Source organism: Rossellomorea sp. GQ25, from assembly GCF_059758515.1.
This window is the reverse complement of the sequence record NZ_JCAXEQ010000008.1, coordinates 1-57671: the sequence shown is the minus strand read 5'-3', so window position 1 is coordinate 57671 and position 57671 is coordinate 1. Positions and strand designations below refer to the sequence as shown.

Sequence of the window (57671 nt, the reverse complement as noted above, 5' to 3'; positions counted from 1 at the left end):
AAACCTTTAAATAACAGATATACTGAAACTATCAGCGAGAGGAGGAGTCTTAATTGGAAAGCATAGTACCCATAAAAGGTAAGGTGAAATTCACGATAACTCTGGATTCCGGCGTTTGGATATTTGATGATCGAAAAGTGGATTTAACTACATATTTTGATGAAAAGAATGAGACGATTGACGAATTGGAAGAATATACAAAAGCCGTATCCAAGCATTGGTCACGGGAAATTCAGGAAGGTGCAACCTATCCCCCTACACTTAGGACAGAGAAAAAGTATGAAAAGGAAAAGATTTTAAACGGATCATTCGCTATTCCGTTTGCACCTTTTCTCACAAATGCGGAACCTTTTGAGAATGCAACAACTCTTGTGATTGAAACAGAAACGGATGAACATCGCATGGATCTTGCACACTCAGATCAATTGCTCATCGGATTCTCTAAAGACGGAAAGCCACTAAAGGAAAATGGCCCCGTTCATATCTACTACAAAGACGGATCAAATAGAGAAACCCCCATTACCGATGTTAGAGCCTTTCGAGTAGAATAAGAACATCAAGAAAGCGCAGTGTCGAAAAAAACCGGTTCAGGAACCTCTGAACCGGTTTTTTTACGTTATTATTGTGGTTAAGATACGGTAGTATTAAAGAAGATCAGCAGCAAGTTGAGCAAGACCCGATCTTTCACCTTTCATGAGTTTAACATGTCCGGCCAGTTTTTGATCTTTAAATTTTTCTACCACATACGTTAAGCCATTATTGTATTCATCCAGGTATGGATGATCAATCTGAGCTGGATCACCCATCAAAACGATTTTACTTCGCTCTCCCACCCTGGTTAAGATCGTTTTCACTTCATGCTTCGTTAAGTTCTGGGCTTCATCGATGATGATATATTGATCTGGAATGCTTCTCCCCCTTATATAAGTTAAAGCTTCCACTTCAATTGAACCCATACCCGCGAGGATATCATCCAGCTCACCAGGCTTCTTCGTATTGAATAAGTATTCGAGGTTATCGTAAATAGGCTGCATCCAAGGTCTGAGCTTTTCTTGTTTTTCCCCTGGAAGATAACCAATATCCTTACCTACTGGGACGATTGGACGAGCAACGAGTAATTTATTGAATTTATTGAAGTCCTCAGTCTGAAGAAGACCTGCAGCCAGTGCAAGCAGGGTTTTTCCTGTCCCCGCTTTTCCAATCATGGTGACCAACGAAATATCATCTCTTAGTAACAGTTCAGTTGCCATTGTTTGCTGAACATTGCGGGCCTTGATTCCCCACATATGCTCTTGATCATAGACCAACTTCTTCACTTTCAGTCCGGATGCATCCACCATTCCCAACGCAGAAGCAGAGCTTCCAAGAGCATCCTTCATAATGAGGAATTGATGAGAATAAAATCGTTGTTTCGTTATATCAGAAAGGGTCAGTTCCCCTTTATCATAAAATTTGTCGAGTAACTCTCTCTCGGTGTATAGTTCAATAAAACCTGTGTAAATATCGTTCACCTCGATGACCCGGTCACTCAGGAAGTCCTCTGCCTGTAACCCCAACGCATCAGCCTTTACCCGTACGAGGGTGTCTTTACTAACTAAAATGACCGATTTTCCATCTTTTTTCGCTTCTTCTTCGAGAGATAAGTTTTTTGCCACGGCAATAATCCTGTTATCATTTGTTTTCTCTAAAAAAATTTCCTGAAGTTGCTGAAATGAGCGGTGATTTAGTTCAATTCTTAGTGATCCTCCCGTATATAGAGGGATTTTTTCATGAAGTTTTCCTTGTTGCCGTAAATTATCTATAAGCTTCGATACATGTCTTGCGTTTCTTCCGATTTCATCCATATAACGCTTTTTGGAGTCCACTTCTTCTAATACAACTGCAGGTATAACCACCTCATTATCTTGAAACGAAAAGATGGCTTGTGGATCTTGTAATAAGACATTGGTATCTAATACATAAATTTTATTCAAATCGATGCCTCCTGCTCCTGATTTCTTATTACTATTGTATGTAGCCAATGTTGATCCGGTTATTCCCAGCTACTCAAATAGGACGGCCCGTTTCTTAAAATATATGAATAAACGTATAAAGATAGAAGAAAATTGCACAATAAGAAAAGATATTGATTCTAAATCGGGAGGTATTCACATGTATAAACTCATCTCTCTACTTATGGTAACCATCATTCTTGGTGCATGCGCCAATAAAAATGAGGTCGGGTATGATAATGATTCGAACAGCAACAACAGTAAACCGATCACTGTTCAGGATAGTAATATCCAACATGTTGAACGAAAATCAGGACAGCAAATTTCAAGGCATTTAGTTGACCTGACAACGAGTGTACCAGATGTAAAAGACGCAACAGCTGTAGTCTTTGGAAAATATGCATTTGTTGGAATAGATATCGATTCCGACATTGAGCGTTCACAAGTCGGTTCAATCAAATATTCTGTAGCAGAAGCTCTTCAAAAAGACCCATATGGTGCAGAAGCCATTGTCATCGCTGACCCGGATCTTTATGCACGTTTGAATGAAATCAGCAAAGACATTCAACAGGGCGAGCCGGTCCAGGGAATTATGAATGAATTAGCTGACATATCCGGCAGACTTATGCCTGAAATCCCTCGATCGTTAAAGCAAGCAGATCCGGAAAATGCTCCAAATGAACCAAAAAAGAAAATGAACAACACCAAAGAGAAACAACTTAGGGAAAAACAAGAAAATCAGACTTACGATAAGATTGAATAATCCTGCGATCACTTAAAAAAATGAGGAAAAGCCATGAAAAAGCTTAGAGTACTAAGCTTTTTTCATGGCTTCAATTACTTGACGGTCCAAACGGTCTGCTGCCGTCTTATCATATGTCTTCACATAGGCAGGTTCTGTCGATATTTTCGATCCATAGAACATGACATCTCTTACTTCATTGATAGCAAGTTTAACAAGCGTCAGTTTCAAAGGCACTCCTTCCAGTTTTTCCTCTGAAACCCCTGCTTTTCCGCTTATGGAATAGGTTGATTCATTTGCTATTAGATTCACAACGGCAAGTGGATTGTTCTTTATATTTGCTACAATCCTGGAGCGTTGATCAACAGCAAATAACAATGTGTGTTCATCCTTTGCATAAATCCAAGAGATCGCACTTACATTAGGTCCATGCGTTTGGTGATCGACCGTAGCGAGTGTAACAAATTTTTCTGATTGAAGTTCTTCAAAAAGTGCAGGAATCAAGCTGGGTTCCACTTGGTTAGCCATACAATCCCCCCTTATGCGACTCATTTGACTCATTTCTTCTCTGTTAGTGTTTCATTTCATTCGTGATTCACCTTGATTATACTATACCAAATTCTATTGTTAAAAGCATAAAGGAAAGTTAAATTAAGCGTTTGACTATACTACATGATATACTAAAAAGACTAGACTTATGATTAGAACAAATTGAGGTGTACTGTATGAGAGTAAAATGTGCTCTATGTGAAGTGATAGAAAATATTGATGATTATTCCTTACAAGCGAAGAAATTGCGTAACCGTCCCATTCATACGTATATGTGTGATAAGTGTCATGATCGTATTAAAGAAAAGACGGAAGAACGTGTATCGAGTGGGAATTTCAGGTTTTACCGTTCTCCTCAAGTAGAAGATGACTTTTAAACAAATCTCAGGAACTATTATTGGGCTTGTTTCCGGTACCCTATTAGGATTATTTCTAAAATGGATGCAAGTATTAACAGGCATCAAAGTATATGTCCTGTTATTGAATGTGGATTTCATCCCTGTGTTCGGTGATAAAGACTTGCCTGAATGGATGGAGTTTTTGTTCCACTTGGTTATTTCTTGTGTTATCGGAGTACTGTTCGTGTACATGATGGAAAGGCTGAAAGTTTCTAGTATTGGCTCTTGGCTTCTCTCCCTTGTGCTAACAGTCCCGACTGTATTCCTATATTTCCCTCTTTCGTACCTGGCAATTAAGGATGTACCCCGTTTAATGTATGGTGAGGCAATTATCTTATGGACAGCAGGACATCTTCTCTACGCTCTGTCCTTACCCCCACTATCTAATCTATCTACTGTACGAGGTTAATCTACATAACAAAAAAGCTGTAGTCTCATTCATTAGAGACTACAGCTTTTTTCAGCTTAAAATGTGCCTTTTTTCTTTTCGTTCGTTAGACGAATCTTATATATCACTAAGATAAGAGCTGCAACGACTAGCCCTTCTGCTACTGGTAAAAAGATACCGAGAAACGTTAAAACGGTACATCCCAGAATAAGAAAAGAATAAATCAATATTGATTTCATTACTGGAAGCTTCTTCGCAAAACCGAGCTTATATACTAAGATTGAGAGCCCTACTATGGTTATATAAAGCAACCACATACCCATTTCCGCGTTCTGGTCAACACGGTAAAGGGATGCGAAAAAGGACAAACGCTCAGTTACATCCATTTCCTACTCCCCCTCACTTAGTTTATTGAGACACCTTGCTCTTCTTTTCTGCTCTTTCACGTTCATTCTTATCAAGAATCTTTTTACGAAGACGGATTGATTCAGGAGTTACCTCACAATACTCATCATCGTTTAGATATTCAAGAGATTCTTCTAAAGTCATGATTCTTGCCTTTTTAATGGTTACGGTTTGATCTTTGTTAGCCGAACGAACGTTTGTCGCTTGTTTAAGCTTTGTGATATTAACAGTAATATCATTTTCTCTTGTATGTTCCCCAACGATCATTCCACCATAAATTTCTGTGCCGGATTCGACGAATATAATACCGCGATCTTCCACTTGCATAATTCCGTATTGAGATGCTTTACCTGTTTCCATCGAAACAAGTACACCTTGACGACGTCCGCCAACGCGTCCTTTTTGAAGGGGCTGATAGCTGTCGAATGTGTGGTTGATGATACCATATCCACGAGTAAGAGTCATAAACTCCGTTGAATAACCGATTAATCCACGTGCAGGAACCATAAACATTAAACGGACCTGTCCGTTACCGTTGTTCACCATATCCAGCATTTCGCCTTTACGTTGACCAAGTGATTCAATGACTCCACCCATATATTCTTCAGGAATATCAATTTGAACACGCTCTACAGGCTCACTCTTCACGCCATCGACTTCCTTAATGATAACCTGTGGTTTAGATACCTGTAATTCGTAACCTTCACGACGCATGTTTTCAATGAGGATGGAAAGGTGAAGCTCTCCACGGCCTGAAACCGTCCATGCATCAGGTGAATCTGTTGGTTCAACACGTAAACTTACATCCGTTTGAAGCTGAGCCAATAAACGTTCTTCAATTTTTCTTGAAGTAACAAATTTACCTTCTCTACCTGCAAATGGACTGTTGTTCACTAGGAATGTCATTTGAAGTGTGGGCTCGTCAATACGAAGAACAGGAAGTTGATCCTGATGTTCAACCGGACAAACCGTTTCACCGACGTTAATATCTTCCATTCCTGAAACAGCGATTAAATCACCGGCTTTTGCTTCTTGTATTTCTTCACGTTTTAATCCGAAGAAACCGAAGATTTTCGTTACACGGAATTGTTTAACAGAGCCGTCAAGCTTCATTAATGCTACCTGTTGGCCAACCTTCATTGTCCCTCTGAACACACGGCCGATTCCGATTCGACCAACGTAATCATTGTAATCGAGCAATGCAACTTGGAATTGCAGTGGATCTTCAGAGTTGTCTACTGGTGCAGGAATGTGCTCAATAATTGAATCATATAAACACTGCATGTTTTCGTCTTGTTTTTCCGGATCTGGATCTGTACTTGCTGTACCGTTGATAGCTGAAGCATAGACAACCGGGAATTCAAGCTGTTCATCATTTGCATCCAGTTCAATGAATAATTCCAGTACTTCATCGATTACTTCTTCCGGACGTGCTGAAGGCTTGTCAATTTTATTTACAACTACAATAGGTGTAAGGTTTTGCTCAAGTGCTTTCTTAAGAACGAAACGAGTCTGAGGCATACAGCCTTCATACGCATCTACTACCAGTAAAACACCATCTACCATTTTCATGATACGTTCAACTTCTCCACCAAAGTCAGCATGTCCTGGTGTATCAAGAATGTTGATACGAGAATCTTTATATTGAATCGCCGTATTTTTCGCTAAGATCGTAATACCGCGTTCTCTTTCCAAATCATTTGAATCCATCGCGCGTTCAGAAACTGTTTCATTTTCGCGGAAGATTCCAGATTGCTTTAAAAGCTCGTCTACTAATGTCGTTTTCCCGTGGTCAACGTGAGCAATAATAGCAATATTTCTAAGGTCATTTCTTAATTTCATATTTCCACTCCTGAATATTGGATTTCTTTATACTATTAAAGATAATATATTTCAGTTCAACTAGACCATTATATCACAGCATCTAGAAAAGCCCTAATAAATATTTCATAAAGCCTTTTCTTTCCACTGAAAGTTTCCATAATAATCAATCACATCATTATACCTCTTTGTCTACTCTACCCATTGCACATTATCGAATTGATAGGTAAAATTTAATTGGAAGAGCTATAATGGTTTTAATCTAATGAGGAAAATGATTTTTTCATTTTTTTGGAGGTTTTATCTTGGGGAATATTAAATGGATTTTTGTATTATTTTCTATATTAGCTGCTGTTTCTCTTATGGGAATCGCCATTTCAATCAGTTTACAAAGCATCCTTCTTGCTGTTGTCAGCTTCATTTTTCTATTTATCGTGATGGGCTTCGGTTTCAAGACAAAGAAGAAATATCGTGATGAAGGTCGATTGTAGATTAAAAAGGGGAGACGGGGCAATGAAATTGCCCGTCTCCCTTCTTTATTTCTTTCTTTCAAGATAGTCAGTCAAGATGGTTTGGTGCAGTCCGGGTTTTCCTACAAACAATGAGCTTTTATTCAATGGATTCAAGGGATCCCCATTAAGGTCAGAAACAACTCCCCCAACCTCTTCAATCATTATTTTCCCAGCTGCAAAATCCCATGGAGCCAGTCGCATTGTTAAGTAAGCATCCAATCTACCTGAAGCTACATAAGCCAATTCTATGGCAGCTGATCCATAGGAACGTGTTCCCCTTACATCCTTCACGAGTGGTGCAAGAATTGTTCGGTCAATCCGTTTATTCTCAGTCACCCAAAGTGCATTTAAAGCTACAATCGCATCCTGAACCGGAACTGGATCAAGCTCCGGCAGCTTCACATCATTCATATAAGCTCCGTGTCCTTTATTTGCAAAATATAGCTCATCATGGACGACATCATATATGTATCCTAATTTACCTTCTTCTCCATCATAGATGCCGATAGAGATGGCAAAATTTCGTTGTTGATGAACAAAATTCATCGTTCCATCGATCGGATCGATTATCCACGTAACACTTGATAACTCCTTAAAGTCATCGCCATAACCTTCTTCACCGAGGATTTGATGATCCGGGTATGTATTTCGGATATTTTCAGTAAAGAAATGCTCTGTTGCTTCATCCATATCGGTTACCAAATCATTTCGATTCGACTTCGTTTTAATATTCAACTCTGACTTGAATGATTGACGAATTCTTTCTCCGGCTTCCCGTATCCATGTTCTAACATTTTGATCTAATTCCTTCCAATTTGTCATTGATTATTAGCCTCCAATTTGCGTGACAAAAATCTTATTATCATTACTAATATGGTCGTTTTCATTAGATCCGACTCATATTCATTTTCTATACAAGAGCCACAATATACTACTTCTCCTTTAGCTAAATAGCTTAATGGAAATTAGAGGCTGTTTCAAGTTATTCACCTCGTCGTCCACCGCAATATTAGACTGATCAAAATCACAGGGCTTTATTAAGGACCACAAAAAAGCGAACTCTCTATGCCTATGAGCTCGCCGTTCAACAGTTGAAATTCGACAATATACTTTATACCCATCGAAAGGATTAAAGTTTTATAAGGCCTTCATTTTCATTAGTTCTTCTCGAATCCTCATGAGTTTCTGTTTGGACTTGGTCTGGGTTTCTTTATTCTTCATTTGAATTGCTTCGAACAATACAGCTAATTCATAATCCATTTCAAGTCTTAATACATTCATTCTTTGCTGCTGGACATCACGTTTTTTAGAAGTGTTCATTACTTGTTTCATGGCCATACACCCCTTCCGAGTTTTCAATTTATCTGATTGTTCTGATAATATTTACTACATATTATGAAGTATCATCCAATCTTGTAACTAAAATGTGCAGTCACCCATAGATAAATCAATTCACTACAAGCTTGTACCTCATTATGTTAAGATATTGGTGGTTATAAGGAGGCTACAAGATGAAATTTAATGGTTTCACACAAGAAGATTTCCAAGTTTTCACGATTAATGGGTTAGAAGATCGAATGACTGCCATTCAAGAACAGATCAGGCCTAAACTTGATTATTTAGGCGATCATTTCACTCCAACTTTAAGTGCATTAACAGGAATGGAGATGTTTTTCCATGTGGCTAAACATGCACGTCGATCGGTTAACCCTCCTGATGATACCTGGGTTGCGTTCGCGAACAACAAACGGGGTTATAAAAAACATCCACATTTTCAGATAGGGTTATGGGAAACCCATGTTTTCATCTGGTTTGCTATGATCTATGAAGCTCCAAATAAAGTTGAATTCGGTAAAAAAGTTGAAGAAAATGCAGATAAGATAAGATCATTGATTCCTGGTCACTTTGTTTGGTCTGGAGATCATACAAAGCCAGATGCTACACCTTTTTCTTCCATGTCTCAAGATGAATTCATCGCTTTAAGTGAAAGAGTACAGAATGTTAAAAAAGCTGAGCTTCTATGCGGACTTCATCTGGACCGGGATACAGCTATTAAGCTAAATGGTAATGAATTCATCCAAGAAGTTAACAATGCCTTTGAAACACTTTTACCCCTTTATAAAATGAACTAAACCATATAACGGTTGGGAAAAGCAGAAAGAACGACTGCCAAAAATGGCAGTCGTTCTTTTAGTTCATAGAAATTTTGTCAGCCTCCTGAAGCTCCTTCATCTTCTTTACCACACGATAGGAGGAATAGCCACTGGATTCTTCAAATTCATTGCATATTCTCTTTTCATCTGCTTTACCAGGGACGATTTCTTTAAAACGCTTATACCGATTCATAAGGTCATCTCTAGAGACACCTTTTTCATAAGCTTTCTCGATTGCTTCGAAAAAGGCAATAACGTCGATGACTTCTTCTGTTGACCAGTCTATATCAAAAGGATATTGATATTCCATTGTTTACAACAACTCCTTGAATGATGATGTATTAATTCCATTTCTTCCGGATGCCCTCTGCTTGAGAGATCATACGTTGAATGAGATCTTTAACTGATGGGATGTCATTAATCAACCCCATCACTTGTCCTGCCCACGCAAACCCTGCGTCTACTTCCCCATCGTAAATGTATCGTTTATTGGCTTCACCGCTTATGTATGCTTTTAACCCTTCATAGCCAGCGTTCGATGTTTCAGCATCCAGTATCTGTTTGGTCCACGAGTTTGAAATGGCCCTTGCCGGTGCCCCTAAAGATCGTTTGATGACTACTGTACCATTCTCGTCACCTTCAATCAAGGTACGCTTATAAACTTCAGAAGCATGTACACATTCCTTTGTAGCAATAAACCTCGTACCCATCTCAACTCCCTCTGCACCGAAGCTGAGAGCAGCCATCAATCCCCTTCCGTCCCCAACGCCTCCGGAAGCAATGACTGGAATGGAAACGGCATCCACCACTCTGGGAATCAAGACGAATGTACCAATATCATCTTTCCCTAGGTGACCTCCTCCTTCTTGACCAACAACCATCACTGCATCCGCACCCAGCTCTTCCGCTTTGATTGCCTGTCTTTTCGAGGCGACCAATACAAGCTTAACAATGTCCATTCCCTGGAGTTGTTGAAACAGGGGAGTCGGATTCCCTCCTGTAACAGAAACGACCGGCACCTTCTCTTCAATAGCAACGTCAACAAACTCGCTAAAGGGGCGTCCATGTTGACCGATGGCAAAGTTCACCCCGAACGGCTTATCTGTTAAAGACCTTACCTTTCGGATCTCTTCTCGTAACTGAACAGGATTGTCTAAAGACATGGCAGTGATCTGGCCAAGACCACCCGCATTCGACACGGCCGCAGCCAGTTCTGCATATGCCAGATGTGCCAGCCCACCTTGTATAATTGGATATTGAATGTTTAATAAATCTGTTACTCTCGTTTTCCAATTCAATTGAATCCCTCCATTCACTGAACTATTCTCGATAAAGCAGGGAAAATCCTTTTCTTGATGGGAGCATAATAAAAAAGAGATGCTGACAGACAGTAATGTATGATCTATGGTGGGAAAATAAAAATAGATAGGCATATGCCACTATGCAAAGATTTTCTTAAGTGCTATAATTCATTTGTTTGTTAAAAATATAGTAAGAAAAGTTATGAAATCAAGAGCCAAATCCTATATAATAATAACTTTAGTATGGCTATTAAATTTGCTATTAGAATATAAAGAGGTGTTGAATGAATTGTCTCAGAATGAAACGCCGTTATTTTCCGGCTTAATTGAACATAGTAAAAAAAATCCCGTCCAATTTCATATTCCCGGTCATAAAAAAGGTGCAGGTATGGATCCTGAATTTAAGGATTTTATCGGAGAAAATGCTCTTTCCATTGATTTGATTAACATCGGCCCTTTGGATGATTTACATCAGCCTAAGGGGATGATAAAAAAAGCTCAGGACCTTGCAGCCGAAGCGTTTGGTGCCGATCATACCTTCTTCTCTGTTCAAGGAACAAGTGGTGCCATCATGACAATGGTCATGAGTGTATGTGGGCCCGGAGACAAAATCATCGTTCCCAGGAACGTCCATAAATCCGTTATGTCTGCCATTGTATTCTCAGGTGCCACTCCTATTTTTATCCACCCGGATATTGATGAAGACCTGGGTATCTCTCATGGAATCAGCACAGATGCCGTAGCAAAAGCACTAGAACAAAACCCGGATGCCAAAGGTGTTCTGGTCATCAATCCAACTTATTTCGGGATTTCTGCAGATCTCAAAAAGATTGTAGAAATCGCTCACTCGTATAATGTTCCAGTACTTGTGGATGAAGCTCATGGCGTTCATATACATTTCCATGACGAGCTTCCCCTTTCAGCAATGCAGGCAGGTGCTGATCTAGCGGCTACCAGCGTTCATAAACTGGGCGGTTCTATGACTCAGAGTTCTGTCCTTAATATGAAAGAAGGACTTGTTTCATCAAAACGGGTGCAAACCATTTTAAGTATGTTGACGACCACTTCGACTTCCTACTTATTACTGGCTTCCCTCGATGTTGCCAGAAAACGGCTGGCAACTGAAGGTCATGAGCTCATCACCAAGACGATTGAACTGTCACAAGATATTAGAAGACAGATCAACGAAATTGAAGGTTTATACTGTGTAGGTGAAGAGATACTTGGAACAAAAGCCACCTATGCCTATGATCCAACAAAGTTGATTGTGTCCGTGAAAGATTTAGGGATCAGTGGATTTGATGCTGAGAAGTGGCTACGGGAAGCTCATAACATTGAGGTTGAGATGTCTGACCTTTATAACATCCTTTGCATCATCACTCCTGGTGACACCGAGGTGGAGGGAAATCAATTGGTCATGGCTTTAAAAGAGCTGGTGACAAGTCTTAAAAAACATGGGGATATGACACCTGTTAAGGTTATGCTGCCTGACATACCTGTTCTTTCCATTACACCCAGAGATGCTTTTTACGCAGATACCGAGGTTATTCCAATTGATGAGTCTGTCGGAAGAACAATCGCTGAATTCATTATGGTCTACCCTCCGGGAATTCCGATTTTCATCCCTGGTGAAATCATCACCCAGGAAAACATCAATTATATTAAAACCAATATAGAAGCAGGTCTGCCAGTACAAGGACCTGAAGATTATGATTTACGTCACTTGAGAGTCATTAAAGAGCATAGAGCGATAAGATAAACAAAAAAGGATGAAGAAGGCCCCACCCTTCTTCATCCTTTTATTTATAAGAACCCCTTTAAGACACTTTCACTCCCTGCACCCCTTAGCAGGTTTCAGTCGTCTAATTCTTTGTCGTCATTGCAATCACAGCAGTTAGAGAATAAAACAGAAACCTTCTCATCCTCATAGTGATCGATAGTGTTAAGGCATGATTGACATACAATTGTTCCCATCTTTTTTCCTCTCCTTCACGATGTTTTTTGTAAACGCTTTATCTTATCTACTTCTATAATAATATAACACATTTAAAATATCAAGCCTAATTTGTATAACATATTTAACTTTTTATCCTCTTAATCAATCATACTATTGAACATTGAATTATATGTAAGTGTTTCCATTAACATACCTGGTTATTATATGGGTTTTTACACTGAACAACCTTTGAGTGGGGAAGAACAAATAAAAAAACTGCGTGAAAGAAGGGCTTCTTTCACGCAGCTTATTAACATTATTCAACGGTCTTTATTCTATTTGGATCCAGAGTTTCATATCCCTTTTCACGCAGGCCCTTTACAATGTCGGATAAACCTTCGCTTGTCCATGCGCGATCATGCATGAGCAGGTTTGCACCATCATTCAGGTAAGGACTGTTTACCATAATATCGGTGATCGCTTCTTTGTTCTGATATTGCTTTTCCCAATCATATCCGTATGTCCAGTTCATCAAGGACATTTTTTCTTCTTCTACAATTTGTCTGCTGTAATCTGTATTCTGACCAAATGGCGCCCTGAAAAACTTAGGCCGTTCTCCTATGATGGATTCAATTAGATCATTAAGTGACACAATCTCTTCTTTTTGCTTTTCAGGAGTGATTTCTTTCAGACTGCTATGACTATACGTATGATTTCCAATCATAAATCCCATGTCATAAATCTTTTTTAAAGTCTCTTTTTCTTCCGATGTATCAAGAAAATGACCATTTACAAAGAAGATAGCCGGGGCGTTCAGCGCTTTAAGATCTTTTGCCATTTGTAAGGCGTGTTGATCCGGTGCATCATCGATCGTAAGGAGAACTACTTTAGGATTCGCATCACCTATAGGATTAATGCTCCAGTTATTTTCATTGATCGTATAGTCCTTTGATTGAACCGCCTCTTCTGATGGCTCAGATGATTCTTCTTGTTCGTTATTGTTTTCTGGTGAAGCGTCACCCTCACTTGTCTTCTCGCTCTCTTTATCCACTTCAGACTGATCAGGCTTCTTGGTTTCTTCATTGGTGGTTGTTGGTTCACTCGAGCATGCTGTTAATAGTAGTAGGGTTAAGCCTGTTGCTAAAATCTTTTTCATGTCTATCACCTTTCCGTATTCACTTTGAATATTTTAACATATTCTTAAGTGAATCTGGGAAAGAATTAAAATATTTCCATTATATTTTCAAATACTACTTTGAAGGCAAAAAAGCAGGTTAAACTGAATGACGTAATAAATAAGGTCAGCTTTCTTGACTGAACAATTTTCTTTGCAGCAATAAACGCTAAGTAAAAAAATATAACAAACATGATCCACTTATATTCTAAATGATCCTTATCAGACATCCATTCAGCTATATAGAAAACACTCCATAAAATCATTTGAACCAAAAAAGCAATATACGATTTCATGTTCATTACATCCTTTAAGTGATTTATTTTAAACTTCTTTCTTTTTATTTACCCCGATTTATGGATTGAAACCTAATGATTTATTTGATAAAGGCGTAGAGCAGCCTTCGATCATCGTATTAATATAGTATATTCTTTTGAGATTACTTTCATTATGCATGTCTTTTCAATTATGTAACATTTCAATGACTTGACGCTTTAATGATTTTCCATATGATAAAATGTGACGTAAGAACGGTTCGAAAGTCATTTATTTACAAATTCAAAGTTCATAGCATCGTTTAAGAAAAGAGGATGATGTATGAAACATATACTCGCTTTAGCAATACTAATCATTTCCACAATGTTGCTTTTGACTTCATGTGATTATCTTTCTTCCAACAAAGTTGTTCTAGCAGAAGATCAGTTTATAGAAAAGCAGGTTATCTTTTTTACCGATGAACAAAACGTTTCTAAAGAAATACCCTATTACGATGCAATAATTGAGCTGAAAAAACAGTACCCAGATAGCCTCAAACTTTTAAAGGTAGTGAGCCTTAATACCGAAGCACCCAATAAAATAGCAGATTCTCCCCCGACTTCACCTGCAATCATTGTTGTAGAAAACAATCAGGTCATATGTAAAGTGGAAGGCTATTTGACTATAGAAGACATTATAAAACCCGTTTCAAGTGCAATCGATAGTTGGGATCAATAATTACTGTGAAAATCAAAAAAGGGATTGAAGCAAAAAACGCTTCAATCCCTTTTTTGATTAATACCACATAGTAAAAGGAGTATCCCGGCAAACCGGGATACTCCTTGATTAACTTAGATTATTTTACGATGTGAATCGGGCTTCCCATAGCAACTTCTGCTGCTTCCATGGAAATCTCACCTAATGTTGGGTGAGCATGAATAGTCATCGCAACGTCTTCAGCTGTCATACCGGATTCAATAGCCAGTCCGAGTTCAGCAATCATGTCTGATGCTCCAGCACCAACGATTTGTGCTCCGATAATTAAACCATCTTCTTTTCGAGTAACAAGCTTCATGAAACCATCTGTAGCATTAAGTGCCAATGCACGGCCATTAGCCGCGAATGGGAATTTAGCAGCGATTACTTCGATGCCTTCTTCTTTCGCTTGAGCTTCAGAATAACCTACTGTAGCTAATTCCGGGTCTGTGAAGCACACAGCTGGAATACCAAGATAGTCGATTTCTGCTGGTTCACCAGAGATGACTTCAGCAGCAATTTTACCTTCGTAAGAAGCTTTGTGAGCAAGTGGTGGTCCATCTACGATATCACCGATCGCGAAGATGTTCGGGATGTTCGTGCGGCATTGCTTATCAATTTTGACAACTCCGCGGTCTGTCATCTCGATTCCAACTTCTTCAAGACCGATTTCATCCGTATTCGGGCGACGGCCTACCGTTACTAGAACGTAATCAGCTTCAACAGATTTTTCTTCGCCTTTTACTTCATATTTAACCACAACGCCGCTGTCACTTTCTTCCACGCCTTTAGCCATGGCTTTGGTAACGACCTCTACGCCTTTTTTCTTAAGATCTTTTTTCACAATCGCTGTCATTTGCTTTTCGAATCCGCTAAGAATATCGTCAGCACCTTCTAAGATTGTTACTTGAGATCCAAGGTTTGCATACGCAGTACCAAGCTCAGTTCCGATGTAACCTCCACCGATAACAACAAGCTTGCTTGGGATTTCTTCTAATGCAAGAGCACCTGTAGAATCAAGTACGCGTTTTGAGAACTTAAAGCTTGGGATTTCAATCGGGCGTGAACCTGTTGCAAGAATCAAGTTTTTGAACTTGTATGTTTGGGCAGAGTTATCGTCCATCACACGAAGTGTATTAGCATCTACAAGATAAGCTTCACCGCGAACGATTTCTGCTTTGTTTCCTTTAAGAAGACCTTCAACACCGCCAGTTAATTTCTTAACAACGCCAGCTTTCCACTCTTGAACCTTATCAAAGTTCACTTTTACGTTTTCAGCAACAATACCCATGTCATCTGAGTGTTGAGCATTGTGAAAACGGTGACCCGCTGTGATCAAAGCTTTAGATGGGATACAACCAACGTTTAAGCATACTCCACCTAAATTTTCTTTTTCAATGATCGTTACTTTTTGTCCCAGTTGCGCTGCACGGATTGCAGCTACATATCCTCCAGGACCTGAACCGACTACTATCGTATCTGTTTCAATTGGGAAATCTCCTACTACCATTGTATTACGCCTCCATTAATAATAATTCTGGATCGTTCAACAAACGCTTGATATGGTTAAGTGCATGTTGAGCAGTAGCTCCGTCGATCATACGGTGATCGAAGCTCAATGATAATGCTAACACAGGTGCTGCTACAATTTCACCATTTTTAACTACAGGTTTTTCTGCAATACGCCCAACTCCAAGGATTGCAACCTCTGGGTGGTTGATTACCGGAGTAAACCATTGTCCACCGGCAGAACCAATATTCGTGATTGTGCATGAAGCACCTTTCATTTCATCACCAGAAAGTTTACCGTCACGTGCTTTTCCAGCTAGTTCGTTAATTTCATTTGAAATTGAGAACATAGATTTACGATCAGCATTTTTCACAACAGGTACTAATAGACCTTTGTCAGTATCTGCAGCGATACCAATGTTGTAATAATGTTTTTGAACGATTTCGCTCGTTGAATCATCAATGGATGTGTTTAGTGCCGGGTATTCACGTAAGGCACTTGTTAATGCTTTAACAATGTAAGGTAGGAATGTTAATTTAATACCTTTTTCAGCTGCAACTTCTTTGAACTTCTTACGGTGAGCCCAAAGTTTCGTTACATCGATTTCATCCATTAATGTTACGTGAGGAGCTGTATGTTTAGAGTTTACCATTGCTTTGGCGATTGCTTTACGCATACCACTCATTTTCTCACGAGTTTCAGGATATTCACCCTCTGGAGCTTTAGGTGCAGCGGTTTTAGTATCTGCTTCTGGTGCTGTTTCATCTGTTTTCGCTTCTTCAGCAGTTTCAGCCGGCTTAGAATCTCCGCTTAAGAAAGCGTCGATATCTTCTTTAACGACACGTCCGTTTTTACCAGAACCGGATACTTGGCGAATTTCCACACCGTTTTCTCTCGCATATTTACGAACGGAAGGCATAGCGATGACACGCTTATTAGGATCAACTTCTGCGTCAGCATTTTGATTCGCACCTTCAGATTTTTCTTCAGCAGCTTCTGGTGATGCATCTTTCTTAACATCTTGACCTTGTTCTGCTGTTCCTTGAACTTGACCTTCTGTTTTCTCGTCAGCTTTAGGAGCTTCTTTCTTCTCTCCATCGTCACCTTTGAACTGAAGATCTTCGTAACCAGGTGCGTCGAACTTAATCAGTGTATCACCTACAACTGCTACAGTACCTTCGTCAACAAGAAGTTCTTCAACTGTTCCTGCTACCGGAGATGGAATTTCTACTACTGCTTTATCATTTTGGACTTCACATAGTACATCGTCTTCTTCAACTTTATCGCCAGTCTTAACAAACCATTTTACGATTTCACCTTCATGAATACCTTCACCAATGTCTGGTAATTTGAATTCGAATGACATGGACTCTACCTCCTGTATTGAATAATGATTAAAAATAGATGAATGTAAACGTTATATCTGTCTAATTTTCTTATATCTATAATTGGAAAAGAGAAGGGTGGAATGCCCTTCTGTTTTCATTTGAATATTAAGGAGGAGCTTAAATACTCCTTACCCATTAAAAGTTAAGTACTTTTTTCGCCGTTTCAAGAATATCTTTATGGTTTGGTAACCAGATCGGCTCCGCTTGGGAGAAAGAGTACACTGTATCTGGCGCCGCTACACGAAGGACAGGAGCTTCAAGGCTAAGAATTGCACGATCATTGATCTCAGCAACAACGTTCGCTGCAATACCGGCTTGTTTTTGAGCCTCTTGAACAACAATGGCACGGTTTGTTTTTTCAACAGATGCCATGATTGTGTCGATATCCAGTGGGCTAACTGTACGTAAATCAATTACTTCAACTGAATGGCCTTCTTTTTCAAGCTCTTCAGCCGCTTTTAATGATTCGTGTACCATAGCTCCGTAAGTGATGATAGAGAGGTCTGTACCTTCACGTTTCACATCCGCTTTACCAAGTTCGATTGTGTATTCCTCTTCTGGAACCTCTTGACGGAATGAACGGTATAATTTCATGTGCTCTAAGAAAATGACAGGGTCATTATCACGAACAGATGAAATTAATAAACCTTTTGCGTCATAAGGTGTGGATGGAATAACAACTTTCAGACCAGGTTGCTGAGCCATCAATCCTTCTAAGCTGTCCGCATGAAGTTCTGGAGTATGTACTCCACCACCGAATGGGGAACGGATTGTGATTGGAGAAGTATACGTTCCACCTGAACGGTAGCGCATACGCGCCATTTGTCCACTTACTGAATCCATTACTTCATATACGAAACCGAAGAATTGGATTTCCGGTACTGGACGGTAACCTTCTAATGCTAAACCGATTGCTAAACCACCGATTCCTGATTCTGCTAGTGGAGTATCGAAAACACGGTCTTCACCGAATTCTTTCTGAAGTCCTTCCGTTGCACGGAATACACCACCGTTTAGACCTACGTCCTCACCAAAAACTAAAACGTCTTCGTTGTTGCGTAGTTCTGTGCGCAGTGCATCAGTGATCGCTTGAATCATTGTCATTTGCGCCATGGCTTATTTCGACTCCTTTTCTTTGTAGATTTCTAATTGTTCTTTCAAGTTGTAAGGAAGCTCTTCATACATATTGTTAATGAAATCAGTAACTTTTTGTTTAGGAGTTCCATCTGCTTCTTTAATAGCTTGTTTGATATCTTCTTTCGCTTCTTCGATCACTTCGTTTTCTTTCTCTTCACTCCATAATCCTTTACCTTCTAGGAATTTACGGAAACGCACCAATGGATCTTTCTTTTCCCAGTCAGTATCCATTTCTGAAGTACGGTAGCGAGTTGGATCATCACCAGCCATTGTATGTGGTCCATAACGGTAGCAAAGTGTTTCGATTAATGAAGGACCTTCACCATTTACAGCACGATTACGAGCCTCTAATGTAGCTGAATACACGGCTAATGGATCCATTCCATCCACTAATATACCAGGGATACCAGCTGCAACTGCTTTTTGAGCAATTGTACGGCCAGCTGTTTGCTTATCACGTGGTGTTGAGATTGCGAACTGGTTGTTTTGAACAACGAAAATCGCTGGAGCTGCGTACGCACCTGCAAAGTTAATTCCTTCGTAGAAGTCACCTTGTGAAGATCCACCGTCACCTGTATATGTAACGGCAACAGCTTTCTTACCACGTTTCTTAAGACCTAATGCCACCCCGGCAGTTTGGATGTATTGAGCACCGATGATGATCTGAGGTGATAATACATTCACTCCTTCTGGAGGCTGATTTCCTTTAAAGTGTCCACGTGAGAATAAGAATGCTTGAGCTAACGGAAGACCGTGCCAAATGATTTGTGGAACATCACGATATCCAGGCAGGATCCAATCTTCCTTCTCTAAAGCAAAGTGAGAAGCAATTTGTGATGCCTCCTGTCCAGCTGTTGGTGCATAGAAACCTAAACGTCCTTGACGGTTCAGGGAGATTGATCTTTGATCAAGAATACGAGTATAAACCATACGACGCATTAATTCCTGCAGATCCTCATCAGAGATCTCCGGCATTGCGTCTTCGTTTACTACTTCGCCTTCTTCGTTCAAAATTTGGAACATTTCAAACTTGTCTTCAATTTGTTCGAGCGTCTTAACTGCATCGAATTGTGCCTTCTTTGATTTAGAAGCCATCGAAGTCACCTATCCTTTCTTTATACATTTATTTTGGTTTTTTTACATACAAAGTTTAGATTACCCAAATTCAGTATGACCTACTACAATACTTGCGGATACACACACTATTACTAGTTTTCCACAAATACCAAGAAAGAAAACCCGAAATTACATTCGAGCTCATCTGTATCAGTCAGCATTTCACATTGACTAATACAATCCATGAATACCTTTACTAGTTTACAATATAGAAATTCAGGAAGTCAACGACAAAGTATTATAAATTCTTGTTTTTAATTGACCCCGAAATTTTTTTCTACCAATTCTATTCAAAACTGTATCAATACCCATTCAAACACTGTTATATATAAACACCTGAAACAACTTCATCTGTTATAGAGTAAGGATGCCACTAATCCCCTATATCCCACGACTATCTTGTGACCCAAAAGGAATTCGGAAAATTATTTTAGCGTACAAAGACAAAAAAGTGATAGACGAGGAAGTTTTCCTCGTCTATCACTTTTTATCCTTCTTTATTCTGATTCTTCTACATCAAGACCGGCGCTCGAATAAAATTTTTGTTTCAGGTTATTGAATTCTTCTGTCTTTTTATTATAATCCTCATTAAACTTCACTATTTTTTCATATTGTTCATTAATAGAGGAGATTTGTTTCTCAAGCTGTTCCATTGTTAGTTCTTTGTTTTTGAACATATTATAAAGTTCTTTATCCAGAGACAGCACATCCAGATAAGAAGATGTTAGCTTTTCATGAAGCTGATAACGTTCTTCCATCGTTTTTTTCAGCTTTTTTGCTTCCTTTTTAAGATCCTGGCTTTCAAACTTATCAACATATTCGTCTGCTTTCGCAAACTCTTCCTCGGCTTCACTCATGGACGCACGTTCTTTATCGATGTATTCTTTTCTTTTTTTGATATTGTCCAGTGCTTCATCGGAAAGCTTTACAATTTGGTCAAACTCTTTCATCCCAAGATCCATAATCTTAGTATAAATCTCTTTTTCTTTTTCTTCTAATTCTTGAAGAGGTTTTTGAACTTCAACATATTGACCTTCTTTAGATACTGTTTCTTCAAGAACATTATACATATTCTCTTCGGGTGTAGAACCACCGACACAGCCCATTAGTACAAAGATAGCGGCTCCTAAAATGAAAGTAAAACGAAATTTCGACACAACTAGATCCCCCTTAACTATTTACCACCTTCTACTATATCTATGTCTACAACATTTGACAATAGGGATTTACAACTGTGGAAAAAAATGTCGATTAGACTATTCTTCCTATTAAAATGAATATGTCATTTACCCGGTGAGTATTCCACCTTATAATAAATCTCATTCATTAACTTTTCCGGAGTAAAATGATAGACTATTATCATACATAATAGATAATTTTAATGAATAAAGTAGAGAAGTGATTGATCATCCGGCCCTGTCTGTAAGTGTTCTGTAAAGACAAGTTACGCCTTTTCATTCATATCTCTACCGTACCTGAGGAGGAAAATCAATGATTACAATGAATGACATCATCCGTGAGGGACACCCTACATTAACAATGGTGGCAAAGGAAGTGGCTATCCCGCCCTCAAAAGAGGATCAGGAAACATTAAGAAGCTTGTTAGAGTATGTAGTAAACAGCCAAAATCCTGAAACAGCAAATAAGTATGGGCTTAGACCAGGGATTGGTCTTGCTGCACCTCAAATCAATATTTCTAAGCGGATGTTGGCTGTCAATGTGACAGATAATCAAGGAAAACTATACAGCTATGCTTTATTCAACCCGAAGATTATCAGTCACTCAATCGAGAAAGCTTATTTAACATCGGGTGAAGGATGCTTGTCAGTAGACAGAAATGTCCCCGGATTTGTTCCCCGTTATGCCAGAGTGACGGTAAAAGGCTGGGATGTGGATGGAAACGAAGTGAAGCTGCGTTTAAAGGGACTGCTATCCATCGTGTTCCAACACGAAATCGATCATTTGAATGGGATCATGTTCTACGAGCATATCAACCCGAATAACCCATTCGATCCGATTCCGGATGCGATTGCCATTGAAAGATAATATAAAAAGACTTCTTCCCATTGTCAGAAGAAGTCTTTTTTGTTATTCATTATATTAATTCAAGTTCCTTCAAACCATGATATATTCCATCGTCATCGACGTGTTTCGTGATCAAATCTGCATGTTTTTGTACTTCTTGCACAGCATTCCCCATGGCAACACCGGTACCAACGGATTGAATCATTTCAATATCATTTAATCCGTCTCCAAACGCATATACATCTTCCATTTTAAAACCGAGCTTCGCGATCATCTTTTTGATGCCTTCTGCTTTCGATCCACCTTTTGGCAGGATATCCATGGAAAATTGATGCCAGCGAATGAACGTGAAGGCATTGTATTTCTCCCTGTAAAAGCTCTCATCGTCCTTTGTACAAAATAACAAGGATTGATAAATATCTCTATCCTTATAAAATTCCGGGGCATAATCGGGATGTGGAAACTTTAAACTTCCCATACTGTCTTCTATATATTTATGGTGTTTTTGGTTTGACTTCATCGTTTGATGATTTAAGTGAACCACCGGATGCTCCTTTGTATTAGCATCCTCCAGCAACTCTTCCAACGTCTCGATTTTTAATGGGTTTGTGTAGATTACCTCATTTTCAAAAACCACATACTGCCCATTAAAGGAAACAAAGGACTCGACTCCTAATTCTTCCCTCAGGCTCTCATACATGAATGGAGCCCTGCCAGTTGCAATTGCTACATAAGTACCGTTGGATTGTAATGTTTGGATGGCTTCTTTAGTTGCTTGAGGCAGCTTCTTATCGTGGTCAAGCAGTGTGCCATCTATGTCGAAGAAAACTATTTTTGACATATCTGATCTCCTTTTCATACGTAATCGATCATCTGTTTTACCCGTTGTTTAAAGTAATCCTTTACGGCATAAATGTCAATGAATGAGCGTAGACACTCCTATTTCCAAACTTAACCATGTAAGAGATGCCATAAATTCCGTACAATATAAGTAAGACAACAGAGACTTCGGTATTATCTTTCCTTTACTTCAAAGGAAAATCTCGGTAAACTATTGATAAGGAGTGATCCACCATGTTAAAAAAGCTCAGAAAGAAGCTTTTAAAACAGTGGAAAGAATTGCTTAGAAAAAAAACGATTGCATAGTATTTCATGCTGCTGCCGAACGAACTTAAGCAGTCACACTACTAAAATACATGTAATTCGGCTATACTGTCATACGTTTACACAATTAATAAGGGACTGATGCCACTAGTGAGCTTTTTCGTCTCCATTGGTTCAGTCCCTCTTCTCTATTTTTGTAATGTTTTAATGAAGGATTCTCGCAAAAACTTTATTTACACGAAAGAATCCTTTATAATTTATAGCATACATAAACAAGATGATTCATCCCTATTTAAATGATAGGTTAATTTCAAAGAGTTAGAGTGAGGACCGTTGGCTATGGTGAATTCTCGTGAAAGATAGATTTGACTCGCCTTTCATTCATATCGAAAGGTCGCCCTGTGTTAAGGAAATGATTCATGGATCAATCGTTTTTTTACCACAGGGCGTAAATGAGCCATATATGAACATAGTAACTGTTCAGACCACAATGGTATATCTATACCTATTAGCAGGGAAGCTAGCCCTCTAATGTCCAGCTCCAGCGTCAAGCCCTATTCGTCATAATACCCATATCCCTCAACCGGAGACTGGTTTTATGCCTGTAAGTGCCCAGACGCCGCTTATGTTATGTTAGTTGATAACTTTTTTATCATAGATGAAAGTTAGATTTTTTGAAAACGGATAAGGAGAGAGAAAAGACATGATTTTTAAAGTATTTTATCAAGAAAGTAAAGCAGAAGTGCCTGTTCGCGAATGCACTCAATCTCTTTACATGCAAGCAGATTCAGAACGTGAAGTACGCCTGAAATTAAAAGACAAACCGTATAACATTGAATTCGTACAAAAGCTAGAGGGCGCTTTTTTAGAGTATGAAGAAAACCATCATTCTTTCGAGTTGGAGCAATAATTAATGAAATTTGTCAAGAATGACCAAACCGCAGTATTTGCCCTTGGTGGTTTAGGTGAAATCGGTAAAAACACATACGGCGTACAATTCCAAGACGAAATCATCCTTATCGATGCAGGAATCAAGTTCCCTGAAGACGAACTGCTCGGTATCGATTACGTAATCCCAGACTATACGTATCTGGTGAAGAATGCGGATAAAATCAAAGGCCTTTTCGTGACACACGGACACGAAGACCATATTGGTGGAATCCCCTATCTACTGCGCGAATTAAACATCCCGATATACGGCGGGAAGCTCGCACTGGGACTTATTAAAAACAAGCTTGAAGAGCACGGTCTATTAAGAAATGCGAAACTCAATGTCATCCAAGAAGATGACATCATTAAATTTCGTAAGACGTCCGTAACCTTCTTCAGAACGACTCACAGTATTCCCGATTCATACGGTATTGTGGTAAAAACACCACCTGGTAATGTGGTACACACAGGTGACTTTAAATTTGATTTCACGCCGGTTGGTGAGCCCGCGAACTTAACCAAAATGGCTGAAATCGGAAAAGAAGGCGTTCTTTGTCTTCTATCTGACAGTACAAATGCTGAGGTTCCAAACTTCACAATGTCGGAACGCAAAGTCGGAGAAAGCATCAATGACATTTTCCGCAAAGTGGACGGTCGTGTTATATTCGCTACTTTTGCTTCTAATATTCACCGTCTTCAACAAGTGGTTGAAGCAGCTGTTTTTCATAATAGAAAAGTCGCTGTTTTCGGAAGAAGCATGGAAGCGGCCATTACAATCGGTCAAGAATTAGGGTATATTAGCGCACCTAAAGATACGTTCATTGAACATAACCAAATTAATCGTTTACCTGCGAATGAAGTAGCGATATTATGTACAGGTTCTCAAGGTGAACCAATGGCTGCATTATCAAGAATCGCAAACGGTACTCACCGTCAGATTCAGATCCAGCCTGGTGATACCGTAGTATTCTCTTCTTCACCGATTCCTGGAAATACGATCAGTGTAAACCGCACAATCAACCTATTATATCGTGCTGGAGCAGAAGTCATTCATGGACCATTAAGTGATATCCATACATCTGGTCATGGTGGACAACAAGAAATGAAGTTAATGCTCCGTCTGATGAATCCAACCTTCTTTATGCCGATACATGGAGAATTCCGCATGCAGAAAATGCACGCTCAGCTTGGTGTAGATTGTGGAGTACAACCTGAAAACTGTTTCATTATGGACAATGGTGAGGTACTTGCATTAAGCAATGACTCCGCACAAGTAGCTGGTAAAATCCCTTCAGGAAACGTCTATATCGACGGAAGCGGTATAGGTGATATCGGTAATATCGTACTTCGCGATCGCCGTATCCTTTCAGAAGAAGGTTTAGTCATCGTCGTTGTAAGCATCGACATGAAAGATTTCAAGATTGCTTCTGGCCCGGACCTGATTTCAAGAGGATTTGTGTACATGCGTGAATCAGGTGACCTTATCAATGAAGCACAAACGCTTATTTCTAAACATCTGAACAAAGTTCTTGAGAGAAGAACTTCTCAATGGTCAGAAATTAAGAATGAAATCACAGATACACTGGCTCCATTCTTATATGAAAAAACAAAACGACGTCCTATGATTTTACCAATCATTATGGAAGTCTGATCAATCAAAGAAGAGGCTGACCCGATATAAAGGTCAGCCTCTTCTTTATTATTATAAAACCTTCTTTTCAAAACGATTAATATCCGTATCTGCACCGATTACAATCAGGATATCACCTTCACGAATTTGTTCATCTGCTTGGGGAGACACAATAATATCCTTTTGTCTCTTAATCGCCACGATATTGATTCCGAATTGAGCACGGATATCCAGGTCAATTAATGAATTCCCACTCAGATGTTCATTCGCCACAATCTCTACGATGGAGTGTTCATCCGACAGTTCCAAGTAATCCAATACATTATTCGAAACGATATTATGAGCAATCCTTCTTCCCATATCGCGTTCTGGATGAACGACTTGGTTTGCACCTATTTTCCGCAAAACTTTTTCATGATAATCATTTTGAGCTTTAACGGTAATTTTTTTCACACCGATTTCTTTCATCATCAAAGTGGTTAAGATACTGGATTGGATATCGTCTCCAATAGCCACAATGACGTGATCAAAATTTCTGATTCCCAGGCTTTTTAAGACGGATTCATCCGTTGCATCTGCCACTACCGCATGAGAAGCAATGGAAGAGAATTCATTTACTTTATCTTCATCCTGATCAATCGCCATAACCTCCATGCCTTGATCTGATAATGAACGGACAATACTGCCTCCAAATCGTCCTAAACCAACAACCACAAACTCTTTTTTCACCATACATCCCCCCGCACTCTCTATAACATATATTTTAGCATAAAAAAAAGGAGAAAATGAAATTTCTCCCTGTAGTCCTCTGTATTAAATTTAGATGAGGTTTGTAGATCGATCACTTCTTGCCTTTCACATAATCAGCATCAAATAAAAACAGCCTCATTAATAGATATAGAGATGGAATCAATAATAGCAACCCTGCTATGAAGACGATGACCAGGGCCATTCCCATCGTTGGATTCGTCACACTTGTTTCGATCGTAATAAACGGTTTAAGAATATAAGGTAAATGCGATGCACCATAGCCAAAAAAGGCAAAGAAGAATTGCAGCATAACCAATATAAATGCTGTTCCAAAATTCTTACGCATGTATATCATTAGCGATGCACCAAAGAAGCAAAGGAGTGACAATCCAAACATCCACCAAATATCAATCGCCTTCTCAAAATGCTCTGCATTATGCTCTCTCAACGATACAAATACTAATAAACTTGCGAGAATCGTAGGTGGACTCCAAAACAGGGAAAACGTTCTTAATTCCTCCCTGGAATCCATATCTCCTGCTCGATTTGCATAATAGGTTAGAAATGTCGCACTTATAAATAACACTGACACAATGGAGAGGACCACTACACTCCATGAATAAGGGCTGGTAAAAAGCTCCTTTGCGAGGAAGATAACCTTATCTCCCTGTTCTTCCAGAAATCCACCTTCGGAAATCGTTAAAGCCGTGGATAAGGAAGCAGGAATTAATAACCCGGTCGCCCCATATAAAAACAGATACACGATATTATCCTTTGACCCGTAATTTCCGAAAGCATAGAAACTTCCCCTTATGGCTAGTAATATGATGGCGATACTTCCCGGAAGTAATAATGCTGTTCCATAATAATAGGCTGCGTCAGGAAAGAATCCGACAAGACCCACAAAGAAGAAGACAAAAAAGACGTTGGTTACTTCCCATACCGGAGAAAGGTATCTGCTAATCAACACGTTCAATGTATGCTCCTTGCCTTTCATTCTCCCATAAAAGGCGAAGAAGCCGGCTCCAAAATCAATCGAAGCTACTATCAGGTAACCATAAAGGAAAATCCACAATACGGTAATCCCCACCACTTCCAAACTCATACCCATTCCTCCCTTAAAGCTTCAAGCTCCTTCTTCTCAACAACCTTAAAAGAAGGAGCACCTTTATTTCTACTTAACTCGCTTTCTTAGGAAAACGTTGTTCTAATTCAGCCTCAGCAGGCTTATTTTTAAACATTTTAATCAGTACAGTCACGCATAGCACACCCAGGAGGATATAGAGTCCAACAAACAATGCAAACGTCAAGCCTACTCCATCGGCTTTCGTTGCTGCATCCGCCACTTTCATATACCCTCTCATTATCCATGGCTGACGGCCCACTTCGGCATAAATCCAACCAAATTCAATCGCCAGCATCGCCAGTGGTCCACTCGCTACAATTCCCCAAAGCAACGGTTTATTCCACTCATTTCGCTTCTTCCATTTCCAGAACAAAATAAATACCGCTGAAATAAAGATACTGTAAAACCCAATTGATACCATCAGGTCGAACAAATAGTGCACCCATAAAGGCGGCCGCTCATCTTCAGGAAATTCGTTCAAACCAATAACCTCTGTCTCAAAAGAACTCCCGGCCAGAAAACTTAAGAATCCAGGTAAGCGGATCTCATTATGGACCTCATTATTTTCATCCAGCGTACCGAATACAATCAAGTCAGCATTCTCTTCCGTTTCAAAGTGCCACTCCGCTGCAGCGAGCTTCTCAGGCTGATACTCGGCAAGAAATTTAGCTGATAAGTCCCCTGCCAGAGCAGTGGCAAAAGCGAAAATCAAAGCAGAAACCATCGTTAAACGCAGGGCTTTCTTATGATATTCCCCGCCTTTTTTACGAAGTATCGCGAATGCCGTTATCGCCGCCAACACTAAAGCCGACGTTAAATAGGCAGTCGTCAATACGTGAAACACTTTCGTAGGCGTTGCCGGATTCAACATCGCAGCAATCGGGTCGATATTTATCGCCTTCCCATTCTCTAATTCAAAACCTTGAGGAGTGTTCATAAACGCATTCACCGTTGTAATAAACAACGCTGAAGCCGAAGAACCAATCATAACCGGAATCGTCAACAGCCAGTGAATCCACTTATTTTTAAAACGGTCCCAAGTATAAAGATAGATTCCTAAAAAGATAGCCTCAAAGAAAAACGCAAAAGTTTCCATAAATAATGGCAGTGCAATCACCTGTCCGGCCACCTGCATAAATGAAGGCCACAATAAAGACAGTTGCAACCCTATGGCTGTACCTGTTACAACTCCCACCGCAACTGTAATCGTAAAACCTCTTGCCCATCTTCTGGCAAGCAAAAGATAATGAGGATCATTTCGTTTGATTCCCATAAACTCCGCAATGGAAATCATAATCGGCACCCCTACCCCAATCGTTGCAAAAATAATATGGAATGCAAGGGTTGTCGACGTGAGCATTCTGCTCAAAATCACACCATCTAAAACCATTCTATACTCCCCCTACTGATCTACTTACTATCGTAAACAGCTCTTTTCTACTGTTTATCACTTATGGTTCATTATAAACCTGAAAATGAGTTTGTGATATGTTGAACATGAATATTTTGTGACGTTTTTCACAAACATTTATTTGCTTTTATTTTAGAGGTTTTTAGGTTGGTTGGCAATGATGTTGCTTGGGGGGAGGGGGTTTGTTTTTCAAGGTGGGTATCGGTTCTAATTTTGACTATAAATTACTGATGGGTAAAGTTTTTTGGGAGAGAGTAGATTCGACCTTTTCCTTTTCCTTGTGAAGTAAGGTTCATGTTATTCAGGAGATGATAGGCCACTCTGGAGGATTCAACACCTAAGAACTCTCTTGCTTGTTTGTTGGTAATAGTCGGCCCTTACAAGGAGTAGGTATTGCCTGTTGGTGAGCATTACGGTCAAATTCTCCACAATCAGGACATTACCAAGACCTCATGTTACGTACCATATTGAATCTCTCGCAACGGGTACACCCAACACCGCGTATGATTCCTTCATGCTGTTGGTTAAATTTAGAATATGGAGCATGCTCTTTCCTAAGGAAGTTGGCAATCTTTTTAAGTTCTTCACTTCAAGAATTGAATTTGAATTTGAGTATTTATGTTGAATAGTAAGAAATTTTGCTACGAGATTCTCAATTCTAATAGCCCTATCTATAGTCTTCATAAATTGATTAGAGGTAGATATTAAAGAAGAAGAGTTTGTGAATACAACTAAAAATTCAATTGGGATAATAGGAAGTCTTTTCTTTTGGGGCCATTGTGTGAGGTGAATCTTATATCTATTCGCTTGAGAGATAGGATTGGGAAAGCCTGTTATTTCTCCATTAAGAGTCCGGGAAAATTGTTCAAATTCAGTTCGGAATTCCAGGGATCCCGCTATATTTTTTATTTCTAAAATCAATATAAAATTTCTAGTGAGAATTAGAGTATCAATTTGAATGAAACTCTCCCCATTGGTACACATAGATCGTTAAGGACGAGCATATGTTGATTATCGATTGTACTCAATTGTCGGTCTACTTTACACTCTCCATGGTAACCTGCCCAAGCTTTAAGCAAGTTTTCTTTAATCTTAGACCTTAGGCTGGATTCTCGGGGTAGCCTCCTTAACAAGGCTTCAAAATAGAGGATAATTAGGGGGATTTCTCTTACTTTAATGATCAAATTATCATTCCTTTCAAATTTGGTAATAATAGTATTCTACTTTCAAACAAGAATTCCCTTTATTTTTGGAATAATTTTAGTAATGATTTTTTATCGACCGTTATAGAGATTTATCAACCGTTATTCTGTTTTATTCAACCGAAATTTGAATTTATCAACTGTTTTTTCATTATATCAACCTTATTTTCACGATACCGACCGTTCTGCAAATTCCGACAAATTCCGCAACATCCCCACCACCACTCCCCTTCCATAACCAAAACAAAAAAACCCGCACACCAGTGCAGGGCTCCTCCAGACTCACATCGCATCCAACATCCTGAACTGTGATTTAACCAGCTCATAATAATCACCCTGTTGCTCCATCAGCTCATCGTGGTTACCGGATTCTTTGATTCTTCCATTTTCCAGAACAAAGATATTGTCCGATTCACGGATCGTAGATAGGCGGTGGGCGATGATGATCGCGGTCCGGCCGTTCAGTAGTTTATTCAATGCGTTTTGGATTTTGACTTCTGTTTCTGTATCGATGGATGCTGTCGCTTCATCCAATATAATGATTCTCGGGTTCGCCAAGAGTGCTCGAGCGAATGACAGTAATTGTCTTTCACCAACGGATAATACGTTGCCTCGTTCTTCTACTTCGGTTTCGTATCCATTTGAGAGTTTTTCGATGAATTCGTTCGCTCCTATTGCTTCGGCGGCTTTCTTAACCTCTTCGTCCGTTGCATCAGGACGTCCAAATCGGATGTTATCCATGATCGTTCCCGAGAAGATGAAGGTATCCTGAAGGACGATGCTGATTTGGCTTCGTAAGCTTGAAACCGATGCATCCCTCAGGTTTACCCCATCAATTTTCACTACACCGTTCGTTGGATCGTAAAAACGGCTGATCAGGTTGGCGATCGTGGTTTTACCAGATCCGGTATGACCGACTAAGGCAACAGTTTGGCCTGCTTTCATTTCAAGGTTGATGTTTTGGAGTGCTTTCCGTTTGTCATCGTAGGAAAATTCTACATTCTCAAACTGAATTCTTCCTTTGATGTCAGTCAGGTTCACGGCATTCGTTTTTTCATTTACAATCGGTTGTTCATCGAGGAATTCGAAGATACGCTCTGATGAAGCCATTCCGATCAGTAGTTGATTATAAACTTGACCGAGCCTTGAAATGGGCTCCCAGAACATCCCCAGGTAGAAGGCGAATGAAACAAATTCTCCCAGTTCCAGTGAGCCGCCTTGGATGAGATGAGCACCGTACCATATGAGGACCGCTGTCCCGATGGCGTTTGTCAGTTCTACCAGCGGGCGGAACATGGCATTTTTCTTTGTGGCTGTTCTCCAGCTATCGAAGTTCTCGTTGTTTACCCCGTCAAAAAAGGCCATATTTTCTTTTTCTTGAGTGAATGATTGAGTAACCCGGATCCCCTGGATGCTTTCATTCAGGTGGGAGTTCAGTTTCGATTGCTTGAGACGCACCATTTGCCAGGATCTGCGGATGTTTTTTCGTAAGCTTGTTGAGATAAAGAACATGATTGGCAGAATGACCATGACGGCAAGTGTTAACTCTGGGCTTAACGTAAAGAGAATGACGATGATTCCAATGAGTAGAATGATATCCATTAATAGATTAATAACTCCGTTTGTGAAGAGCTCTTGAAGGGAGTTAATGTCATTCATGATTCGAACCAGGATGGAACCGGCTGATCTTTGATCAAAGAAGCGATGGGATAGCCATTGAACATGGCTGAATAAATGCTTTCTTAAATCATATATGACCCCTTGCCCCAGCTGATTCATCCACCTGATTCTGAGTACATTTGCAACATAGTTCAATACATAGAGTCCTGCAATAATTCCCACTAATGTAAAAAGTAAATTGGAATCCTTCTGCCTGATTGCCTTGTCTAAAGTGTATACCCCAATCAGAATTGGTACGATCAACCTTACTGCTGTTGTGATCAGAACGGTAATGATGGATAAGGGCAGGAGTTTTTTAGAATAAGGCTTTAAATACGTTAATAACCGGTAGAGTTGCTCCCAGTTAAATGGCTTATCGATCACTTGATCTGTAGAGTAATGGAATCTGCTAAGTACACTTTTATTCACTTTGTTTTTCTGACTCAAATTCCCTCACCTACCCTTCCTGAGTTTGTAATATTTTTTTCTGGTCCTTGTATTGGATGTCATAGATTCGTTGATATGGGCCGTTATTTTTCAGTAAGAATTCATGAACTCCCCTCTCGACGACTCTCCCGTTTTCCAGTACGAGGATTTCGTCTGCATGCTTAAGGGATGAAATTCGGTGTGCAATGATAAAGGTCGTTCGATCGGACATGACTTCTTTCAGCGCTTTTTGAATTCTGAATTCGGTTTCCATGTCTACGGCGCTTGTTGCGTCATCAAGAATCAGAATCGAAGGATCTGTACAGATAGCACGGGCTATGGCAATACGCTGTTTTTGGCCACCGGAAAGACCTAACCCTCTTTCTCCGAGCCTTGTATCGTATCCATCAGGCAATTCTGAAATGAAATCATGAGCTTGTGCCCGTTTGGCTGCTTCCATGATTTCATCCATGGTTGCTTCGGGTCGCCCATACGAAATATTGGCTTTGATGGTTGAGGAGAATAGGAAAGACTCCTGAAGGACGAATCCAATATTTTTCCGCAGGGATTTTAAAGAGTAATCTTTCAGATCCCGGCCATCAATGAGAATTTCTCCCTCTTCTGGTTCATAGAAACGAGTAATGAGTTGTGTGATACTTGTTTTACCCGAGCCGGTACCTCCGATCAGACCGATGACTTTTCCGGTTTCAGCCTTAAAGGTAATATCCTCGAGGGCTGATTCATCATGAACGGTGTAATTTAGGGACACGTGCTTAAACTCTACTTCACCCTTCATCCGATTGACGTGAAGAACATCTTGATGATCTTTTATCTCTTCGTCCACTTCAAGAATTTCGAGTAAACGTTCCCCTGATGCTTTCGATTGGGAAAACAGGTTAATCGTAAATCCAAGATTCATGATCGGCCAGATAATGTACCACACTAAACTGTAAAACGCGACAAGCTCTCCTGGCTGAAGGTTTCCATTCATCACCAGATAACCACCGTATGCAAGGAGTGTCACCACACTTACATTTCCCAAGAACTCCATTAAAGGAAAGTACTTTGCCCAGATGTCTGATGTGAAAAGGTATTTATCTTTATAATCACCATTTGATTGGTTGAATTTGTTAATTTGATGATCTTCTCGCGATAAGGATTTTACTGTATTGATTCCTGAAATATTTTCTTGTACATTGGTGTTCAGCTTTCCGAATGACTTTCTGATGCCCCTGAAAGCCGGGTGAACCGCTTTATCAAATTTGTATACGGCAATTGCGAGAAATGGTAAGGAAACGAGGGTAACAAATGTCAGTTGAGGTGAATAGTAGAACATAACCCCAAAGCTTACCGTAACTAAAAGGAAAAAGCGAAGCAATTCGGAAAAACCAAATGATAAGAAGAAACGGAATGCTTCTACATCTGCCGTCAGCCGGGACATTAAATCCCCTGTTTTGGCATTATCGTAGTAACTGAACGGAAGGAACTGAAGCTTTTCATACAGTTCGTTTCTCAGTCGGTAAACGGAGGTTATACCGAATAGATCTCCATGGTATTGTTGAATAAATGTGGCAACACCTTTCACTATCATAATGCCGATAAACCCGAATGCTAAGTATGGAATCCACTGGTAGTTCCCTTGCAGAATCACATCATCAATCGTGATTTGCAGGATAATTGGATAGACTACAGTAATTCCAGTAACAAAAATCAAAAAGATCATTGAAATGATAAAATGCCTTTTATAAGGCCAATAAAAGGCTTTCAATTTTTTAAATACATCCATAATTTCTCCCCCTTCAACGTTACATAAAAAAAGAACGTATTAATAAATATATCGGCTTTCGAAATATTTATCTACCCTTTTTTAGAAATTTTTACTTTTTTATGAATTATCCTTCTAGTCTTATTATTCATATTAATTGTAAAAATGAATCCAAAAAAATAGATCGGTCTTTTGACCGATCTATTCCCACATATTTCGTTTGAACTTATTCGCTTTTTTCCATTTCATCCAGCACACGATTGACGCGCTTTTCAAGCATTTTCATTCCGCTTCCGCCAGCTTGGAAGTGACGAAGATTACCGTCTTTATCAAATACATAGTAAGCTGGGACATATTGATTTTCGAATGCATCTGTCAGTTTATGCTCACTGTCTACGAAGATTGGCTGAGTGATATCGTGCTCAGCTGCTACCTTCTTTATTTCGTCCAGGTTCAGATCATCCTCGGAGCGTGGCATATGGACAGCCGTTACATTCAGTTTATCGCTGTATTGATCACGAAATTCATTTACCTGTGGCATGGCTTCTTTACAAAGGTGACATGAGATGGACCAGAAGTGAATAAGTGTCGGCTTTTCTCCTACCAAATCTCCCTTTGTTACTTCTCCATTTAACCATTCTGTAGCACCGTTTAATTCCGGCATCGGTTCACGAAGCTTCATTAATATAGCCTCCCTTAATTTGTATCGATCGTATTCTATTGTTCACTGGATGGATTTGTACTAATCCTGAATGATAAGAAAAAGGCCTAACAAACGGTTAGGCCTTTATTCATTTAAAGATTATAAAGTTTTTTGACCTGGCTTCCAGTTTGCTGGGCAAAGTCCGCCAGTTTGAAGTGCTTGAAGAACACGTAGAGTTTCTTCAACGTCACGGCCGATATTGTTGTGGAATACTACTTGATATTGAAGTTCCCCTTCTGGGTTGATGATGTATAGTCCGCGAAGTGCAATACCTTCATCTTCGATAAGGACTCCGTATTCGCTAGATACGCTGTGGTTTGTATCTGCAGCTAATGGGTATCTTAACTCACCAAGACCATTTTCTTTACGGTCAGTGTTGATCCAAGCTAAGTGTGTATGAATAGTGTCTGTAGAAACACCGATAACTTCTGCATCTAAATCTTCGAACTCATCGTAACGGTCTGACATTGCTGTAATTTCAGTTGGACAAACGAAAGTGAAGTCCATTGGGTAGAAGAACAATACTGTCCACTTACCGTTTTTCATATTTTCTTCTAGTGACACTTTACCGAATTCTTTGTTTGGCAATACAGCGTCCATTTCAAAGCGTGGAGCTTGTTTGCCTACCATGCGTTCTGCCATGAATGAATCCCTCCAATGAGTTTTTAATGAAATATTTTACCTGAGAAAGGAAAGACGTGACAGCCTGTCCTTTCTGAATCACAATTTTCATTATAAAGGATTAGTTTTTTTTAGTCAATATTAAATTATAATAAATTTAATATTAAAATCATTATAATCTAATGACTGAATCCCTTACTTGGTTTTCCCTATTATATAGAAGTTTACTCACTTTTCTACTTGAATAAACATCTACATAAAGTTTACCACTTCTCAACTGGGGAATAAAACAATATGCTTTTTGATATACTCTTTGACATCTCCTATGGTGTATTGTGTATACTAGAATGGTCATTATTTAAAAGGAAGGATGTTTTGGATTGAATTACATACTTGGTCTTAGTGCTTTAAGTGACCGACTTTCCAATTTTAATTGGGGCGGTCTGTTGGTGACGATCGGAATTGGCGCCTTACAGATATTAGCGATATGGATCGCTTTCATTATCGTGAAAGGTGCGGCTAATAAAGTGATTGAGAGAGTCTTTGATAAGTACCGAAAGAAAAATGATGTTTCTGAAGGTCGCGCCCAAACATTACAAAGTCTTTCAAAAAATATAATCGGATACATTCTGATTTTTGTTTTCTTTGTCACTATTTTACAAATCTTCGGTATCCAGGTGACCGCGATTCTTGCCGGAGCAGGAATTGTTGGACTTGCCGTCGGCTTTGGGGCTCAAGGATTAGTAAGTGATGTGGTGACAGGATTCTTTATTCTATTGGAAAAGCAAGTGGATGTAGGAGATTACGTCTCCACTGGAAATTTCTCAGGGATAGTAGAAGAGGTTGGTTTACGAACGACTCATATTCGTGGGTTCGATGGCACTCTTCATTATGTTCCAAATAGAGAAATTACGAGTGTCAGCAATCATTCCCGCGGCAATATGAGAGCACTTGTTGATATCGGGATCTCATATGACGATGACATTGACAAAGCGATGGTAGTTCTTCAGCAGGTTTGTGATACGATCTCTCAAGAAGATGAAAATATTGTAGATGGTCCAAATGTGTTAGGTGTTCAGACACTTGGCGCTTCCGATGTAGTACTGAGAGTGTTATGCAAAACGAAAAACATGGAGCAATGGGGAGTGGAACGGAAGCTTCGTAAAGCTCTAAAAGAAGCTCTTGATCAAAATGGAATTGAAATTCCTTACCCTCATCAGGTTTATATCGAGAAGAAGGAAGGCTAACGAAAGTGAAAAGAGAAGGCGCTGGCCTTCTCTTTTTATTTGTCTCTTCTTCTTTTTGCTTTCAGTAGACGCTGAAGGCGATCATCATCCCTATTCTCTTGAGCCTCCACTCCTTTCTTTTTAACCTTGGGATTATTTATCGGCCCCTTTTTCTCTGAAACTTTAGGCAAAGATTTCTTGCTGCTTATTGGTTTCTCCCACTCATTGCGCTTGCGGTTATGTTTCACTTTTCTGCCAAGTTGTTCAAAGCTTGTTTGTTCTTTAGGAACGGAAGCAGGTATTCTCCTTTTAAGCTTATTAAAAACTCCCATTATCGGACCTAATCCAAACCTTCTTATGGCAATTTCACCAAAGAAAAGTAGAAAGCCTATAATAATAAAGAGAGGTCGAGTCGATTGTTCTCTGGATGATTTGGTTTCGAACTCTCTAAAAACTTCTTTAGTCGAGGAATACCTCTTCCCTCCCGTTGCTTCTACTATCTCGTCCAGTGATCGGGTTCCTCCCTTATAGGAGTACTCTTTCGAATATGGGACCGAAAAGCCTGTTTGGTATGAGCTTCCACTCTCTTCACCTGTCTTGGAGATATTCATATGATATAGTCCAGGAGATAACCGGCTCTCAAATTCGACTTCATAGTCTCCCGGAGCCTTGATTCTTGTCGTTGCAGGAATCTTTTTTCCACTTTCATCAAGTGCCGTTACCTCAAGTTGTGAGACATCTCCCTCCGATGCCGAAAGCTTTAACTGAGTATGTCCCCGATCATCCTTCACATCAATGGTGTACGGGTTGGATTGAATATCAGGAAACGATCGTGTAACAAGCTGATTTACGAACGTTGGCCATCCTTTCCATCTGCTGAAATCCCCTGTCCATTTTCCAGTTGTATCAGATGCAAATGCAAATGTCCTCCCAAGACCATATCTCCAAGAGGCCAAGATTGGATCATTCTTTTCACTCTTCATTTCAACTAGAGCAGTGCCTTTAGGACTTGTAGCAATATAGGCATTCATTTGCGGAATGCCTTCGGTAAATAACGATTCCCATTTAGACGAAGAAATCGCTGGATAAAATGGATTGTCTTCAATATAGGTCCTTGTAGTAATGACAGTCTCCCTTGTTAAGATACTCGGTATTACACCGGCGTCGACAACATCATAAAATCGACCTTTTCCCCACTGAGACAAATCATTCAATAGACCTCGATCTGCTCCTTCACCGATTGAGACGGTGGATAACGTGATTTGTTTATCTTGACCATCCTCTACAAGTGACTGGTAACTACCTGTCGTCGCAGATTGTCCATCTGTTAAAAGAATAATATGTTTTCTTTTTAAAGGTAGATCTTCTAAACTTTTATACGCTTGCTGTAAGGAGGTAAAGATTTCTGTTCCCCCACCAGGAGAAATGGAACGTATTTGCTCTTCTGCTTTTTTACGATCAGAAAGTGGTTTCGTCTCGACGATTTCCCATGGTCGATCGTCAAATGCAATGACTCCTAACGTATCTTTATTTCTTAGTAGAGAGACGGTTCTCGCAGCTGCTTCTTTTGCAAGAGCAATCTTTTGACCATTCATACTGCCTGAGCGGTCGAGAACAATGACAAGACCAAGAGATGGAAGCTCCTTTTTACTTTTCACATCCATATCGACGGGCAGCAATCGTTCGATCGGTGTCTTAAAATATCCTCCAAGGGCAAAACTGTCGCTTCCGCCAAACATGATAAATCCTCGTCCAAATTCTTTGACGCTTTTTTCCATGAGATGCATTTTATTCTCAGGGATGCTTGTGGCAGATACATTATCAAAAAGAATCGTCTGATATTGCAGATAGGAAGTCAGCTTTCCCGGTAACTGCTCAGGTTTGTATGAATCGACGCTAAACCCTGCTGATTTCAGTAGTGGAGTTAATGCACTTTCTCCAGAAGGGTTTTTCACCAGGAGGACTTTGGCTGGCCCTTCTGAACGGGCAAGATTGTATAGGGTATTATTTTCTTTGCTTCCATCCCCTTCAGTAAACACCTCTGCCTTATATACCAACAATCCCGATTCACCTACGACATGTTTGAACTGAAATTCATTGTCACCTTCTTGCACTTGTACAATTTCCTTAATGATTGATTGATCATTTAGGGATATTCGCATCTCTATCTCTTTTTTTGTTGTGCTGTACCCGTTAACGGTTATGGTTGTTTCTTCTCCTTCATATTGGATGGAGGGCGACGTAACATTAGTTACAGCCACGTCTTCTTTCGTATCCGATGAAAGGGAGATCCAATCCACTTCAATCCCTTTTCCCTTTAATAAAGGTATGACATTTCCCCCAGACCCCGTCGTTTCCTTCCCATCTGTGATGGCGACAATTCTTCCTCCACGGGTAAGGAGATTCGATGCATATTCCAGTCCTTCTTCGAGGTTCGTTTCTCCCTCTTTGATCTCTCCTGCAAACTGATCGATTTGATTTCTTTCTAGTGAAATTGTTCGTTCAATTTCCGAGTTTTCTCCAAAGGCAACGATTCCGTATCGATCATGTTCCGTCGTGGTTCGGGATGCTTGATTGATCAGATTCAGGATGTGATTCTCTTGTTCCGCCACAGATGCAGAACGGTCTGCTAGAATGATTACCGACCGTCCTTTATCCGGCAACATAATAAATGGGTTAGCAAGGGCTATGATCAATAGACCCATCCCACATCCCCTTAAAATGAGGACGAGCTTTTCTTCCTTCCTCTTCAATCCCTGTTTGGCAAATAGGTAGAGTACAAATCCAAGGGGAATCATTAACCATAACCAAAGGATTTCTTTAAATTCGATTCCCACGTCTGTACACCTCCCACTCGATAAATAATAAAAGAATCGCCAACATTAGAAACCACACTGAGAGGGTTTGGGGAATGCTCTTTGATTCCTCGTTTTTCATTCCTTTAGGGGTTTTAAGTGAAAATGAAGACCCTTCTGATAATTGTTTTTCCCGATCATCAAGTACGACACTGAAGTATTTCGTGTCACCACCTCGTATAGCCTGATATACACCCGGGGCTTCGGGTGCCTTGAACCCTTCCTTCCCATTCCATTGTTTTACAAAATCACCTTCAGAGGAGTATATATCCCATGTATCGCCCGAAAGAGATAATATCCTCTCTTCTCCCGGTTGATAATAGCCTAAAAACCCATGATTTTCTGATAAAAACTGATAAGAATTATAAAGAAAGATTGGAAAACCCGGATGTAATGGGAAGTCTGATTCGTTAAGGTGGAGATTTAACAAGACAAGCTTTTGACCATTCATTTCTCCCTTCTGTATGAGAGGAATGGAATCACCCATGGCAACTGATTCGAAATTCTTTATTTGGATGGAATTCACTTTTTCCACATACACTTTTTCCAGGTCAACATGTTTTAATAAGGGATCCTCATCCTTTGCCTTAATCCCATTTGCCAGAGGAGTGGATTCTTTTGACCGTGTCGGAACAATCACGGCAGGGTTGGTGACCGATAATCGCTGCCACTTCTCCTTTGTCGTCAAGATGATCTCATCCCCGGACGTCTTTTGGTCCTCTTCAATGGTTTTCACGTCTACTCCGATCGATTGAAATCCTTTTAATAAGAAGGGGTTAATTTCACCTATGACATGAATGGCTGGTTTTGTAGCAGCCTGAATACTTGAAAGACTGTTATCTTCCATGTAATCATCATTAAAATCGATTACCGCCTTATAAACTGGGCTATGGGAAAGATCAGATAATGGAACAACGGTTTCCTTTCCTGGCTCCAATGTCAGTTCCACTGAAGAGATCTCATTCTTATCATCGTAAATAGCGAGGTGGCCCCTTTGTGATACCTTACTTTGATTTTCGATCACAGCGACTCCTTTATACGAAGATCCTACCCGTTCAACCCCGAAACTTGTAAGGGAAACATTTACAGGATTAGTCAAAAGATTATGAACCTGAACAGGACTGGTAAGTTCTTCTGTAAAATCCTCTTTTTCTATTGAGTCTGAGAAGATATGTATGATTGATTCCGACCCAATTGCCAATGCCTCTCCAAGGTGAATCGCTTTTTTCATATCTTCGTGGTCATTAGATAATGGAAGGTTCTTTAATCCGTTGAGAACAACCCGGTCGTTTGTTTCTTCTGAGACAATGGTGGTTACAGATTTCCCCACTCCTAATAGGGTTACTTTTCCATCAGATTCTTCAATCAATGATTGAATGTCTTCTTTTGCTTCTTCAAAGTGAGATCGATTGTTCACCACTGCATTCATAGAGGCAGAGGTGTCCAGTAAAATGACGAGATGATCTTTTTGGGCCATTTCGGTTAATGTGTAAGGCTTTACCAGAGAAATCATTAAGAAGAAAAGGATTAGTACTTGTAAAAGAAGCAAAAGATTTTTCTGTAATCTATGAAACCATGGAGAAGCTTGCCATTCCTTCATAACCTCTTCCCATAGTAGATTAGAAGGAACAACTTGATTTCTGTATTGTTTTCGAAAGAAATACATTAAAATAACAGCGGCTATAAAAAAAGAAAATAAAAAAAAGATTGGATTCCCTATTCCCATCATATCACCTCAGCGGATCCATCCATTTTCTTTGAAATCCTTAAAGAATACTTCGTTTAATGGTGGCAGGCAACTTGTCTGGGTATAGCCAAACCCCCATTTTTTACATAATGATTCAATCTCTTTGTTGTGGTTCAGTAATCGCTCCTGATAGAGCTCCACCATCCTCCGACTTATTGAAACATTCGCTTCCCGGTGTTTTTCACTATCTATTAATTTGACATCACCTTGATAGGATGGCGCTAGCTCTTCTTCATCGAGGAGTTGAATAAAATAAACCATTTCTCTTTTAATCGAAAGTTTTCTGAGTGCTTCCTCTATCACTGAGAGTGATTCGAGTCCATCTGAAAGAATAAAGGAAACCGAGCTTTTTTTTCGTACCCCTTTTCCTACCTCCTCAAAAAAGCAGATTCCATCTTCTTCTGAACGGTCAAGGGACAGCTCTTGAATGTCATAGAGAATCGCTTTTGCGTCTCGTGCCCCTTTTTTCATAAAGCTCTTTTGTTGATGAGCTCCCATGCAATGCAAAGAAAGCCGATCATCATTTGAAAGAGCTAAAAAGGATAGTGCTCCAGCTAATTCTTTCGCTCTCTTCCACTTCCTATCTTCTATTAACATGGAGTTCGAGCAATCAAGGTAAATATGAACCTTTATTTCTCTTTCATCCAGATACCTTTTGATATATACCTTTTCCGTTCTGGCATACACATTCCAGTCAATTTGCCTTACATCGTCCCCAAGTTCATACACTTGATAATCGGAAAATTCCAGGGAACTCCCATGATAGGTTGCGAGACGTGAGCCTTTATGATGACCGTTCTTTAATCGTTTACTGGTAATCCTGTGCCTTTTCAATTGAGCTAGAAACTGGCTGTGCCAAACTGTTTTCACCGACTATCACCTTTTTGAACGTAATCGATCATTTCTAGGATGAGTTCATCCGTTCCAACACTCATTGCTTCTCCTTCAAAATTCAGGATCATACGGTGCCGCAATACGAGAGGAGTCACCTTTTTCAGGTCCCCCATGGAAACATGGAACCTGCCTTGTGTTAATGCTCTCGCTTTGGCCATAAGGATGACATTTTGAAGCCCCCTTGGTCCACTTCCAAATTCAACATATTGTTTGATTCTTTCAGTTGTTCTTTCACTTTTCGGGTGTGTTGCATCAATAAGATCAATGGCAAAGTCGATCATTTCATCTGTGACCATTATTTCTTTCACCAAATCCTGAATGCTTAATAGTTCAGCTTGATTCAGCTTTTTCTCAAGAACGATTTCATCGGTTCCTGTTGTACGCTGGATAATTTGTTTCAACTCCGCTTTAGTAGGATAGGAAACTAAGATTTTACACATGAACCGATCCATTTGTGCTTCAGGTAAAGGGTACGTTCCTTCAAGATCAATGGGATTCTGTGTGGCCAAGACAAAGAAGGGCTTTTCCAACGTCATCGTTTCGCCTACCACAGTGACCGTATTCTCTGCCATTGCCTCAAGAAGGGCACTTTGCGTCTTGGGAGTCGAACGGTTGATTTCATCCGCTAACACTAAGTGATGAAACAAAGGACCTTGATGGAAAACAAACGGATGATGATCGTCCCGGCTTTGTTTCATGACCATCGTTCCAGTGATGTCTGTAGGCATTAGATCCGGGGTAAACTGAATTCGTGAAAAGCTAAGGTCCATAACATCCGCCAGGGTACGCACCAACATCGTTTTCCCTAATCCAGGTAAGCCTTCCAAGAGAGTATGACCTCCTGCAAGAATGGACCAAAGCACACCCTCTACAATTTCCTCTTGCCCTACGATAAAGCGCTGAACCTCTTCCTTCACATCTGTTATCTTCAAAGAAGCTTTCTTAAATTGTTGCTCCTTATCTTCTATGTTCACTCTACCAACTCCCCTGGATCAATTTCACTAAAATAGGATTGTACGATATTCTCTAAATCTTTAGGGATCGTGGATCGATCTGACGACTTCCGGTAAGAAGAATAATAGTCTTGATACACTTCTTCATATGGACGAAGGGTTCCCTTTTGGACCGGTCCATTGCTCTCAAACCGCTCTCCCTGTTCACCCTCACCTAATTTGCCTGTATCCCGTTCAATATGGTTCTGTCCTTCAATTTTTTCCGGGACAGAAAGCATCTCTCTGGATCCTTGGCCGTTGCCGGCTCCGTTTCCTGCTAGAGGGGAAGAACCGTTTCCAGTTCCGGCACCGTTTCCATTCCCTTCCTGGCCAGGTGAATTTGAAGCACTGTTGCCAGGCTGATTTCCATTGCCAGATGAAGAAGGATCCTTATTTGCCTGTGACTTACTGTTTGCCTGATTAGATGGTGCTTTACCGGAATTCTGTGCCAATGAATCTGAACCTGTTGTCTCACTCTGTCCAATTGCATTCTTTAAGAGATCGGCTTCATTTTGAAGTTCATCTTGAAGTTTAGCAAGTTGATCTAATTGTCCTGCTACGCTATTCGATTCTTTCATTAATTTTGATAATTCTTCTAAAGAGGCAATATCCTGTGATTTCAAAGCCATTAAAAGCTGGTCTCTTTGCTCTTTTGTCATTTGATTAAAAGCTCGCTGGAGTTTATCTCTATTTTTTTCTTGAAGCGCTTTGTTTACGTTCTCTATATTTATATCTGCTATCTTTTTCTTCACTTCCTGCAGCTTTTCATTCTGTTTTTCTATTGATTTCTTCTGAAATTCGAGCTCTTTAACTTTTTTGATTATTTCACCATATCGTTTGGTCGCTTCCTTTACTTTCTCGAGCTCTTCATTTTTCTTCAACAGCTTTTCTTTAATAGAAGCATTCTCTTTCTTTTTCGCCTGTTCTGTTATTCTTTCATTTGACTCCACAATGATCTCCTTTTCTTTCTCAATCCGATTCGCTTCTCGAAAAGAGGCATCCCATTGAGTGAAAATCAGCAAGGATAAAAGCATAAGAATTCCGCTTGATAACAGGAATGAAGGCTGAATTCTCTTCTTTCCATATTTCAATACTTCCGGATGAGCTGGTTTCATCTTCTTCAATGCATCATACACAACTAAAGAGGATAGGGCATGGCCACTGTGAAGGCTACTATAAGCGGCCGTTACACGATTGTCGTCCACGAACCTATCATAGGTTAAGGCACTATCCTTCAAGGTGGCTCTTCTTCGATAAAACAAAATCGCAAGACCAATGAAAATAGAGTGGCAACCTATCCATAGGATTCTTTCCCAATATGGGATTACAACTAAGGCTGCTATCGAAACGATGCTTAGAGCAAAGACTCCTGCATAAACAAGCAGGAGCTGAATGTAATACCATAATTGATTAATCCATAGCTTTTTTCTAATTTGCCGAAGCAATTGAAGAAATTGTTGAGTATGTTCCATCTTCTCACCCTTTATTTAGCGCTCTTCACCTTCATGCTTGGTCGTAGCTTCATGACACTGAGGGACAGGGCAATCACTGCAAGAACGGTGTATATGATCATGAATGAAATCCATAAAGGAAACGTAATGCCGCTGCGAGTGTATATTTCTTCAATCGCTATTGGTTCAAAATGGCCCATCATGACAATCCCGGGATTAAACATGGCGATTAGATACGGTGCAGGATTGGTCTGATTCTGATAAGGACCGCTTCCGATTGCCATTGAGAGCATAAAGAGGAATAACGTCCCCCCTGCAAGAAAGAGAACCGTTGCATAGGTTGTGACCATCGACACGATCGTTTTTCGAATGATCGTCGAATATAAAACTCCCACGGAACCAAATGCAAAAACCAGAAACAAACTGTATCCAAATACAAAGAGTAAATCCGTTGGGGAAACTCCCCCGAACAAGAATACAAAGCTATATAGAGGCAAACTTGAGACAACGAGTAGTAACAAATAAGAAACCGACGATACCAGTTTACTCAGGATTATACTCATTGAACTTTGCTCCGTCGTCAATAACATGCTTAATGTTTGCTTCTCTCTTTCTCCGCTGATGACACCGCCTGTTAATCCAGGTGTAATAAATAACACGAGAGCAAGCTGTAAGAATGAGAGAATCATAAACATCACCCGGCTTTCTTCGGGACGAAAATAACCAGTATTTGAAAATCGCGTTTGCATATAGATGAAACCGATCACGACAATTCCTACGGCAATTAAGTAGCATAACATTCCGATAAATGCTTTAAATGAACGAAAGCGAAGTTTAAATTCTTTGTTTAACATAGGATTGATAAGTAACTGCTTCATGAAAGTGTCACTCCTTTCGTGATCTCCATAAAGACATCTTCTAAATTCGTTTCAGTTTCTTTGAAACTCACAATCTGGATATCGTTTAAAACAGCTTTTTTCAATAGCTCTACTTGCTCCGTTTCTTCTCCTTTATAAAGGAATTGAAACATTCTATTCTCCTCGTCCACTTCAACCTTTGAAACAAAGGGATCGTCTTCAAAGAATGCCACAGCATTCTCCACCATTCCCCTTACCCTCACGACTATCAGTTTCTCTGCCTGCAGTTGAAATTGAATATCCTGAACAGAACCATGAGCTACGAGTTTCCCATTATCAATCACGCCAATTTCATCACACATTTCCGCCAGCTCGGGAAGGATATGAGAGGAAATTAATATCGTTTTTCCCATTTTCTTTAATTCTTTAAGAATTTCCCTCATTTCTATTCTGGCCCTCGGATCAAGCCCTGATGCCGGTTCATCGAGTATCAGCACTTCCGGATCGTGGATGAGGCACCTTGCTAAACAAAGACGCTGCTTCATCCCCCTGGATAAAAGGTCAACGTAGGAATCTTTTTTATGAGATAGATTCACCAGTTCCAACAGCTGGGGAATGAGCTTCTTTCTTTGCTCTACAGGAATCTTATAACTTGCACCATAAAAGTCCAGGTATTCGTCAGCTTTTAATTGATCATACACTCCAAAGAAATCAGGCATATAGCCGATTTGCCTTCTGACCAATTTTGGATCTTTACTTATATTGAATCCGTTCACGGTAGCCGTTCCTGCAGTAGGAGCTAAGAGAGTAGCCAAAATGGAAAATGTCGTAGATTTCCCCGCTCCATTTTGACCAACAAAACCAAATACGGTTCCCTTTTCAATGGATAAGCTCAGATCATCAAGGGCCAGGAACGACCCATAGCGTTTAGATAAGTTTTGAATCTCGATCATGGTTGAACCTCTCCTTTCAACACAATGTTAGGAAGACGAACAAACGGATCCCCTTGAGATCGTTTTTCAAACTCGAAAACGATTTCCCCATTGTCATTCAAATATTTGTTCAATTGCTCTTTTACTTCGATTGAGTTCGAGGATGATTCAGAAAGCACCAGCCGTTCACCTGTTTGTGGATCGACCAGAGAAAACTGAAGCGCCCCTCCTGTATGAAGAGTTATATTTAGCGAATGAAGAGTAACCTTCGATAAATCAATTTGATTAGGGAGGTGAATGGATAGCTCATATGTCCCATCTTCGAGTCCCATCTCATCTGCACCATTATGTGAGTAATGCTCAATCACCTGTCCCTGAACAGGCTTCACATCAAGATCAAGCTGTTCATTCCTAAGTGTAAAAGCACCCTTATAGTTTCCCAAGGAAGGAAAGTGTTGATAGAGTAGTGAGAAATTTTCAGACTTGGATTCTTTGTTTTTAATTTTCATATGGAATATCTCCGCATCTGTATACCCAAAAATGACCGGGGAGTTATTTTCATTATCCGCAAAAATCATTTGAGATGCGAAACTTTCCAAACGTTCTTTCTTTTGCTGCTTAATGTTTTGCTGATTCGGTAATGGCGCTGACATATTTGGGTTCCCGATAGGAGAAGATAAATAATTCGTTGAAAGCTTTTTATCGACCTCGAGCGTATCCCCGGCTTTCACTTCTCCCAAACGATACATTCTGGACCCCGACCAAATATAAATATCTGTAAAATCATATGGAAAATCGTTTTGAATCGTACCGGATAAGGTTTGGTCCTCTAACACTAATTCCGGTATAAACTTTCCAACTTCTTCTTTTTCGCTTGATCCGAGTAAAGTCCTCGTGGACCAGTACTCTACATCCCGGAATGTAATGGATCTACTATCCTTCGTCATCTCTTCAACTGCAAACTTATACTGATCTACTCCCCCCGTACTATTCCTGACCCTTGCAGGTGTGATATCTAGATTATGCCTATCTGAAACAAAATCATAGTCTCCCCCGGAGTTTGAGAGTGCGCTAAAAGCTGAAATTCCGTGTACGCTCTTATCTTCGTCGACTTTTAAGATACTCATTTGATTTAAATGAGGCTTTGAGATTCTATCTTTAGCTCCGGTGATAAAAATCCCTGAAGAAACGAGGACCGATATGGCAGGAATGATCCACCATGCTTGTTCACGTTTATCCACTTTTCTTAATAAGAAATAGAGCAGAGGTACAAGGACAATCAAGTAAATGATGAGAATGATCACAAGTGTACTTACTTTAAAATTGGTAGTCGGAAAGAGTTCATTGCTGTCGGCTACTTCATAATACATTCTCTCCAGGAAACTTTGATCTCCATTGGACTGGCCAAGTAGAAAGTAGGGTTCTGTTTTAGAAAGGATGTTTGCAAACCATTCGTCATAGTTTTCCCATGCATTTAATGCAGGATCACCCAGTGAGAATGCCGTCTGCCACACTTCTCCTAAGCCTTCAGAACTTTTCACAACCAATGGGATCCCGTCTTGCTCAACCAGAACATCCGATTCTGGTTTAACAGTCCCTTTAAAGATTGGTAATGAGTTAAAGGAAGCCTCTATATTCTTCTTCACATTAAAAGTTGAAGTGTCGGAGAGTGTCGATTCTTCCCCGAAAGTAAGAGGTGCCATATCTGCTACAGAGCCAAGAGTATCTCCTAAATGAGGAGCCCCCCCAATAAATACAACTCCACCCGTGTCAACCCAGCTTTTTAACGCTCTTTGTTGGTCCTGGCTAAGTTCTGATATGTTAAATTGGTCAATGATAAGATAATCAAGCATTTGAAGTCCGCTTTTCTCTTCAGGAATGTTTTCCTTTGTGAGCGTTAAAGCCTCTACCCGATTCCCGCCCATGTTAGCCCCTTTAATTCCCTTCAAACGGTCTGGATTTTCACTCAATAAGCCAATGGTCGTATAATTACTATAGATAAAATTAGGAGTTAATCGTTTATCCCCTTTAAAATTTATCTCTTTTCCTTTTTTCCAAGATCCTTGGAACAAATGAATCGTTTCCTGATTGGAGTTATGCCTGATTTCATCATTGAATCCTGGAATGGATAATGTGTATGTACGTTTTGAATTTGCTGGCACATCTATGGATAACGCTCTTGCCCCTCCAGTTTGATAGGAAGGAGCATAATCAAACAATAGATCCCCCTTGAAATCGGAACCTGTATTTTCGACGGTTACTTTAAGGGGGAAACCTTTTCCCTCCTTCACTTTTCCATCGATTCCTTCTTCCACTGTAATCTTAATTTGTGCTTGAGCTAATGATGTATCTTCCATGAAAAGAAACATCAAGAACCCTAATGTCACCACAAATATTGCTTTCCTCCATCTTTTCATTTGCTTTCCCCTCTTTCTTTCTCTCTACAAGATAGACGAAATCATCATGGGAAAAGTTTCTATTATTTTTATCTTTTTCCTCATTCTCCATCTACCTTAAGTGTAATTTTACACTATTTTCAACTCTTAGCAAGACCATTTTAGAAATTTATGTTAATTTTTCTTAAAATGACCAAAAAAATCACGGAACGATATCGTAGATATCGTTCCGTGATACACACTCATTATTTTAATCCACCAATATAATCTGAGAGAAGGGAGATGGCAAAGTCTATCGCTTCCTCATCAGGGTTTAATTTAGAATGATGCAGTCCAAATGGAGAATCCACGCCAAGCCAAAACATAAAGCCTGGTATTTCCTCAAGCATATAACCAAAATCTTCACCCGTCATAGCTTCTTTACAGATTACGAGGTTCCGATTCGTTTTTTGGACGAAAGAAATGAAATGATTTGTCCACTCCGGATCATTGTAGACCTGGCGATACATACTGCCATAATCCACCTCAATATCACAATCATAACTGATTTTCATACCATCGATTAACGCTTCCAGCCGTTTTTTTACACTTTCCATCGACTCGGCTGAAAGAGTACGGATGGTACCTTCCAATCTGGCTGTTTCAGCGATGATATTTTGCACCGTCCCACTTTCCATTTTGCCGACAGTGATAACCGCACTGTCTAATGGATCGACATTCCTTGAAACGATCGACTGCATTTGTGTGACAAAGGAAGAGGCAACGACGATCATATCCTTGGTCTGATGTGGATAGGCAGCATGGCCGCCTTTTCCTTTAAAGTCAATAAATAACTCAGACGTATTGGCAAAAAGCAGCCCCTCTTTAACCGCAACCGTCCCCACCTCATATTCCGGTGCAATGTGAAGTGCGAAGATCACATCTGGCTTCCATTCCTTCATGATCTCACTTTCAAGCATGAGCTTCGCTCCACCTGGTCCCTCCTCTGCCGGTTGAAATATGAACAGAAGATCATCTTCTATCGGGTGGTGAACGAAATGGGTTAATACCCCCAGCTCAATCGACATATGAAAATCATGGCCGCATGCATGCATCCTCCCTTCATGTGATGAGGGAAAGTCCAATCCTGTTTCTTCCGTAATCGGCAGGCCATCAATGTCCCCACGGTACCCAACCATTCTTTTAGGATCGGTGCCATGAACCTTAACGAAAAGGCCTGTTCTCCAGGTCTTAATCTCTATTCGGTCAGCAGGTAGGCTTGAAATATAATTCAATAGGTATTGCTGTGTTTTAAACTCTTGAAACCCAAGTTCAGGAATTTGATGGAGATCTCTCCTAATCGACTTAAAGTCTACTATAGACATGGGTATCCTCCTTACATGAATAATAGATGGATAGATAGTGAAAATGAGACCTTACAAGAAAAGAACAGACGCCAGCCGTCCGTTCTCTCTTTGATCATGCTATTGTTGAATTGATTACAGTTGACGTAATTCTTGTTTTATTTCAGTCTTTGATTTTGTTTTTTCATCAATGTCTTTCAATTTCTTTGCGGGTGTACCGGCCACAACCGTGTATGGAGCTACATCATCAACGACTATCGCTCCAGCTGCAACGACAGCTCCTTTTCCAACTGTTACCCCTTCCAGGACAACGGCATTGGCGCCAATGACTACATCATCTTCGATGACGACGGGTTTTGCCGATGGCGGTTCAATGACCCCGGCAAGCACTGCACCCGCTCCAATATGACAATTCTTCCCTACTGTAGCACGGCCACCAAGTACAACATTCATATCGATCATCGTTCCTGCACCTACTACAGAACCGATATTGATCATTGCACCCATCATAATGACCGCATTATCACCGATTTCAACTTGGTCACGAATGATGGCGCCTGGCTCAATACGCGCTTTAACCCCTTTTAGGTCAAGAAGAGGAATCGCAGAGTTTCGGCGATCATTTTCTAATACGTAGTCTTCGATTTTATCTTTATTTTCTTCAAGAATAGTAGAAAGCTCGCTCCACTCCCCGAATACGACACCGGAATTTCCTTGAAGGAAGGTTTGGGAAGATGAACCAAAGTCGATTCCCTCTATGTCACCTTTCACATAAACCTTCACAGGGGTAGATTTGGTACTATTTTGAATAAAAGAAATAATTTCGTTTGCGTCCATCATTTTCATAAGAATACCCTCCGTAATTATGTATAAATTCAGAATTTGTTTCTTGAATTACTTTATCAAATTAAAGGATGTAAGACAACCCTAAACGTTAAAACTATGAATTTTCATGAATGAATTCGTTTACAACTTCAACAAATGCTTCTACTTGTCTTAATTGAAAGGCTGATTCATAGCCCAGTAGCCAAGTGTCCCTGTGTATCAGAGAATCATGTTCATCGATTAATGGGATTTTATAAATATCTTCTTCCATCCCGTCTAACGTGATTGCGGGTAAAATGGCGTAGCCGATTCCATTTAATGTCATCTGCTTACATGTTTCAATTTGATCAACAACGATCGTTCGCTTCGGGGTTGTCTGGAATTGCCGATGCCACCAGTCTTGAATTTCCTGATAATAATTCGAATCACTTTTAAATTGGATAAACGGTCGATCAGTTTTCATGACTTCTTCAATCGATTGGATTTCTCTATCGACTAAGTACAGTGTATCTTGAAAGAGATGGTGTTTGGGGCCCTTCCAATCGGGAGTGCCCCGAATGATCCCGATATGCACTTCATTTTCATAAATCGCTTTAAGAATTTCACTGCTCCACCCTGTCATTAACGAGATCTTGGCATGAGGATAGGTTTCCACAAACCTTTTAAGTACTTTAGGAAGCCAATTCTGACCTACAATCGAGGCACATGCAATCTTCAAGGTTCCATGAACCTTGAACTCCAATGCTTGAATTCTTTCCTTCACACTTTCTTCCTTTAGCAACATTTCTTCAGCCAACTTCACCACAAGCTCTCCGGCAGGGGTTAAGGCCAGACCTTTTTGAGAACGAAGGAATAGTCTGGTACCCCATTCCTTTTCAATCGTCTGGAGTCTTTGTGATAGTGCAGGCTGTGATACAAATAGCCGCTCTGCTGCTTTACGCATGTTCATTTCCTGAGCAAGTACATGCAGTAATTGATATTCTGAGAACGCCATCATTTTCACCTTCATAAGTTTTTCTTATATTATATCTTAATTAATATAAAATTTCATTATTATTAAGAATGGAATAGACTGATAGTAGAAACATGGGGAGGTGTTGGAAAGTGGAAGTGATTCTCTTTTTCACTGGATTGGTGGTAGCACTCATTGGAACGTTGGCAGGGAGCGGGGGATTGATTGGTATGCCGGTGATGCTTCTACTTGGTTTACCCATTCATACAGCCATTGCCACGGCCAAATTTTCTAATATTATGAGTTCTTTTTCAAGCTTTGTTTATTTAATAAAGGATCGAAAAGTTACATGGAAAGAATGTTTACCAATTCTTCCTATTGCACTTGCAGGCGGGTTGACAGGGGCATTTTTCTCGGATAGAATATCTCCTTCTTCGCTCGAATGGATGGCCTTTTTCTTTCTGTTATCCGCCCTTTTACTAAGTATCATAAAAGGATTCAAGCCAAAGAAGGTGAATCGGCAGCCATTTCGAATTTATGGATTTTTGTACTTAATCAGTACGTATGACGGATTATTCGGACCAGGGCAGGCAACTATGCTCATGTACACTCATCTACTGCACGGGCTTTCGTATTTAAAATCGGTAGCTCTCACCCGCTTTCAGACTTTTGTAAGCTGCTTAGGAGCATTTACTGTCTATTTTCACAATGGCCACGTAGAATGGGGAGCTGCCATCCCTTTTGCACTGGGTGCACTAATCGGGGCTCAAGTGGCAGTAAGGGGAGCAGCTAAGCTTTCTACGAAACATGTACAAATTTTATTAAACGTGCTTACTCTCATTCTTATATTACAGCTAGGGAAAAATCTATTTCTTTAGCGATTGGTCCCTGGGTAAAAATAAGATGCCGATAAAGCTAAACAGGGCAAAAAGTAAAACGACTAGATATACAGATTGCAAGGAACCTGTAAGTGCATTTTGTAACAACTCGAGCATATCGGAAGACAATTGCTCCCTCTCTTGTTCATTCAAGAGCATATTCACATCATTGATGGTATAATCATTACCGCTTTCTTCTAAGTATCTCTGCAGGCGGCTGTTCAAGATTCCTCCCAATAACGCAGCCCCTATCGTCGTACCTAAATTCCTCATGAACATATTGGTGGCAGTCGCAATCCCTCTGACCTGCCACTCGACAGTAGACTGAATGGAAACGATAAAGGATGTAGAGCTTAGCCCCATTCCTACCCCTACAAAGAATGATCCAAACGCAGCCCATAATGGACCGTATGATGGATCCATCAAGACAAAGATAGTACCACCTGCTATAAGGGATATTCCCCCCATCAAGGAGGTTTTAAAGTAGCCGATCCTTAATAATAAGCGTCCGGCGATTGTAGCCGAAATCGGCCAGCCAATAGACATGGCCGTCAATGTAAACCCGGCGACAGTTGCACTCCGCTCCATGACACCTTGTACAAAGGCAGGGAGGAAGCTTGAGATACCGATTAACATAACGCCTGTTGTTAGTGAAACGATATTGGCGACCAAAATGGAACGGACCTTCCATAGATCAAAAGGCATCATCGGTTGTGCCGTTCGTCGTTGGTGACAAATAAACACAACAAACCCCAAGATGAAAAGGATGATTAGAAATATCGCCTGCCAGGAGTCCCAAGGCAGGTGTACCCCTCCTTCCACCAGTAAATACATTAAAGATGAGAGGGTTACGACTAATAGAAATGCACCACCATAGTCGATAACCGGTTTTTTCTTTTCAAGATTCTCGTGTAAGTACAGCCATAGGCCCATAATCGATAATAAGCCCAGAGGGATATTGACCCAAAACACGTACCTCCAACTCGCATATTCAACCAACAAGCCCCCGACGAGAGGTCCGCTAATGGCGGAAATCCCCCATACACTTGATAAATACCCCTGTATTTTGGCACGTTCTTCCTTTGAATAAATATCTCCCACAATAGTAGTGGCCATAGGTAATACCGCTCCCGCACCAAGTCCCTGGATGAATCGGAATAGAATCAATTGCTCCATCGTTTGGGCAAATCCGCATAAAACGGACCCAATGAGAAAAATCACGATCCCGATTGTGATAATCGGTTTCCTGCCAAATAAATCAGATAATTTACCGTAGATAAGGACGGTTATGGCATTCATTAATAGATAAGCGGAAAACACCCAACTATACAGAGAGAAGCCACCAAGATCACCCACGATGGCAGGCATGGCGGTAGAGACGATTGTTGCTTCAATGGCCCCCATGAACATAGCCAGCATCACAGCTATTAATACAAGCGGTTTTTTCGTCCTTTTGATAGAACCCAATTCTAAACAGCTCATCTTGTTCTCCTTTGAATCGTGTTCCTAATTATTGTTGCTATTTTACAGAAGAAAGTAGTAGTTGATTTCCGCTACAGGATGCTCGCTTTCCGCGGGGCGGGCGGTGTGCCTCCACTTTTCGGACTGTCCCGTTATTCCCGCAGGAGTCGACCACCTGCAGCGAGAATCAACTTTCTCAGCATGAGTTTCTTAAAAAAATCCAAAAAAATAATACAATTTGAGAAAACAACTTAATTAAAGAGAGCCGTAGTCGATTTCTGCATAGATACTATAAATTTTGTTTTGTAATAGATTGTTTTTTCTTACTAGTAGGCTCTGTCACGAAATTTTTTAAAGATGGTGAGGGGAACTGCGTAGACTCCGGCGGATTTTGGGCGTGCCGAGACCCCGTTCGGCTAAGCTGAGGAGGCTCGGCCGAACGCTAGCTGCAAGCGGAGCAGTTCCCCTCACCATCACACACACACTGATTGACAGAGCCCCTGGCAGATCTATGTTATAAAACAACAAAATTTGAGAAAAGAGCCATTAAAAATAAAGAGGATGACAAATATGCCATCCTATATGATCTTACCGTTATGTAACTGTTATGAAGGGTTTAATCCCTTTTAAACAGTTGTCGTTGAAGTTGCTTTAACACAACTCTCCTTGTCATGATCCCTTCAAAGTATCCATCATCAGAAACCACACATAAGAACGGATGGTTCACTAAAAGCTCAAGTGCTTTCTTAAAATCTGATTCTAAGGAGACGCTGGGAAATTCAGTTGTCATGACTTCCTCTACCTTCTTTGCTTCAAGTTGTTCAAACTCAAAGCGCTCAAGACCAAGAATGGAATCTGTGATTAAACTGGAACTGATTAAGCCCTGAAAACGAAATGTCGGATCAAGCACAGGGATGGCTGAGTAACCACTCTTAGTGAGTAATAGTAACGCATGCTCCAAGGAATTCCCCACTTGAACATGAGCCACCTTCTCAGAAGGAATAATGAAATCTTTAATATTCGTTTCTAATAACTCCTTGCTACTCAATGAAATCATGTATAACCCCTCATTTTAAAAAATAAGAATTTGCGTACCAATCTATTAACAAAAGAAGTAGACACTAACCATTTTAACATACCGGAAGGAGAATGTATGTTTTGACGATTGGTTTAAAGACTAAAAAAGATAACCGACTGGTTACCTTTTTAGTACATTAATCTTGTTGAGCTTCTTGTAGAAGTTCAAAAATTTCAATCGCTGTAATGTCTATGTTATCAAAAGGAAAACTGCTTCCTTTTTCATTCATGACTTCAATTTCGAATGTATCTTGTTTTGGTAAATACTTTACCTCACAAATTTTCTTTCCATTGTATTCGAAAAACCGTTGTTGAGTTTCCCCTTGTTCACCTTGCTCTTGTAATGATTTTAATCTTTGTATAATTCCAAGAAGCTGAGACATAATCGGTCTCTCCTTTCCTGTTCTAATTCTTGGTCATAGCTTTTGCATTGTACCAGATACTATCCTGTAAAATCTAATGTTTTGTCCTTTTTCTACATAAATTCCTTTATAATGAAAGGGTAGAAATATATTCTCCCCGGAAAGGATGGATCCGATGAGTATTTATCGTATAGATTCCCGAATATCGTTAGTTGATCTAATGGATTTGTCACTACAGGAACGTACAGGAAGTTATATTATAAACGAAGAGTCCCTTACCATTATCGAAACATCTGCCAGTCCTTCTATACCTCATCTAAAAAAAGGTCTCTCTAAGTTAAACATTAATCTTGAAGATATTCAATACATAATTTTAACTCATATACACCTTGACCATGCGGGGGGTGCCGGTCTTTTCCTGAAAGAATGCCCCAATGCAAAGGTCATCGTTCACCCGAAAGGACGTCGTCACCTTTCAGACCCTACACGCTTGATCGCAGGAGCAAAAGCGGTATATGGAGAGAAATTCGACGATCTTTTCCACCCGATTGTACCCATTCCGGAAGGCCGGATGATTGTGATGGAGCATGAAGAAAAACTGAATCTGAGCGAAAACTGTACATTAACGTTTTACCACACTCCTGGTCATGCCAATCACCATTTAAGTATCTTTGACTCTGTTTCAAATGGGCTATTCACCGGGGACACATGCGGAATCCAGTATACGGTGGGGTCAAAGCACTTCTATATCCCTTCTACTTCTCCCAATCAGTTTAGCCCTGAAAACATGAAGGATTCCATACGCATGTTTAAGGATTTGCAGCTCGATCGCTTGTATTTTGGGCACTATGGTGTCACTGAAGAAGTATCATTTGCATTAGGGGAAGTAGAAAAATGGCTTGATCTTTTCATGGAAAAAAGTGAGGAACAGTTCTCTTCCAAAAGAACGGGGGAAGAGAACGTAAATGCGATTTCTGCTGTACTTTTTGAACTTACAAAGAGTAAAATGGTCCAAAAGGGCGTTGATCCTGACAACCCGATTTTCAAATTATTAACTCTGGATACGAACGTATCAGCAATGGGAATCGTAGATTATTTCGTAAGACAAAGCAAAGGAGAAAAACCATCATGAAAAAAGTCACTTTATACACTCAACCAGAATGCCCACCCTGTGAAGTGGTCAAAATGTATTTGAAGGAACACAATGTTGAATACAAAGCAATCAATATCAAAGAAGATGAACAAGCAAGAGATTACCTTGTAAAAGAGCTGAAGTCTTATTCTACTCCGACAATCACAGTGGACTCTGAAGTGATTTCAGGCTTCAACTTAGAAGCCCTAACGGCAGCATTAAACAAATAAGCATTACGTTTTTCAACGACAAAAAAGTTGGCCCATCCACTTTTCACGGCCAACTTTTCTTGTATTATTGGGATTGAATTCTTTCTGGTAACTCGTACGTAATGGATGAAACCTTCCAAGTACCTTCTTCTTCACTTAATACGACTGCTTCTATACCTGAAACCTGGGAAACAGGACCTTCTTCCTCACCTGTTCGTTCTTCCCACACGTACCAATTTCCATCTATGTATTCTACGTTAGTAGACTCATCATACTTAAAAAATGGAATATAGTGTGGTGCGAAGTCCGATCCAAATGTGATATAACCGCCCTCAACTTCATATACATTCTCCTTTATGAAGCTTGCTGTTAGATTTTTTGTGAAATACTGTGACAGCTTGTCATTAATCCGTTTCTTCGATTGTGGTTTTTCACTTAATGATACTTGGGTACGAAAGGCATCCTCCACAAGAGACAATGCGTTATCTTCAGTAAATTCTGATGCTTGGGTTTGACTGACTTGCCCGCATGCCGCTGTAACGAGCCCTACGATAAGAAATAATAGCCATAATTTTTTCATTTCCATTTGCTTTCCCTCCCTTAAAAAACTTGTTGAAATTATTGTAGCAATGGAAAATTGTCGATTGGTTATCATTTGTTCGTTAAATCCTAACAAGGACTGACATATATTTTGGTTTGGTTGTAAAATTCCCCCTATTGGTGACAGTCAAACACGAAAATCAATGGTACATTTAACCAAAAAAGGTGCCGCATGATTACATGCGGCACCCTCTTAATTATGACAAATAGCGAACGGACCAATATATAATGAACAGTGTAATTAGAATGGTGGCAATTAAGATAGACAAGAAAATAGGATTTCGAATAAAAGGATGCTCCTTCACAACATCCGGTATGTCTGTATCATATTCACCCTTCAGCCGCTTTTCCTGTCCAGCCAGTTTAAAGGTATACACCAACGAATAACCGGCTATCCCTATAACAATCAGGGCAAGCACAATCATATATATACTCATCATAGCCCCTCCTTACATAATGTCCTTAAGAATAATTTGTCCCAATAGGAAAAGGCTATACAAGAAAAGCGGAGGGGCTTTGCCCAGAGGCGACAAGCATAAGCCGAAGCTGACAGAAAGGCGCCTTTTTGCCTTTTTGACAGATTTGACTTATGACCTTA

General features: G+C 40.0%; 56 protein-coding genes. 15 read left to right on the top strand and 41 right to left on the bottom strand.

Translation table 11 applies throughout. From position 1 onward, the window contains the following. Positions 1–53 precede the first annotated feature (53 nt). On the top strand, positions 54–551 hold the full coding sequence (locus tag AC6CIB_RS20575) for a peptidyl-prolyl cis-trans isomerase (RefSeq protein ID WP_498283868.1): 498 nt from the start codon (positions 54–56) through the stop codon (positions 549–551). Between the two features lie 93 nt (positions 552–644). Here AC6CIB_RS20575 and AC6CIB_RS20570 read toward each other — a convergent pair whose 3' ends face one another. After that, positions 645–1973 carry a PhoH family protein gene (locus AC6CIB_RS20570; protein WP_498283866.1) on the bottom strand — a complete coding sequence of 443 codons (1329 nt, stop codon included), beginning with the start codon at positions 1971–1973 and terminating at the stop codon, positions 645–647. 178 nt (positions 1974–2151) lie between these two features. Between AC6CIB_RS20570 and AC6CIB_RS20565 the strand changes: the two genes are divergently transcribed. Then, the gene (locus tag AC6CIB_RS20565; RefSeq protein WP_498283864.1) at positions 2152–2754 is read left to right on the top strand and encodes a YhcN/YlaJ family sporulation lipoprotein; all 603 of its coding nucleotides are present in this window, start codon (positions 2152–2154) and stop codon (positions 2752–2754) included. A 51-nt stretch (positions 2755–2805) separates the two neighbouring features. On the opposite strand, the gene AC6CIB_RS20560 is transcribed toward AC6CIB_RS20565, so the two are convergent. Continuing rightward, on the bottom strand, positions 2806–3261 hold the full coding sequence (locus AC6CIB_RS20560; protein ID WP_498283862.1) for a pyridoxamine 5'-phosphate oxidase family protein: 456 nt from the start codon (positions 3259–3261) through the stop codon (positions 2806–2808). Positions 3262–3458: 197 nt separating this feature from the next. Between AC6CIB_RS20560 and AC6CIB_RS20555 the strand changes: the two genes are divergently transcribed. Then, positions 3459–3659: a YlaI family protein gene (locus AC6CIB_RS20555; protein WP_498283860.1), complete on the top strand. Its 201-nt coding sequence runs from the start codon at positions 3459–3461 to the stop codon at positions 3657–3659. Between the two features lie 64 nt (positions 3660–3723). Continuing rightward, the gene (locus AC6CIB_RS20550; protein WP_498283858.1) at positions 3724–4089 is read left to right on the top strand and encodes a hypothetical protein; all 366 of its coding nucleotides are present in this window, start codon (positions 3724–3726) and stop codon (positions 4087–4089) included. Positions 4090–4145: 56 nt separating this feature from the next. On the opposite strand, the gene AC6CIB_RS20545 is transcribed toward AC6CIB_RS20550, so the two are convergent. Further along, positions 4146–4454, bottom strand: a complete 309-nt coding sequence (locus AC6CIB_RS20545) for a YlaH-like family protein (protein WP_113968356.1) — start codon at positions 4452–4454, stop codon at positions 4146–4148. 22 nt (positions 4455–4476) lie between these two features. Beyond that, the gene (typA, locus tag AC6CIB_RS20540) at positions 4477–6315 is read right to left on the bottom strand and encodes a translational GTPase TypA (RefSeq protein ID WP_475141023.1); all 1839 of its coding nucleotides are present in this window, start codon (positions 6313–6315) and stop codon (positions 4477–4479) included. A 284-nt stretch (positions 6316–6599) separates the two neighbouring features. Here typA and AC6CIB_RS20535 point away from each other — a divergent pair, with 284 nt between their 5' ends. Further along, positions 6600–6785, top strand: coding sequence for a YlaF family protein (locus AC6CIB_RS20535; RefSeq protein WP_498283856.1), 186 nt, complete (start codon positions 6600–6602; stop codon positions 6783–6785). 45 nt (positions 6786–6830) lie between these two features. On the opposite strand, the gene AC6CIB_RS20530 is transcribed toward AC6CIB_RS20535, so the two are convergent. Then, entirely contained in the window at positions 6831–7628 is a 798-nt protein-coding gene (locus tag AC6CIB_RS20530; protein ID WP_498283854.1) for an inositol monophosphatase family protein, read from the bottom strand. 315 nt (positions 7629–7943) lie between these two features. Continuing rightward, positions 7944–8138, bottom strand: a complete 195-nt coding sequence (locus AC6CIB_RS20525; RefSeq protein WP_498283852.1) for a YkzI domain-containing protein — start codon at positions 8136–8138, stop codon at positions 7944–7946. Positions 8139–8317: 179 nt separating this feature from the next. On the opposite strand from AC6CIB_RS20525, the gene AC6CIB_RS20520 reads away from it, so the two are divergent. Continuing rightward, complete coding sequence (locus tag AC6CIB_RS20520; RefSeq protein WP_498283850.1) at positions 8318–8938, top strand: YktB family protein; 621 nt, start codon at positions 8318–8320, stop codon at positions 8936–8938. Positions 8939–8996: 58 nt separating this feature from the next. Here AC6CIB_RS20520 and AC6CIB_RS20515 read toward each other — a convergent pair whose 3' ends face one another. Both AC6CIB_RS20515 and AC6CIB_RS20510 read right to left on the bottom strand, forming a co-directional pair. Further along, the gene (locus AC6CIB_RS20515; RefSeq protein WP_498283848.1) at positions 8997–9269 is read right to left on the bottom strand and encodes a UPF0223 family protein; all 273 of its coding nucleotides are present in this window, start codon (positions 9267–9269) and stop codon (positions 8997–8999) included. A 31-nt stretch (positions 9270–9300) separates the two neighbouring features. Then, complete coding sequence (locus tag AC6CIB_RS20510; RefSeq protein WP_498283846.1) at positions 9301–10257, bottom strand: NAD(P)H-dependent flavin oxidoreductase; 957 nt, start codon at positions 10255–10257, stop codon at positions 9301–9303. A gap of 292 nt (positions 10258–10549) precedes the next feature. Between AC6CIB_RS20510 and AC6CIB_RS20505 the strand changes: the two genes are divergently transcribed. Then, positions 10550–12019, top strand: coding sequence for an aminotransferase class I/II-fold pyridoxal phosphate-dependent enzyme (locus AC6CIB_RS20505; RefSeq protein ID WP_498283844.1), 1470 nt, complete (start codon positions 10550–10552; stop codon positions 12017–12019). Between the two features lie 95 nt (positions 12020–12114). Here the strand turns inward: AC6CIB_RS20505 and AC6CIB_RS20500 are convergent, their stop codons facing one another. The 3 genes from AC6CIB_RS20500 to AC6CIB_RS20490 all read right to left on the bottom strand — a co-directional run bounded on the left by AC6CIB_RS20500 (position 12115) and on the right by AC6CIB_RS20490 (position 13666). Further along, complete coding sequence (locus AC6CIB_RS20500) at positions 12115–12234, bottom strand: GapA-binding peptide SR1P (protein WP_148968604.1); 120 nt, start codon at positions 12232–12234, stop codon at positions 12115–12117. 278 nt (positions 12235–12512) lie between these two features. Next, positions 12513–13352, bottom strand: a complete 840-nt coding sequence (locus AC6CIB_RS20495) for a polysaccharide deacetylase family protein (protein WP_498283842.1) — start codon at positions 13350–13352, stop codon at positions 12513–12515. A gap of 65 nt (positions 13353–13417) precedes the next feature. Beyond that, a complete protein-coding gene (locus AC6CIB_RS20490) occupies positions 13418–13666 on the bottom strand; it encodes a hypothetical protein (protein WP_149158218.1) in 249 nt (82 codons plus the stop codon). 301 nt (positions 13667–13967) lie between these two features. Here AC6CIB_RS20490 and AC6CIB_RS20485 point away from each other — a divergent pair, with 301 nt between their 5' ends. Continuing rightward, positions 13968–14363: a hypothetical protein gene (locus tag AC6CIB_RS20485; protein ID WP_498283840.1), complete on the top strand. Its 396-nt coding sequence runs from the start codon at positions 13968–13970 to the stop codon at positions 14361–14363. 118 nt (positions 14364–14481) lie between these two features. Here AC6CIB_RS20485 and lpdA read toward each other — a convergent pair whose 3' ends face one another. The 5 genes from lpdA to AC6CIB_RS20460 form a co-directional block, all read right to left on the bottom strand. Continuing rightward, positions 14482–15891 (bottom strand): dihydrolipoyl dehydrogenase, encoded by a 1410-nt coding sequence (gene lpdA, locus AC6CIB_RS20480; protein ID WP_148968600.1) that lies wholly within the window; start codon positions 15889–15891, stop codon positions 14482–14484. Positions 15892–15895: 4 nt separating this feature from the next. After that, entirely contained in the window at positions 15896–17257 is a 1362-nt protein-coding gene (locus tag AC6CIB_RS20475; protein ID WP_498283838.1) for a dihydrolipoamide acetyltransferase family protein, read from the bottom strand. 157 nt (positions 17258–17414) lie between these two features. Continuing rightward, the gene (locus AC6CIB_RS20470; protein WP_498283836.1) at positions 17415–18392 is read right to left on the bottom strand and encodes an alpha-ketoacid dehydrogenase subunit beta; all 978 of its coding nucleotides are present in this window, start codon (positions 18390–18392) and stop codon (positions 17415–17417) included. Positions 18393–18395: 3 nt separating this feature from the next. Then, entirely contained in the window at positions 18396–19511 is a 1116-nt protein-coding gene (gene pdhA, locus AC6CIB_RS20465) for a pyruvate dehydrogenase (acetyl-transferring) E1 component subunit alpha (RefSeq protein WP_498283834.1), read from the bottom strand. Positions 19512–20029: 518 nt separating this feature from the next. Then, positions 20030–20689, bottom strand: coding sequence for a YkyA family protein (locus AC6CIB_RS20460; RefSeq protein ID WP_498283832.1), 660 nt, complete (start codon positions 20687–20689; stop codon positions 20030–20032). A gap of 334 nt (positions 20690–21023) precedes the next feature. Here AC6CIB_RS20460 and def point away from each other — a divergent pair, with 334 nt between their 5' ends. Continuing rightward, positions 21024–21578 carry a peptide deformylase gene (def, locus tag AC6CIB_RS20455; protein WP_498283830.1) on the top strand — a complete coding sequence of 185 codons (555 nt, stop codon included), beginning with the start codon at positions 21024–21026 and terminating at the stop codon, positions 21576–21578. Positions 21579–21627: 49 nt separating this feature from the next. Here def and AC6CIB_RS20450 read toward each other — a convergent pair whose 3' ends face one another. Continuing rightward, positions 21628–22398, bottom strand: a complete 771-nt coding sequence (locus AC6CIB_RS20450; RefSeq protein ID WP_498283828.1) for a Cof-type HAD-IIB family hydrolase — start codon at positions 22396–22398, stop codon at positions 21628–21630. A 966-nt stretch (positions 22399–23364) separates the two neighbouring features. Here AC6CIB_RS20450 and AC6CIB_RS20445 point away from each other — a divergent pair. Both AC6CIB_RS20445 and rnjA read left to right on the top strand, forming a co-directional pair. Continuing rightward, positions 23365–23571: a DNA-dependent RNA polymerase subunit epsilon gene (locus AC6CIB_RS20445; protein WP_498283826.1), complete on the top strand. Its 207-nt coding sequence runs from the start codon at positions 23365–23367 to the stop codon at positions 23569–23571. 3 nt (positions 23572–23574) lie between these two features. Then, entirely contained in the window at positions 23575–25242 is a 1668-nt protein-coding gene (gene rnjA / locus AC6CIB_RS20440; protein ID WP_498283824.1) for a ribonuclease J1, read from the top strand. Positions 25243–25293: 51 nt separating this feature from the next. On the opposite strand, the gene AC6CIB_RS20435 is transcribed toward rnjA, so the two are convergent. The 8 genes from AC6CIB_RS20435 to AC6CIB_RS20400 form a co-directional block, all read right to left on the bottom strand. Further along, entirely contained in the window at positions 25294–25950 is a 657-nt protein-coding gene (locus AC6CIB_RS20435) for a potassium channel family protein (protein WP_113968471.1), read from the bottom strand. Positions 25951–26062: 112 nt separating this feature from the next. Further along, complete coding sequence (locus AC6CIB_RS20430; protein WP_498283822.1) at positions 26063–27076, bottom strand: cytochrome d ubiquinol oxidase subunit II; 1014 nt, start codon at positions 27074–27076, stop codon at positions 26063–26065. A 73-nt stretch (positions 27077–27149) separates the two neighbouring features. Further along, positions 27150–28487 (bottom strand): cytochrome ubiquinol oxidase subunit I, encoded by a 1338-nt coding sequence (locus AC6CIB_RS20425; RefSeq protein WP_498283820.1) that lies wholly within the window; start codon positions 28485–28487, stop codon positions 27150–27152. A gap of 471 nt (positions 28488–28958) precedes the next feature. Then, positions 28959–29492: a nuclease-related domain-containing protein gene (locus tag AC6CIB_RS20420; RefSeq protein WP_498283818.1), complete on the bottom strand. Its 534-nt coding sequence runs from the start codon at positions 29490–29492 to the stop codon at positions 28959–28961. Between the two features lie 500 nt (positions 29493–29992). Then, positions 29993–31816: an ABC transporter ATP-binding protein gene (locus tag AC6CIB_RS20415; protein WP_498283816.1), complete on the bottom strand. Its 1824-nt coding sequence runs from the start codon at positions 31814–31816 to the stop codon at positions 29993–29995. 10 nt (positions 31817–31826) lie between these two features. Continuing rightward, positions 31827–33581 (bottom strand): ABC transporter ATP-binding protein, encoded by a 1755-nt coding sequence (locus tag AC6CIB_RS20410; protein WP_498283814.1) that lies wholly within the window; start codon positions 33579–33581, stop codon positions 31827–31829. Between the two features lie 205 nt (positions 33582–33786). Next, positions 33787–34242, bottom strand: coding sequence for a TlpA family protein disulfide reductase (locus tag AC6CIB_RS20405; RefSeq protein WP_498283812.1), 456 nt, complete (start codon positions 34240–34242; stop codon positions 33787–33789). A gap of 120 nt (positions 34243–34362) precedes the next feature. Continuing rightward, positions 34363–34905, bottom strand: a complete 543-nt coding sequence (locus AC6CIB_RS20400; protein ID WP_113968382.1) for a peroxiredoxin — start codon at positions 34903–34905, stop codon at positions 34363–34365. A gap of 359 nt (positions 34906–35264) precedes the next feature. Here AC6CIB_RS20400 and AC6CIB_RS20395 point away from each other — a divergent pair, with 359 nt between their 5' ends. Further along, positions 35265–36131, top strand: coding sequence for a mechanosensitive ion channel family protein (locus tag AC6CIB_RS20395; protein ID WP_498283810.1), 867 nt, complete (start codon positions 35265–35267; stop codon positions 36129–36131). A 35-nt stretch (positions 36132–36166) separates the two neighbouring features. Here the strand turns inward: AC6CIB_RS20395 and AC6CIB_RS20390 are convergent, their stop codons facing one another. The 11 genes from AC6CIB_RS20390 to ccpC form a co-directional block, all read right to left on the bottom strand. Continuing rightward, the gene (locus tag AC6CIB_RS20390; RefSeq protein ID WP_498283808.1) at positions 36167–38947 is read right to left on the bottom strand and encodes a VWA domain-containing protein; all 2781 of its coding nucleotides are present in this window, start codon (positions 38945–38947) and stop codon (positions 36167–36169) included. After that, positions 38931–40691 carry a vWA domain-containing protein gene (locus AC6CIB_RS20385; RefSeq protein WP_498283806.1) on the bottom strand — a complete coding sequence of 587 codons (1761 nt, stop codon included), beginning with the start codon at positions 40689–40691 and terminating at the stop codon, positions 38931–38933. The genes AC6CIB_RS20390 and AC6CIB_RS20385 overlap by 17 nt, the downstream gene beginning before the upstream one ends. A 9-nt stretch (positions 40692–40700) precedes the next feature. Next, entirely contained in the window at positions 40701–41582 is an 882-nt protein-coding gene (locus AC6CIB_RS20380) for a DUF58 domain-containing protein (protein WP_498283804.1), read from the bottom strand. Next, positions 41579–42580 (bottom strand): AAA family ATPase, encoded by a 1002-nt coding sequence (locus AC6CIB_RS20375; protein WP_498283802.1) that lies wholly within the window; start codon positions 42578–42580, stop codon positions 41579–41581. Before AC6CIB_RS20375 ends, AC6CIB_RS20380 begins: the two co-directional genes overlap by 4 nt. Beyond that, entirely contained in the window at positions 42577–44070 is a 1494-nt protein-coding gene (locus AC6CIB_RS20370; RefSeq protein WP_498283800.1) for a DUF8809 domain-containing protein, read from the bottom strand. Before AC6CIB_RS20370 ends, AC6CIB_RS20375 begins: the two co-directional genes overlap by 4 nt. 11 nt (positions 44071–44081) lie before the next feature. Continuing rightward, positions 44082–44927 carry an ABC transporter permease gene (locus AC6CIB_RS20365; protein ID WP_498283798.1) on the bottom strand — a complete coding sequence of 282 codons (846 nt, stop codon included), beginning with the start codon at positions 44925–44927 and terminating at the stop codon, positions 44082–44084. Next, positions 44924–45859: an ABC transporter ATP-binding protein gene (locus AC6CIB_RS20360; protein ID WP_498283796.1), complete on the bottom strand. Its 936-nt coding sequence runs from the start codon at positions 45857–45859 to the stop codon at positions 44924–44926. The genes AC6CIB_RS20365 and AC6CIB_RS20360 overlap by 4 nt, the downstream gene beginning before the upstream one ends. Further along, entirely contained in the window at positions 45856–48255 is a 2400-nt protein-coding gene (locus tag AC6CIB_RS20355) for a DUF8725 domain-containing protein (protein ID WP_498283794.1), read from the bottom strand. The genes AC6CIB_RS20360 and AC6CIB_RS20355 overlap by 4 nt, the downstream gene beginning before the upstream one ends. A 224-nt stretch (positions 48256–48479) precedes the next feature. Next, the gene (locus AC6CIB_RS20350) at positions 48480–49598 is read right to left on the bottom strand and encodes an N-acetyldiaminopimelate deacetylase (RefSeq protein ID WP_498283792.1); all 1119 of its coding nucleotides are present in this window, start codon (positions 49596–49598) and stop codon (positions 48480–48482) included. Between the two features lie 114 nt (positions 49599–49712). Continuing rightward, positions 49713–50423, bottom strand: coding sequence for a 2,3,4,5-tetrahydropyridine-2,6-dicarboxylate N-acetyltransferase (gene dapD, locus AC6CIB_RS20345; RefSeq protein WP_148968577.1), 711 nt, complete (start codon positions 50421–50423; stop codon positions 49713–49715). Positions 50424–50517: 94 nt separating this feature from the next. Further along, positions 50518–51396, bottom strand: coding sequence for a transcriptional regulator CcpC (ccpC, locus tag AC6CIB_RS20340; protein ID WP_498283790.1), 879 nt, complete (start codon positions 51394–51396; stop codon positions 50518–50520). Between the two features lie 110 nt (positions 51397–51506). On the opposite strand from ccpC, the gene AC6CIB_RS20335 reads away from it, so the two are divergent. Then, entirely contained in the window at positions 51507–52232 is a 726-nt protein-coding gene (locus AC6CIB_RS20335) for a sulfite exporter TauE/SafE family protein (protein ID WP_498283788.1), read from the top strand. Here the strand turns inward: AC6CIB_RS20335 and AC6CIB_RS20330 are convergent. The 3 genes from AC6CIB_RS20330 to AC6CIB_RS20320 form a co-directional block, all read right to left on the bottom strand. Next, positions 52221–53714 carry an MDR family MFS transporter gene (locus AC6CIB_RS20330; RefSeq protein ID WP_498283786.1) on the bottom strand — a complete coding sequence of 498 codons (1494 nt, stop codon included), beginning with the start codon at positions 53712–53714 and terminating at the stop codon, positions 52221–52223. The two genes, AC6CIB_RS20335 and AC6CIB_RS20330, sit on opposite strands and share 12 nt — an antisense overlap. Positions 53715–54309: 595 nt before the next feature. Continuing rightward, a complete protein-coding gene (gene cbpB / locus AC6CIB_RS20325; protein ID WP_498283784.1) occupies positions 54310–54750 on the bottom strand; it encodes a cyclic-di-AMP-binding protein CbpB in 441 nt (146 codons plus the stop codon). A 157-nt stretch (positions 54751–54907) separates the two neighbouring features. Further along, on the bottom strand, positions 54908–55153 hold the full coding sequence (locus AC6CIB_RS20320; protein ID WP_044337569.1) for a YkuJ family protein: 246 nt from the start codon (positions 55151–55153) through the stop codon (positions 54908–54910). A 154-nt stretch (positions 55154–55307) separates the two neighbouring features. Between AC6CIB_RS20320 and AC6CIB_RS20315 the strand changes: the two genes are divergently transcribed. Next, positions 55308–56264 (top strand): MBL fold metallo-hydrolase, encoded by a 957-nt coding sequence (locus tag AC6CIB_RS20315; RefSeq protein ID WP_498283782.1) that lies wholly within the window; start codon positions 55308–55310, stop codon positions 56262–56264. Then, positions 56261–56494 carry a glutaredoxin domain-containing protein gene (locus AC6CIB_RS20310; protein ID WP_498283780.1) on the top strand — a complete coding sequence of 78 codons (234 nt, stop codon included), beginning with the start codon at positions 56261–56263 and terminating at the stop codon, positions 56492–56494. Before AC6CIB_RS20315 ends, AC6CIB_RS20310 begins: the two co-directional genes overlap by 4 nt. Before the next feature lie 64 nt (positions 56495–56558). Here the strand turns inward: AC6CIB_RS20310 and AC6CIB_RS20305 are convergent, their stop codons facing one another. Then, on the bottom strand, positions 56559–57059 hold the full coding sequence (locus tag AC6CIB_RS20305; protein ID WP_498283778.1) for a DUF3993 domain-containing protein: 501 nt from the start codon (positions 57057–57059) through the stop codon (positions 56559–56561). A gap of 211 nt (positions 57060–57270) precedes the next feature. Beyond that, a complete protein-coding gene (locus AC6CIB_RS20300; protein WP_498283776.1) occupies positions 57271–57510 on the bottom strand; it encodes a hypothetical protein in 240 nt (79 codons plus the stop codon). Positions 57511–57671 lie beyond the last annotated feature (161 nt).

Bases quoted from the DNA above. Each gene is read 5' to 3' on its own strand.
- AC6CIB_RS20425 (WP_498283820.1), bottom strand. From the start codon at position 28,487: ATGGTTTTAGATGGTGTGATTTTGAGCAGAATGCTCACGTCGACAACC.
- AC6CIB_RS20300 (WP_498283776.1), bottom strand. From the start codon at position 57,510: ATGAGTATATATATGATTGTGCTTGCCCTGATTGTTATAGGGATAGCC.
- AC6CIB_RS20305 (WP_498283778.1), bottom strand. From the start codon at position 57,059: ATGGAAATGAAAAAATTATGGCTATTATTTCTTATCGTAGGGCTCGTT.
- AC6CIB_RS20495 (WP_498283842.1), bottom strand. From the start codon at position 13,352: ATGAAAAAGATTTTAGCAACAGGCTTAACCCTACTACTATTAACAGCA.
- AC6CIB_RS20485 (WP_498283840.1), top strand. From the start codon at position 13,968: ATGAAACATATACTCGCTTTAGCAATACTAATCATTTCCACAATGTTG.
- AC6CIB_RS20400 (WP_113968382.1), bottom strand. From the start codon at position 34,905: ATGGCAGAACGCATGGTAGGCAAACAAGCTCCACGCTTTGAAATGGAC.
- AC6CIB_RS20385 (WP_498283806.1), bottom strand. From the start codon at position 40,691: ATGGGAATAGGGAATCCAATCTTTTTTTTATTTTCTTTTTTTATAGCC.
- AC6CIB_RS20500 (WP_148968604.1), bottom strand. From the start codon at position 12,234: ATGGGAACAATTGTATGTCAATCATGCCTTAACACTATCGATCACTAT.
- AC6CIB_RS20320 (WP_044337569.1), bottom strand. From the start codon at position 55,153: ATGTCTCAGCTTCTTGGAATTATACAAAGATTAAAATCATTACAAGAG.
- AC6CIB_RS20530 (WP_498283854.1), bottom strand. From the start codon at position 7,628: ATGACAAATTGGAAGGAATTAGATCAAAATGTTAGAACATGGATACGG.
- AC6CIB_RS20370 (WP_498283800.1), bottom strand. From the start codon at position 44,070: ATGGAACATACTCAACAATTTCTTCAATTGCTTCGGCAAATTAGAAAA.
- AC6CIB_RS20555 (WP_498283860.1), top strand. From the start codon at position 3,459: ATGAGAGTAAAATGTGCTCTATGTGAAGTGATAGAAAATATTGATGAT.
- AC6CIB_RS20350 (WP_498283792.1), bottom strand. From the start codon at position 49,598: ATGTCTATAGTAGACTTTAAGTCGATTAGGAGAGATCTCCATCAAATT.
- AC6CIB_RS20315 (WP_498283782.1), top strand. From the start codon at position 55,308: ATGAGTATTTATCGTATAGATTCCCGAATATCGTTAGTTGATCTAATG.
- cbpB (WP_498283784.1), bottom strand. From the start codon at position 54,750: ATGATTTCATTGAGTAGCAAGGAGTTATTAGAAACGAATATTAAAGAT.
- AC6CIB_RS20430 (WP_498283822.1), bottom strand. From the start codon at position 27,076: ATGAGTTTGGAAGTGGTGGGGATTACCGTATTGTGGATTTTCCTTTAT.
- AC6CIB_RS20550 (WP_498283858.1), top strand. From the start codon at position 3,724: ATGCAAGTATTAACAGGCATCAAAGTATATGTCCTGTTATTGAATGTG.
- AC6CIB_RS20565 (WP_498283864.1), top strand. From the start codon at position 2,152: ATGTATAAACTCATCTCTCTACTTATGGTAACCATCATTCTTGGTGCA.
- lpdA (WP_148968600.1), bottom strand. From the start codon at position 15,891: ATGGTAGTAGGAGATTTCCCAATTGAAACAGATACGATAGTAGTCGGT.
- AC6CIB_RS20310 (WP_498283780.1), top strand. From the start codon at position 56,261: ATGAAAAAAGTCACTTTATACACTCAACCAGAATGCCCACCCTGTGAA.
- def (WP_498283830.1), top strand. From the start codon at position 21,024: ATGATTACAATGAATGACATCATCCGTGAGGGACACCCTACATTAACA.
- ccpC (WP_498283790.1), bottom strand. From the start codon at position 51,396: ATGGCGTTCTCAGAATATCAATTACTGCATGTACTTGCTCAGGAAATG.
- AC6CIB_RS20355 (WP_498283794.1), bottom strand. From the start codon at position 48,255: ATGAAAAGATGGAGGAAAGCAATATTTGTGGTGACATTAGGGTTCTTG.
- rnjA (WP_498283824.1), top strand. From the start codon at position 23,575: ATGAAATTTGTCAAGAATGACCAAACCGCAGTATTTGCCCTTGGTGGT.
- AC6CIB_RS20525 (WP_498283852.1), bottom strand. From the start codon at position 8,138: ATGAAACAAGTAATGAACACTTCTAAAAAACGTGATGTCCAGCAGCAA.
- AC6CIB_RS20360 (WP_498283796.1), bottom strand. From the start codon at position 45,859: ATGATCGAGATTCAAAACTTATCTAAACGCTATGGGTCGTTCCTGGCC.
- typA (WP_475141023.1), bottom strand. From the start codon at position 6,315: ATGAAATTAAGAAATGACCTTAGAAATATTGCTATTATTGCTCACGTT.
- AC6CIB_RS20520 (WP_498283850.1), top strand. From the start codon at position 8,318: ATGAAATTTAATGGTTTCACACAAGAAGATTTCCAAGTTTTCACGATT.
- pdhA (WP_498283834.1), bottom strand. From the start codon at position 19,511: ATGGCTTCTAAATCAAAGAAGGCACAATTCGATGCAGTTAAGACGCTC.
- AC6CIB_RS20405 (WP_498283812.1), bottom strand. From the start codon at position 34,242: ATGAAGCTTCGTGAACCGATGCCGGAATTAAACGGTGCTACAGAATGG.
- AC6CIB_RS20365 (WP_498283798.1), bottom strand. From the start codon at position 44,927: ATGAAGCAGTTACTTATCAATCCTATGTTAAACAAAGAATTTAAACTT.
- AC6CIB_RS20450 (WP_498283828.1), bottom strand. From the start codon at position 22,398: ATGTCAAAAATAGTTTTCTTCGACATAGATGGCACACTGCTTGACCAC.
- dapD (WP_148968577.1), bottom strand. From the start codon at position 50,423: ATGAAAATGATGGACGCAAACGAAATTATTTCTTTTATTCAAAATAGT.
- AC6CIB_RS20470 (WP_498283836.1), bottom strand. From the start codon at position 18,392: ATGGCGCAAATGACAATGATTCAAGCGATCACTGATGCACTGCGCACA.
- AC6CIB_RS20515 (WP_498283848.1), bottom strand. From the start codon at position 9,269: ATGGAATATCAATATCCTTTTGATATAGACTGGTCAACAGAAGAAGTC.
- AC6CIB_RS20420 (WP_498283818.1), bottom strand. From the start codon at position 29,492: ATGTGTACCAATGGGGAGAGTTTCATTCAAATTGATACTCTAATTCTC.
- AC6CIB_RS20490 (WP_149158218.1), bottom strand. From the start codon at position 13,666: ATGAAATCGTATATTGCTTTTTTGGTTCAAATGATTTTATGGAGTGTT.
- AC6CIB_RS20330 (WP_498283786.1), bottom strand. From the start codon at position 53,714: ATGAGCTGTTTAGAATTGGGTTCTATCAAAAGGACGAAAAAACCGCTT.
- AC6CIB_RS20410 (WP_498283814.1), bottom strand. From the start codon at position 33,581: ATGGATGTATTTAAAAAATTGAAAGCCTTTTATTGGCCTTATAAAAGG.
- AC6CIB_RS20475 (WP_498283838.1), bottom strand. From the start codon at position 17,257: ATGTCATTCGAATTCAAATTACCAGACATTGGTGAAGGTATTCATGAA.
- AC6CIB_RS20560 (WP_498283862.1), bottom strand. From the start codon at position 3,261: ATGGCTAACCAAGTGGAACCCAGCTTGATTCCTGCACTTTTTGAAGAA.
- AC6CIB_RS20445 (WP_498283826.1), top strand. From the start codon at position 23,365: ATGATTTTTAAAGTATTTTATCAAGAAAGTAAAGCAGAAGTGCCTGTT.
- AC6CIB_RS20545 (WP_113968356.1), bottom strand. From the start codon at position 4,454: ATGGATGTAACTGAGCGTTTGTCCTTTTTCGCATCCCTTTACCGTGTT.